General features: G+C 72.1%; 58 protein-coding genes. 32 read left to right on the top strand and 26 right to left on the bottom strand.

Annotated elements, in window-relative coordinates:
* Window positions 1–50 precede the first annotated feature (50 nt).
* Complete coding sequence (locus BM314_RS20850) at window positions 51–434, top strand: hypothetical protein (RefSeq protein ID WP_091979953.1); 384 nt, start codon at window positions 51–53, stop codon at window positions 432–434.
* A 240-nt stretch (window positions 435–674) separates the two neighbouring features.
* On the opposite strand, the gene BM314_RS20845 is transcribed toward BM314_RS20850, so the two are convergent.
* The 3 genes from BM314_RS20845 to BM314_RS20835 all read right to left on the bottom strand — a co-directional run bounded on the left by BM314_RS20845 (window position 675) and on the right by BM314_RS20835 (window position 2,699).
* Window positions 675–1,469, bottom strand: a complete 795-nt coding sequence (locus BM314_RS20845) for a DUF1194 domain-containing protein (protein ID WP_091980066.1) — start codon at window positions 1,467–1,469, stop codon at window positions 675–677.
* A gap of 312 nt (window positions 1,470–1,781) precedes the next feature.
* Complete coding sequence (locus BM314_RS20840; protein WP_012320868.1) at window positions 1,782–2,006, bottom strand: hypothetical protein; 225 nt, start codon at window positions 2,004–2,006, stop codon at window positions 1,782–1,784.
* Between the two features lie 282 nt (window positions 2,007–2,288).
* Window positions 2,289–2,699: a Sir2 family NAD-dependent protein deacetylase gene (locus BM314_RS20835; RefSeq protein ID WP_091979951.1), complete on the bottom strand. Its 411-nt coding sequence runs from the start codon at window positions 2,697–2,699 to the stop codon at window positions 2,289–2,291.
* A gap of 120 nt (window positions 2,700–2,819) precedes the next feature.
* Between BM314_RS20835 and BM314_RS20830 the strand changes: the two genes are divergently transcribed.
* The 8 genes from BM314_RS20830 (at window position 2,820) to BM314_RS20790 (ending at window position 11,398) form a co-directional block, all read left to right on the top strand.
* Window positions 2,820–3,380 (top strand): isochorismatase family protein, encoded by a 561-nt coding sequence (locus BM314_RS20830; protein WP_091979949.1) that lies wholly within the window; start codon window positions 2,820–2,822, stop codon window positions 3,378–3,380.
* Window positions 3,377–4,447, top strand: coding sequence for a GlxA family transcriptional regulator (locus tag BM314_RS20825; RefSeq protein WP_091979947.1), 1,071 nt, complete (start codon window positions 3,377–3,379; stop codon window positions 4,445–4,447). Before BM314_RS20830 ends, BM314_RS20825 begins: the two co-directional genes overlap by 4 nt.
* A gap of 229 nt (window positions 4,448–4,676) precedes the next feature.
* Window positions 4,677–6,104 (top strand): dihydropyrimidinase, encoded by a 1,428-nt coding sequence (hydA, locus tag BM314_RS20820; protein WP_091979945.1) that lies wholly within the window; start codon window positions 4,677–4,679, stop codon window positions 6,102–6,104.
* 48 nt (window positions 6,105–6,152) lie between these two features.
* Entirely contained in the window at window positions 6,153–7,148 is a 996-nt protein-coding gene (locus tag BM314_RS20815) for an ABC transporter ATP-binding protein (RefSeq protein ID WP_091979943.1), read from the top strand.
* Between the two features lie 11 nt (window positions 7,149–7,159).
* Complete coding sequence (locus BM314_RS20810) at window positions 7,160–8,422, top strand: ABC transporter substrate-binding protein (protein WP_091979941.1); 1,263 nt, start codon at window positions 7,160–7,162, stop codon at window positions 8,420–8,422.
* Between the two features lie 277 nt (window positions 8,423–8,699).
* Complete coding sequence (locus BM314_RS20800) at window positions 8,700–9,635, top strand: ABC transporter permease (RefSeq protein ID WP_091979937.1); 936 nt, start codon at window positions 8,700–8,702, stop codon at window positions 9,633–9,635.
* Window positions 9,636–9,637: 2 nt separating this feature from the next.
* Window positions 9,638–10,525 carry an ABC transporter permease gene (locus BM314_RS20795; RefSeq protein ID WP_091979935.1) on the top strand — a complete coding sequence of 296 codons (888 nt, stop codon included), beginning with the start codon at window positions 9,638–9,640 and terminating at the stop codon, window positions 10,523–10,525.
* Window positions 10,526–10,714: 189 nt separating this feature from the next.
* Window positions 10,715–11,398, top strand: a complete 684-nt coding sequence (locus BM314_RS20790; protein WP_020093856.1) for a 50S ribosomal protein L25/general stress protein Ctc — start codon at window positions 10,715–10,717, stop codon at window positions 11,396–11,398.
* 71 nt (window positions 11,399–11,469) lie between these two features.
* Here the strand turns inward: BM314_RS20790 and pdxH are convergent, their stop codons facing one another.
* Window positions 11,470–12,093, bottom strand: a complete 624-nt coding sequence (pdxH, locus tag BM314_RS20785) for a pyridoxamine 5'-phosphate oxidase (RefSeq protein ID WP_091979933.1) — start codon at window positions 12,091–12,093, stop codon at window positions 11,470–11,472.
* 161 nt (window positions 12,094–12,254) lie between these two features.
* Between pdxH and BM314_RS20780 the strand changes: the two genes are divergently transcribed.
* A complete protein-coding gene (locus BM314_RS20780) occupies window positions 12,255–12,686 on the top strand; it encodes an RT0821/Lpp0805 family surface protein (RefSeq protein WP_331298221.1) in 432 nt (143 codons plus the stop codon).
* Window positions 12,687–12,724: 38 nt separating this feature from the next.
* On the opposite strand, the gene BM314_RS20775 is transcribed toward BM314_RS20780, so the two are convergent.
* Window positions 12,725–13,024 carry a hypothetical protein gene (locus BM314_RS20775; RefSeq protein ID WP_020093859.1) on the bottom strand — a complete coding sequence of 100 codons (300 nt, stop codon included), beginning with the start codon at window positions 13,022–13,024 and terminating at the stop codon, window positions 12,725–12,727.
* Window positions 13,025–13,367: 343 nt separating this feature from the next.
* Between BM314_RS20775 and BM314_RS20770 the strand changes: the two genes are divergently transcribed.
* The 5 genes from BM314_RS20770 to BM314_RS20750 all read left to right on the top strand — a co-directional run bounded on the left by BM314_RS20770 (window position 13,368) and on the right by BM314_RS20750 (window position 19,886).
* Window positions 13,368–14,984, top strand: a complete 1,617-nt coding sequence (locus BM314_RS20770) for a glucosamine inositolphosphorylceramide transferase family protein (RefSeq protein ID WP_091979931.1) — start codon at window positions 13,368–13,370, stop codon at window positions 14,982–14,984.
* A 185-nt stretch (window positions 14,985–15,169) separates the two neighbouring features.
* Window positions 15,170–17,143, top strand: a complete 1,974-nt coding sequence (locus BM314_RS20765; protein WP_091979929.1) for a monovalent cation:proton antiporter-2 (CPA2) family protein — start codon at window positions 15,170–15,172, stop codon at window positions 17,141–17,143.
* Window positions 17,144–17,160: 17 nt separating this feature from the next.
* Window positions 17,161–18,597: an MATE family efflux transporter gene (locus BM314_RS20760; protein ID WP_091979927.1), complete on the top strand. Its 1,437-nt coding sequence runs from the start codon at window positions 17,161–17,163 to the stop codon at window positions 18,595–18,597.
* 110 nt (window positions 18,598–18,707) lie between these two features.
* Entirely contained in the window at window positions 18,708–19,496 is a 789-nt protein-coding gene (locus BM314_RS20755) for a DUF937 domain-containing protein (protein WP_091979925.1), read from the top strand.
* A gap of 72 nt (window positions 19,497–19,568) precedes the next feature.
* On the top strand, window positions 19,569–19,886 hold the full coding sequence (locus BM314_RS20750; RefSeq protein ID WP_091979923.1) for a cupin domain-containing protein: 318 nt from the start codon (window positions 19,569–19,571) through the stop codon (window positions 19,884–19,886).
* Window positions 19,887–19,919: 33 nt separating this feature from the next.
* Here BM314_RS20750 and BM314_RS20745 read toward each other — a convergent pair whose 3' ends face one another.
* Window positions 19,920–20,369 carry a hypothetical protein gene (locus BM314_RS20745; protein ID WP_091979921.1) on the bottom strand — a complete coding sequence of 150 codons (450 nt, stop codon included), beginning with the start codon at window positions 20,367–20,369 and terminating at the stop codon, window positions 19,920–19,922.
* Between the two features lie 541 nt (window positions 20,370–20,910).
* Between BM314_RS20745 and glyA the strand changes: the two genes are divergently transcribed.
* The 4 genes from glyA to BM314_RS20725 all read left to right on the top strand — a co-directional run bounded on the left by glyA (window position 20,911) and on the right by BM314_RS20725 (window position 24,597).
* On the top strand, window positions 20,911–22,215 hold the full coding sequence (gene glyA, locus BM314_RS20740) for a serine hydroxymethyltransferase (protein WP_012320887.1): 1,305 nt from the start codon (window positions 20,911–20,913) through the stop codon (window positions 22,213–22,215).
* A 115-nt stretch (window positions 22,216–22,330) separates the two neighbouring features.
* Window positions 22,331–22,864, top strand: a complete 534-nt coding sequence (nrdR, locus tag BM314_RS20735; RefSeq protein ID WP_056523583.1) for a transcriptional regulator NrdR — start codon at window positions 22,331–22,333, stop codon at window positions 22,862–22,864.
* Complete coding sequence (ribD, locus tag BM314_RS20730) at window positions 22,861–23,970, top strand: bifunctional diaminohydroxyphosphoribosylaminopyrimidine deaminase/5-amino-6-(5-phosphoribosylamino)uracil reductase RibD (RefSeq protein ID WP_020093867.1); 1,110 nt, start codon at window positions 22,861–22,863, stop codon at window positions 23,968–23,970. The genes nrdR and ribD overlap by 4 nt, the downstream gene beginning before the upstream one ends.
* Before the next feature lie 3 nt (window positions 23,971–23,973).
* Window positions 23,974–24,597 (top strand): riboflavin synthase, encoded by a 624-nt coding sequence (locus BM314_RS20725; protein ID WP_091979919.1) that lies wholly within the window; start codon window positions 23,974–23,976, stop codon window positions 24,595–24,597.
* A 107-nt stretch (window positions 24,598–24,704) separates the two neighbouring features.
* On the opposite strand, the gene BM314_RS20720 is transcribed toward BM314_RS20725, so the two are convergent.
* The 12 genes from BM314_RS20720 to BM314_RS20665 all read right to left on the bottom strand — a co-directional run bounded on the left by BM314_RS20720 (window position 24,705) and on the right by BM314_RS20665 (window position 36,221).
* Complete coding sequence (locus BM314_RS20720; protein WP_020093869.1) at window positions 24,705–25,133, bottom strand: PaaI family thioesterase; 429 nt, start codon at window positions 25,131–25,133, stop codon at window positions 24,705–24,707.
* Window positions 25,134–25,399: 266 nt separating this feature from the next.
* Window positions 25,400–26,971 (bottom strand): SpoVR family protein, encoded by a 1,572-nt coding sequence (locus BM314_RS20715; RefSeq protein ID WP_091979917.1) that lies wholly within the window; start codon window positions 26,969–26,971, stop codon window positions 25,400–25,402.
* A 34-nt stretch (window positions 26,972–27,005) separates the two neighbouring features.
* Window positions 27,006–28,307, bottom strand: a complete 1,302-nt coding sequence (locus BM314_RS20710; RefSeq protein ID WP_020093871.1) for a YeaH/YhbH family protein — start codon at window positions 28,305–28,307, stop codon at window positions 27,006–27,008.
* Between the two features lie 193 nt (window positions 28,308–28,500).
* Window positions 28,501–30,453 (bottom strand): PrkA family serine protein kinase, encoded by a 1,953-nt coding sequence (locus BM314_RS20705; protein WP_091979915.1) that lies wholly within the window; start codon window positions 30,451–30,453, stop codon window positions 28,501–28,503.
* 218 nt (window positions 30,454–30,671) lie between these two features.
* Window positions 30,672–31,115: an Ig-like domain-containing protein gene (locus tag BM314_RS20700; protein ID WP_091979913.1), complete on the bottom strand. Its 444-nt coding sequence runs from the start codon at window positions 31,113–31,115 to the stop codon at window positions 30,672–30,674.
* Between the two features lie 120 nt (window positions 31,116–31,235).
* A complete protein-coding gene (locus BM314_RS20695) occupies window positions 31,236–31,655 on the bottom strand; it encodes a hypothetical protein (RefSeq protein ID WP_026605037.1) in 420 nt (139 codons plus the stop codon).
* 79 nt (window positions 31,656–31,734) lie between these two features.
* On the bottom strand, window positions 31,735–32,238 hold the full coding sequence (locus BM314_RS20690) for a MerR family transcriptional regulator (RefSeq protein WP_091979911.1): 504 nt from the start codon (window positions 32,236–32,238) through the stop codon (window positions 31,735–31,737).
* A 114-nt stretch (window positions 32,239–32,352) separates the two neighbouring features.
* Window positions 32,353–32,673: an integration host factor subunit alpha gene (locus tag BM314_RS20685; RefSeq protein ID WP_091979909.1), complete on the bottom strand. Its 321-nt coding sequence runs from the start codon at window positions 32,671–32,673 to the stop codon at window positions 32,353–32,355.
* Window positions 32,674–32,839: 166 nt separating this feature from the next.
* Window positions 32,840–33,847 (bottom strand): beta-ketoacyl-ACP synthase III, encoded by a 1,008-nt coding sequence (locus tag BM314_RS20680; protein WP_051123757.1) that lies wholly within the window; start codon window positions 33,845–33,847, stop codon window positions 32,840–32,842.
* Between the two features lie 98 nt (window positions 33,848–33,945).
* On the bottom strand, window positions 33,946–34,980 hold the full coding sequence (gene plsX / locus BM314_RS20675) for a phosphate acyltransferase PlsX (protein WP_026605038.1): 1,035 nt from the start codon (window positions 34,978–34,980) through the stop codon (window positions 33,946–33,948).
* A 144-nt stretch (window positions 34,981–35,124) separates the two neighbouring features.
* Window positions 35,125–35,655, bottom strand: a complete 531-nt coding sequence (locus tag BM314_RS20670) for a YceD family protein (protein ID WP_091979907.1) — start codon at window positions 35,653–35,655, stop codon at window positions 35,125–35,127.
* Window positions 35,652–36,221, bottom strand: a complete 570-nt coding sequence (locus BM314_RS20665; RefSeq protein ID WP_091979905.1) for a ubiquinol-cytochrome C chaperone family protein — start codon at window positions 36,219–36,221, stop codon at window positions 35,652–35,654. Before BM314_RS20665 ends, BM314_RS20670 begins: the two co-directional genes overlap by 4 nt.
* A 155-nt stretch (window positions 36,222–36,376) precedes the next feature.
* Between BM314_RS20665 and bamE the strand changes: the two genes are divergently transcribed.
* Complete coding sequence (gene bamE, locus BM314_RS20660) at window positions 36,377–36,874, top strand: outer membrane protein assembly factor BamE (protein ID WP_020093881.1); 498 nt, start codon at window positions 36,377–36,379, stop codon at window positions 36,872–36,874.
* Here bamE and BM314_RS20655 read toward each other — a convergent pair.
* From BM314_RS20655 to BM314_RS20640, 4 genes are all read right to left on the bottom strand, one after another.
* Entirely contained in the window at window positions 36,811–37,521 is a 711-nt protein-coding gene (locus BM314_RS20655) for an HAD hydrolase-like protein (RefSeq protein ID WP_244539992.1), read from the bottom strand. The genes bamE and BM314_RS20655 overlap by 64 nt on opposite strands.
* Window positions 37,522–37,543: 22 nt before the next feature.
* Window positions 37,544–39,457, bottom strand: coding sequence for a PAS domain S-box protein (locus BM314_RS20650; RefSeq protein ID WP_091979901.1), 1,914 nt, complete (start codon window positions 39,455–39,457; stop codon window positions 37,544–37,546).
* 103 nt (window positions 39,458–39,560) lie between these two features.
* Entirely contained in the window at window positions 39,561–40,652 is a 1,092-nt protein-coding gene (locus tag BM314_RS20645; protein ID WP_020093884.1) for an alkene reductase, read from the bottom strand.
* A 194-nt stretch (window positions 40,653–40,846) separates the two neighbouring features.
* A complete protein-coding gene (locus tag BM314_RS20640) occupies window positions 40,847–42,991 on the bottom strand; it encodes a sodium-translocating pyrophosphatase (protein ID WP_091979899.1) in 2,145 nt (714 codons plus the stop codon).
* 448 nt (window positions 42,992–43,439) lie between these two features.
* Here BM314_RS20640 and BM314_RS20635 point away from each other — a divergent pair, with 448 nt between their 5' ends.
* Window positions 43,440–43,811: a hypothetical protein gene (locus BM314_RS20635; RefSeq protein ID WP_091980065.1), complete on the top strand. Its 372-nt coding sequence runs from the start codon at window positions 43,440–43,442 to the stop codon at window positions 43,809–43,811.
* On the opposite strand, the gene thiL is transcribed toward BM314_RS20635, so the two are convergent.
* The 4 genes from thiL to BM314_RS20615 form a co-directional block, all read right to left on the bottom strand.
* On the bottom strand, window positions 43,731–44,726 hold the full coding sequence (gene thiL / locus BM314_RS20630) for a thiamine-phosphate kinase (protein WP_091979897.1): 996 nt from the start codon (window positions 44,724–44,726) through the stop codon (window positions 43,731–43,733). The two genes, BM314_RS20635 and thiL, sit on opposite strands and share 81 nt — an antisense overlap.
* A gap of 3 nt (window positions 44,727–44,729) precedes the next feature.
* Window positions 44,730–45,335, bottom strand: a complete 606-nt coding sequence (nusB, locus tag BM314_RS20625) for a transcription antitermination factor NusB (RefSeq protein WP_170863012.1) — start codon at window positions 45,333–45,335, stop codon at window positions 44,730–44,732.
* An 11-nt stretch (window positions 45,336–45,346) separates the two neighbouring features.
* A complete protein-coding gene (gene ribH / locus BM314_RS20620) occupies window positions 45,347–45,841 on the bottom strand; it encodes a 6,7-dimethyl-8-ribityllumazine synthase (protein ID WP_020093929.1) in 495 nt (164 codons plus the stop codon).
* 143 nt (window positions 45,842–45,984) lie between these two features.
* Window positions 45,985–46,572, bottom strand: a complete 588-nt coding sequence (locus BM314_RS20615) for a carboxymuconolactone decarboxylase family protein (protein WP_091927313.1) — start codon at window positions 46,570–46,572, stop codon at window positions 45,985–45,987.
* Window positions 46,573–46,746: 174 nt separating this feature from the next.
* Here BM314_RS20615 and BM314_RS20610 point away from each other — a divergent pair, with 174 nt between their 5' ends.
* The 11 genes from BM314_RS20610 to dxs all read left to right on the top strand — a co-directional run.
* Window positions 46,747–47,469: an SDR family NAD(P)-dependent oxidoreductase gene (locus BM314_RS20610; RefSeq protein ID WP_041372745.1), complete on the top strand. Its 723-nt coding sequence runs from the start codon at window positions 46,747–46,749 to the stop codon at window positions 47,467–47,469.
* Window positions 47,466–48,665 (top strand): hypothetical protein, encoded by a 1,200-nt coding sequence (locus BM314_RS20605; RefSeq protein WP_091979895.1) that lies wholly within the window; start codon window positions 47,466–47,468, stop codon window positions 48,663–48,665. Before BM314_RS20610 ends, BM314_RS20605 begins: the two co-directional genes overlap by 4 nt.
* Window positions 48,662–49,198: an NUDIX hydrolase gene (locus BM314_RS20600; protein WP_091979893.1), complete on the top strand. Its 537-nt coding sequence runs from the start codon at window positions 48,662–48,664 to the stop codon at window positions 49,196–49,198. The genes BM314_RS20605 and BM314_RS20600 overlap by 4 nt, the downstream gene beginning before the upstream one ends.
* A complete protein-coding gene (locus BM314_RS20595) occupies window positions 49,195–49,653 on the top strand; it encodes a TIGR02301 family protein (protein ID WP_020093933.1) in 459 nt (152 codons plus the stop codon). The genes BM314_RS20600 and BM314_RS20595 overlap by 4 nt, the downstream gene beginning before the upstream one ends.
* A 159-nt stretch (window positions 49,654–49,812) precedes the next feature.
* Window positions 49,813–50,067: a hypothetical protein gene (locus tag BM314_RS20590; protein ID WP_012320917.1), complete on the top strand. Its 255-nt coding sequence runs from the start codon at window positions 49,813–49,815 to the stop codon at window positions 50,065–50,067.
* Window positions 50,068–50,168: 101 nt separating this feature from the next.
* The gene (locus BM314_RS20585; RefSeq protein ID WP_091979891.1) at window positions 50,169–51,020 is read left to right on the top strand and encodes a CAF17-like 4Fe-4S cluster assembly/insertion protein YgfZ; all 852 of its coding nucleotides are present in this window, start codon (window positions 50,169–50,171) and stop codon (window positions 51,018–51,020) included.
* 129 nt (window positions 51,021–51,149) lie between these two features.
* Complete coding sequence (locus BM314_RS20580) at window positions 51,150–51,764, top strand: DNA-3-methyladenine glycosylase I (RefSeq protein ID WP_091979889.1); 615 nt, start codon at window positions 51,150–51,152, stop codon at window positions 51,762–51,764.
* A 26-nt stretch (window positions 51,765–51,790) separates the two neighbouring features.
* A complete protein-coding gene (locus BM314_RS20575) occupies window positions 51,791–52,351 on the top strand; it encodes an HD domain-containing protein (protein WP_091979887.1) in 561 nt (186 codons plus the stop codon).
* Window positions 52,352–52,401: 50 nt separating this feature from the next.
* The gene (locus tag BM314_RS20570) at window positions 52,402–52,914 is read left to right on the top strand and encodes a tyrosine phosphatase family protein (protein ID WP_091979885.1); all 513 of its coding nucleotides are present in this window, start codon (window positions 52,402–52,404) and stop codon (window positions 52,912–52,914) included.
* A 139-nt stretch (window positions 52,915–53,053) separates the two neighbouring features.
* Entirely contained in the window at window positions 53,054–53,314 is a 261-nt protein-coding gene (locus tag BM314_RS20565) for an exodeoxyribonuclease VII small subunit (protein WP_012320922.1), read from the top strand.
* A gap of 43 nt (window positions 53,315–53,357) precedes the next feature.
* The coding region (gene dxs, locus BM314_RS20560; protein WP_170868155.1) for a 1-deoxy-D-xylulose-5-phosphate synthase at window positions 53,358–54,641 on the top strand (1,284 nt) is incomplete at its 3' end.

The following is a 54,641-nucleotide window of genomic DNA, read 5'->3' as shown; positions in this document are numbered from 1 at the left end:
GGGCCGTGGGGAAACCCGCGGCCCCATTCTCTTGGAAAGTACTCGACCCAATGATGCGTCCCGCCCTGACGGCCTGCCTGACCCTGATCCTGACGGCGGCCCCCGCCCTCGCCTCGCCCTGCGGCGACCGGATCGAAGGCGTCTCCAAGCGGGTCCAGTCCGAGGTGAGCCAGTCGATCTCGGCCAATACCAGCGGCCAGGGCAACGCCGCCAAGCGCGGCGGCGAGGGCGTCACCGGGACCGAGGGCCAGCGGGCGAACGAGTCGCCGCAGGCGCCGCCGGAGAAGTCGGCCCAGGCCGGCCAGGGCGCGGACGCCGCCCAGCAGGCGAAGGTCGCCCTGGAAGAGGCGCGGACGGCGGATCAGAAAGGCGACGCGAAGGCGTGCGAGGCGGCGCTCACCCGCGCCGAGCAGCAGTTGAAGAAGGCACCCTGAGGGGCTGATACGCTTCCCGGTTATCCGTTTCTGCCCCACCGTCTTTGCGAGCGTAGCGAAGCAACCCAGGGTCACGCCAAGCCTTCCGAGGTCGCGCTGCCCTGGGTCGCTTCGCTCATGATGACGGAGCGCGTAATACCCCAGCCTCCGTCAGGTCCGCGCCGGCCCGTCACGGTTGGCTCAGGGCCGGCCGCGAGCGCAAAATTCGATCCGCGTGACGTACGTCCGGGGAGAGCCCCGTCACCGCCCCAGCGCGCTGATCTCGATCACGAATTTCCGCCGCAGCGCCCGCGAGAAGTCGCCGTAGCCGGCGGCCGCCAGCAGGAAGGCGCCCGGGCCTCCGATGACGTGGGCGCGGTACCACTGCTCCAGGCCCGTGCGCTCCTGCGGCAGCGGCGTCGGGAGCAGGCCGTAGCCGGGCGCCCGGTAGGCCCCGGCCCCGACCACGTCGTTCTCGCCCGGCACCAGGATCGGCAGGCCGTTGACCGTCGCGCCGGTGTCGAGCAGCGACCGGTGCGCCTCCGCGAGGCTGTCGGCGTCGGTGCAGTTGTCGATCCCGTCGCCGGAGACGTCGACCACCACGCGCTCGGCCGGGACCGGGAGCGCCGGGAGCACGGCGGCGGTCACGGTGCGGAACATCTGGCCGAGGCAGGTGAACTCGCCCGCCTGGCGCGGCGTCGCCCGCACCAGGGCCGCGGCCGCCGCGGCATCGGCCCGGCCGGCGATCCGCCGCCAGCCGACCGCGAGGGTCGCCCGGTCCGCCCAGGTGACCATCGCGAACAGGATCCCGCCCGGATTGCCGGTGATCGCGCCGAGGACCGACGGATCCTCCAGGGCCTCGGCGATGCCCTCCATCTGCAGCCGGAAGCGCGCCTCGTCGACGGATTGCGACACGTCCACGGAGACGACCAGCGCGGTGGCGACGCTCTCGGGCGCGGCCTGAACGGGCTCGGGTGTGGCGGGCGCGAGCCCGAGGAGCAGCAGGACGGCGCCCCGCAGGACGCCGCGGCGGATCCGTCGCGAACCCGTCCGCATCATCGGCCTCGGCGCTCCCGGAAGGCGCGGCCCTGCGGCCGTCGCGCATCCGTTAGGCCACGTTTCGGCGTCGCGCGAAACCGGCCTTTCGGGGGGCCCGCCGCGCGGACCCACCCGTCGGACCGACGCGCCGCGGGGCAAGCCCGGATGCGCGTCGGCAGGGTGTGGTTCGGGCGCGAAGCCCGGCCCCGGTGAGGAAGGTTCGCTCCGGCGGCGGTGGCCGCTCATCTCGGAGGTTGCCCGTCCTCCGGCCCCGTCCCTGGGCCGGCCGCGGGGTCGTCGAGGGCGGCCTCGGCCTCCCCGGAAGCTGCCTCAGGCCGCCGCGGCGGCGAGGGCGTGCGGGTTGCCGTTCAGGCCGGCGCAGAGATCGTCGATCTCGGCGAGGTCCAACGCCTCGCCGGCCCGGCCGGCGATGGTGTCGATCAGATGATCCTGACGGGGGTCGAACGGATGACCCTGCATCCGGTAGAACTGGTAATAGCGCAGTGCCGCCAGGACGGTGTCACGCTCGCGGTCGGTTACGGTGAAGTGCTGCATGGGTAGTTGCTTCCCCTTGTGGCTTCAACGAACGCTCGGGTAGGCCGCGACGCCGATCCCGAGCTTGACTGTTGTAACCCGTGGGCAACTGCCCGACCAGTTCTTGACAGCTCGCGCCGAAGTGATTCGCATCATTTAAGATTTTGATCCTGGCCCGGTCCGGCGGAGCACGGGCCGAGAAACCCCGTTCGCACAACAGGTTGGCGAGCCCGAAGGCGAACGCCGCGTGGTTGGCCCCGTCCGCGGCCGGCCCCGAATCCCCGCCGTCGGCCGGTCGCCCCGCTAGAGGCCGAGTTCGTCGAGGTAGCGCGGCAGCGCAACGCTCGCCGGCCCGTAGCGGGTCGCGTCGAAGGCGTCGGCGTTGTCGGACGGCTCCAGGTTGACCTCGCAGGTCGGGATGCCGAGGGCCTGGGCCTTCCGCACGTAGCCGGCCGCCGGGTAGACCGCCCCCGACGTGCCAACGGCCACGAACAGGTCGGCCTCGGAGAGCGCCGCCTCGATCGCGCCGCGGCGGCGATGGTCGTAGAAGTCGAGCACCGTGTCGGGATCGGCCGCGTAGGCCTCCGGTGTGGCGAGCTTCATCGGGTCGAACCGCGCCCAGATCCCGCCGCGGTCGCGGAACGTGCCGAGCCCGCTCTCGGCCGAGACGCCGGCCCCGGTCAGCACGAAGATCGTCTTGGGATGGTCCGTCACGCGCGGCTCCTGTTCGCCTGAGAATGGCTGGATATGTCCGCTGGTTGGCGGTGCGGTTTCTTTCCCGCTGCGTCCCACCGGTGAATGCTGCGGCTCGCTTCACTGAGCGGGAGACACGAAATGTCCGATGTTGCGCTGCTGGTCATCGATGTCCAGGAATCCTTCCGGCACAGGCCCTTCTGGAACGACGCCGATGTCCCGCCCTTCACCGCGCGCCTGCAGGCGCTCATCGACGGCGCCGCCGCGCGGCGGATCCCGGTCCTGCAGGTGTTCCACGTGGCCGAGAGCGGCCCGTTCGCCATTGCCTCCGGCCACGTCCGTACCCTCGCGCCGGTCGTGATCGCGCCGACGGCCACCTTCCACAAGCGCCGGCACAGCGCCCTGGTCGATAGCGGCCTGTCGGGCTGGCTGACGCAGCACGGCATCCGCCGGCTGATCGTGTCGGGCATCCGGACCGAGCAGTGCTGCGAGACCACGGCCCGCCACGCCTCCGACAACGGCTGGCAGGTCGACTACGTGACCGAGGCCACCCTGACCTTCGCCATGACCCACCCGGACGGCCGCCGCTTCGGCGCGGACGAGATCAAGGCCCGCACCGAGCTGGTGCTGACCGACCGGTTCGCCCGGATCGCCACCGTGGACCAGGCGCTGGCCGGCCCGGACCTGCCGGTCGCCGCGTGAGCGGGGCGGCGCGGCACATCCCGGTCCTCGTGGTCCTGCCACCGCGCGCGCTGCTGCTCGACCTCGCCGGCCCGCTGGAGGTGCTGCGGATCGCCGGCACCGTCCAGGACCGGGTCGGCTTCGCGGTGGCGTACGCGGCACCGCGGGCGCTCACCCGCTGCTCGATCGGGCTCGACCTGGGCGGTGCCGGACCGTTGCCGGAGACGGTGGCGGACGGGACGGTCGTGCTCCTGCCGGGCTCCGCCACGCAGGTGCTCGGCGACGGGCCGGCCGGAGCGCCCGACGCCAACGCGGAGGCCGAGATCGTCGCGTGGCTGCGCGGCGCGGTCCGGCCGGGCCACATCGTGGCGACCGTCTGCGAGGGCGCGCTGCTCGCGGCTCGGGCCGGGCTCCTCGACGGCTACGTCTGCACCACCCACCATGCCAGCTGCGACCGGCTGAGGGCGGCGGCCCCCGAGGCCCGAGTCCTGGACAACCGCCTGTTCGTGCAGGACCGCGACCGGTTCAGCAGCGCCGGCGTCACGGCCGGCATCGACCTGATGCTGCACCTCGTGGCGGAGTGGGCGGGCCCGGCGACGGCGGTCGCCGTCGCGCGGACGCTCGTCGTGTACATGCGGCGCGGGCCCGACGATCCCCAGCTCTCGCCCTGGCTCGAGGGGCGCAGCCATCTGCACCCGGCGGTCCACCGGGCCCAGGACGCGATCGCCGCCGACCCGGCCCGGGACTGGTCGCCGGCGCGGCTCGGCCGGGTCGCGGGCGCGAGCCCGCGCAACCTCGCGCGGCTGTTCCGGCTCCACGCCGGCATGACCGTGACGGACGCGGTCAACCGGTCCCGCGTCGCGCTGGCCCGGGAGCTGATCGCGCAGAGCGACCTCGGCCTGGAGCAGGTCGCCGAGCGCGCCGGCTTCGGCTCCGCCCGGCACATGCGCCGCGTCTGGCGGCAGTTCCACGCAGCGGCGCCATCGCGCCTGCGTGCCGGATCCGCGGACGGGGCGTCCGCGCCGGTCCGCCCGAGGCACCCCGCGAGACACCTGTCCTTGCGAGCGGAGCGAAGCAATCCAGGGTAGCGCTCCGCTTTCCGGCGTCGCGCGCCCCTGGGTCACGTCGCTGCGCTCGTGATGACGGGAGAGCGACGACGGCCGAAGATCTCGGCCGGAACCGTGGTTCCGCGTATGGCGCTGCCCGCTGGACCCGAACGGCCGCCTGTGACCTCCTGCGGTGCCGACTGCGTCCGCCCGAATCGGCGCGGACCGTGCATCGGCCCGGCGCGCCCGCTGGCGCGGAGGAGTGAGCGGCATGCCTGAATTCGACCTTGCCATCCGGGGCGGCACGGTGGTCACGGCGAGCGACACGGTCCGGGCCGATATCGGCGTGCGCGGCGGGCGGATCGTCGCGGTGGCCGAGGGTATCGCCGACGCCGCCCGGGTGATCGACGCCTCCGGCCTGCTGGTCCTGCCGGGCGGCATCGACAGCCACGTCCACATCGCCCAGGATTCCGGCCCCGGCATCGTCATGGCCGACGACTTCGCCAGCGCCACCCGGGCGGCGGCGGCCGGCGGCAACACCTGCGTGATGCCCTTCGCGCTCCAGCCCCGGGGCGCCTCGCTGCGCGGCGCCGTCGACGCCTACCGGGCCAGGGCCGAGGGCCAGTGCCACGTCGACGTGGCGATCCACATGATCATCTCGGACCCGACCGAGGCGGTGCTCGGCCAGGAGCTGCCGGCTCTGGTGGCCGACGGCTACACCTCGTTCAAGGTCTTCATGACCTACGACGACCTCGTGCTGAACGACCGCCAGCTCCTCGACGTGTTCCACGTCGCGCGGCGGCAGGGCGCCCGGGTCATGGTCCACGCCGAGGGCTACGACGCGATCCGCTACCTGAGCGAGCGGCTGGAGCGAGCGGGCGAGACCCGGCCCTACGGCCACGCCCTGTCGCGCCCGGAGATCGTCGAGCGGGAGGCGGCCCACCGGGCGATCAGCCACGCGGAGCTGATCGACCTGCCGATCGTCATCGTCCACGTCTCGGGGCGCGAGGCCACCGAGCAGATCGCCTGGGCGCAGGCGCGGGGCCTGAAGATCCGGGCCGAGACCTGCCCGCAATACCTCACCCTCACGGCCGAGGACATGAAGGGTCTCTGCCAGGAGGATCCCATGGCGGGGGCGAAGTACGTCTGCTCGCCGCCGACGCGGGACGTCGAGAGCCAGGAGGCGGTGTGGTCGGGGATCCGCCGCGGGATCTTCGACGTGGTCTCGTCCGACCATTGCCCGTTCCGCTACGACGACCCGCAAGGCAAGCTGAACCCGCGGGGTAAGACCTCCTTCCGCTGGATCCCGAACGGCATTCCCGGCATCGAGACGCGCCTGCCGGTGTTCTTCTCGGAGGGCGTCTCGAAGGGGCGCATCAGCCTCAACCAGTTCGCCGCGCTCACCGCCACGAACCACGCCAGGCTGTACGGGCTCTACCCGCGCAAAGGCTCGATCGCCCCGGGCTTCGACGCCGACCTGACCCTGTGGGATCCGAACCGGCGCGAGACCATCCGCCAGGCGAACCTGCACCACGGCTCCGACTACACGCCCTGGGAGGGGTTCGACGTCACCGGCTGGCCGGTGGTGACCATCGCGGGCGGCCAGGTGATCGCCGAGGATGGCAGGGTCCTGTCCGAGCCGGGCCGCGGGCGGGTGCTCGACCGGGCCGTCGATCCGGCCGAGCGGCGGGACGCCTGACGGCCGCGCTGGCCCGCCGCTTGCCTGCAGCTCCCGGGGGAGAACCGCATGGACGTCGAGCTGATCGGCCTGACCAAGCGCTACGGCGCGGCCATTGCGGTCGACCGCATCGACCTGAAGGTGCCGTCCGGCGCCTATTGCTGCCTGCTCGGCCCCTCCGGCTGCGGCAAGACCACGACGCTCCGGATGATCGGCGGGCACGAGCGCGCCAGCGCGGGCGACGTGGTGATCGGCCCGAAGGCGGTGGGCGACGCCGCCCCGGCCGAGCGCGGCACCGCCATGATGTTCCAGAGCTACGCGCTGTTCCCGCATCTCGACGCGCGCGACAACGTCGCCTTCAGCCTCAAGATGCGCGGGATCGGCAAGGCGGAGCGCCGGACCAAGGCGATAGCCATGCTCGACCTCGTGCAGATGGGCCACCTCGCCGGGCGCCTGCCGGCCCAGCTCTCGGGCGGCCAGCAGCAGCGCGTGGCCCTCGCCCGCGCCCTCGTCACCGGCCCGAAGGTACTGCTCCTCGACGAGCCGCTCTCCGCCCTCGACCCGTTCCTGCGGGTGCGGATGCGGGTCGAGCTGAAGCGGATCCAGACCGAGCTCGGGCTCACCTTCATCCACGTCACCCACAGCCAGGAGGAGGCGATGGCGCTCTCCGACCTCGTGGTGGTGATGAATGCCGGCCGGATCGAGCAGGCCGCCAACCCGCGCACCGTGTTCGAACGCCCGGCCACTGCCTTCGTGGCCCGGTTCATCGGCGGCCACAACGTGATCCGGCTGCCCGAGGGGCTCGTCGCCGTTCGGGCGGACCGGATGCGGCTCGGCGCCGAGGCCGGCCCCGCCGCGCGGCCGGCCCGGGTGGTGGCCGTCGAGTACCAGGGCACCAGCGTCCATGTCGGCCTCGACGCCGAGGGGCTGGAGCGCGCGCCCGAGAGCCCCGCCGCCCTCACGGCGATCCTCAGCGACGCGGAGTTCGCGGCCCGCCCGCTCCGCCCCGGCGACATGATCCCGGTCGGCTGGGACGCTTCAGCCGCCCACCGCCTCGACGCCTAACGGAGACCACCATGGACCTGCCCCAGAAGCCGAGCCGGCGCACGCTCCTGAAGGGGGCCGCCGCGCTCGCCGCGACGCCGGTGACCGGCTTCCCGGCGGTGCACGCCGCCGAGCCCGTGACCCTGCGCTACCTCGGCACCGCCGTGAACCAGTCCGCCGACATCGCCCGGAAGGTGAAGGAGGATCTCGGCCTCACCATCGAGTACATCCCCGTGGTCACCGACGAGGTGACCAAGCGGGCGGTCACCCAGCCAAACTCCTTCGACCTGATCGACACCGAGTATTTCAGCCTCAAGAAGATCCTGCCCTCCGGCAACCTGCAGGGCATGGACGCCAAGCGGATCAAGCTCGCCGACAAGATCTCTTCGGTCTTCACCAAGGGCGAGGTCGCGGGCAAGAAGATCGGCGACCAGGGCACGGCGCCCAAGAAGGTCTTCTACCTGAAGGGCATCGACTCCAAAAAATTTGCCGGCGAACAGACCGGGTGGATCTCGCTGATCCCGACCGTCTACAACGCCGACACGCTGGGCATCCGGCCGGACCTGATCAAGGTGCCCGTCACGAGCTGGAAGGAGCTCTTGAACCCGGCCTTCAAGGGCAAGGCCTCGATCCTCAACATCCCGTCGATCGGCATCATGGACGCCGCCATGGTGGTGGAGGCGACCGGCGACTACACCTACGGCGACAAGGGCAACATGACGAAGCCCGAGATCGACCGCACCATCAAGGTGTTGATCGAGGCCAAGCGCGCCGGCCAGTTCCGGGCCTTCTGGCAGGACTTCAACGAATCCGTGAACCTGATGGCCTCCGGCGAGACGGTGATCCAGTCGATGTGGTCGCCCGCCGTCACCAAGGTGCGGGCGCAGGGCGTGCCCTGCACCTACCAGCCGCTGAAGGAGGGCTACCGGGCCTGGGCCTCGGGCTTCGGCATCCCCAAGACGCTGAGCGGCCGGAAGCTCGACGCGGCCTACGACTTCATCAACTGGTTCCTGTCCGGCTGGGCCGGGGCGTACCTCAACCGGCAGGGCTACTACTCGGCCGTGCTGGAGACCGCCCAGGCGAACATGCAGCCCTACGAGTGGGCCTTCTGGATGGAGGGGAAGCCTGCCGAGAAGGACATCCTCGGCCCCGACGGCACCCTGATCGAGAAGGCCGGCGCCACCCGCGATGGCGGCTCCTTCGACGCGCGGATGGGCGCGGTCGCCTGCTGGAACGCCGTGATGGACGAGAACACCTACATGGTGCGCAAGTGGAACGAGTTCATCGCGGCGTGAGGGCGGTGCGCGCCGCCTCCCCGCCCTCCTCTCTCCGAGGGCACTCGGAGACGCCCATCCGGCGCAGCGACGCGGCCGCCGGATGGAACGCGGGTCCCCTCTCCCGTGCGGGAGAGGGACAGGGTGAGAAATGCGACTTCTCCGGAAGGACCGGCCCCCTCACCCCAACCCTCTCCCGCACGGGAGAGGGGGCGCGGCGCGCCTCGCAGGAGCCGATGTGTGAACGTCGGACCCCGCAGAGGTGGAGGGAAGCGTCGGCACGCGTGGGGCGTATCCGATGACCGATCTCGCCCTGCCCGCCGCCGCGACTGCCGAGCGGACCGCGGCGCCCGCCGTCGCGGCGCGCCCGCGCGGCCGCGCCCTCGCCTACCTCCAGGCCGCGCCGCTGGCCCTCGTCTTCCTGGTCTTCCTGGTGGTGCCACTGGTGCTCACCGGGATCGTCTCGCTCTGGGAATACAACGAGTACGAGATCATCCCGGCGCTCACCCTGCAGAACTACGCCGACGTGTTCGACGGCTGCCTGTCGGCCAACCTCTGCACGACCGTGCGCACCTACCTGTCGACGGTGAAGTTCGTCGCGCTGACGCTGGCGATCACCCTGCCGCTGGGCTTCGCCATCGCGTACTTCCTGGCCTTCCACATCCGCTCCGGCACGGTGCGGATGGGCCTATTCCTGCTCTGCACGATCCCGTTCTGGACCTCGAACGTGATCCGCATGATCTCGTGGATCCCGCTGCTCGGCCGCAACGGCCTCGTCAACGACACGCTCCGCACCCTCGGGCTGATCCGGCAGCCGATCGACGGCCTGCTCTACTCCGACTTCGCGGTGGTTCTGGCCTTCGTGCACCTCGACACGGTGTTCATGATCGTGCCGATCTTCAACAGCCTCGCGCGGATCGACCGGCGGCTGATCGAGGCGGCGCGCGACGGCGGCGCGTCCGGCGCGCAGATCCTCTGGAACGTGATCCTGCCGCTCGCCAAGCCCGGCATCGCCATCGGGACGATCTTCGTGACGACCCTGGTAATGGGCGACTTCGTCACCGTGGGCGTGATGGGCGGCCAGCAGATCGCCAGCGTCGGCAAGGTGATCCAGGTGCAGATGTCCTACCTGCAGTTCCCGGCCGCCGCCGCCAACGCCGTGGTGCTGCTCGCCGCCGTGCTGCTGATGATCCTCGGGCTCACCCGGATGATCGACCTCCGGCGGGAATTGTAGCGATGGACCAGCCCCGCGGCCGCGCCTTCTACCTGCTGGCGGCGGTCTTCGCCCTCTACGTCCTGTTCCTCTACGGGCCAACTCTGACGATCCTGGCGCTGAGCTTCCAGGGCCCGTCCGGCGGCCTGACCTTCCCGATGAACGGCGTCTCGACCCACTGGTTCGCCAAGCTGTGGGAAGGCGTCGGCGTGATCGACATCTGGGCGGCGCTGCGGCGCTCGCTGGCCCTCGGCCTCGTGGTCATGGCGCTCACCGCGGGAATCGCATTCTACGCGGGCCTCGCCTTCCGGAAGGGGTTTCGCGGGGCCGGCCTCGTCTTCGCCCTGGCGGTCTCGAGCCTGATCGTGCCCTCGATCGTGGTCTCGCTGGGCATCGGCCTGGAGTTCCGGCTCCTCGACGACGCCGTGAAGGCGCTCGCCGCCGCCACCGGCTGGGGGTTCCTGCAGGACCACGGCACGCTGATGGGCCTCTACAGCTCGGCGCTGGGCGCGCACCTCACCTGGACCCTGCCCTTCGGCCTGCTGATCATGTTCGCGGTGTTCAACCGGTTCGACCCCGCCTACGAGGAGGCCGCCCGCGACCTCGGCGCCAGCGGCCCGCAGACGCTCCGGCACGTGGTGGTGCCGATCCTCGCGCCCGCGCTCGTCGGCGTCGCGCTGTTCGGCTTCACCCTGTCGTTCGACGAGCTCGCCCGCACCAGCCAGGCGATCGGCGGCCGCAACACCCTGCCGCTGGAGTTGCAGGGCCTGACCACCACGGTGACGACGCCGGAGATCTACGCCCTCGGCACGGTCACCACGGCCGTCTCGGCGCTGGTGATCGGGACCGCGCTCGGCCTGACCCTGTGGCTGCAGAAGCGCCGGGCGCGGCGGGCGCTGGCGGGCCTGTGATCGATGCCGGACGGCCGGGCCGCCGCGGGTCGGCGGCGCCGCCGCATTGCCAATCCGCCCCCGCCCGTGTATGCGCACGGCGCGCCCCCGAGACACCCTTGGAGGCAGGGGCGCGCCGGGAAGGATGTGGCCGTCCGCCAGGGGCGGCCTTTTCGTTTTCCGGCTCCAGCAATCGTAAAGGATCACGCCATGAGCGCTGTGAAGACGCTTGAGGCCGTGGCACGCGACCGGGTCGGCAAGGGGGCCGCCCGGGCCGTTCGTCGCCAGGGCCAAGTTCCCGCCGTCATCTACGGGGGTGGCCAGCCGCCGCAATCCATCGCGGTCGACCTCATCCGCACCCGCACCCTGATCTACGCCGGCGGCTTCAAGACCACGCTGTTCGAGATCAACGCCGGCGGCAAGAAGGTCCGCGCGATCCCGCGCGACTTCCAGCTCGACCCGGTGACCGGCGTGCCGCTGCACGTCGACTTCCTGCGCGTCGTCTCGGGCCAGACCGTCACGGTCGAGGTGCCGGTTCACTTCGTCAACGAGGACGCGGCCCCCGGCATCAAGAAGCTCGGCGGCACCCTCAACATCGTGGCCCACACGCTGAGCCTCGACGTCGCCCCCGACCAGATCCCGGACGCGATCGAGGTCGACCTGACCGGCCGCGCGATCGGCGACGTCATCCACGTCTCCGACATCAAGATCCCGGCCGGCACCTACACCGGCGAGCAGACCGACCCGGTGGCCAACATCGTGCCGCCGACCGTGCTGGGTGCCGAGGTGGAGGCCGAGGAGGCCGCCATCGCCGAGGCGCAGTCGGCCGAGGCCGCCGAGGAGAAGGCCGAGGAGTCCGCCGAGGACGAGAAGAAGGACGGCGAGGAGGCCTGAGCCTCAGCGCCACCCGTCACGCGACGCGAGAGCCCCGGCCCTGCCGGGGCTCTCTGCGTTTCGGCTTGATGTCAGGGATAGAGCCGCGCCCGGCTCCAGCCCGCGCCCGTCCGGGTGAAGCGGACCCGGTCGTGCAGGCGGAAATCGCCGTTCTGCCAGAACTCGACGCTCACCGGCGCGATCCGGAATCCGGTCCAGTGCTTCGGCCGGGGGATCGGCCCGTCGCCGTAGCGCTCGGACAGCTCCGCCACGGCGTTCATCAGCGTGGCGCGGTCGGCCAGTGGGCGGGATTGCTGGCTGGCGATCGCCCCGAGCCGGCTCTCGCGGCGGCGGCTCTGGAAATACGCGTCGGCCTCCGCGGCCGTGACCGGCGTGATCGGCCCGCGGGCCCGCACCTGCCGGCGCAGGCTCTTCCAGTGCAGCACCAGGGCCGCCTGGGGGTTCTGCGCCAGCTCCTCCCCCTTGGTGGACTGCGTGTTGGTGTAGAAGACGAAGCCTCGGGCGTCGAAGTCCTTCAGCAGGACCATTCGCACGTCCGGCAGCCCGTCCGATCCGGCGGTGGCGAGCGCCATCGCGTTCGCGTCCTCGGGCTCGGAGGCCTCGGCCTCCTTCATCCAGGCCGCGAACAGCCCGACGGGGTCCTCGCTCAGCGTGAAGTCCGCGCTCTTCGGGTCATCGGTCCTTAACTGATCCACGCCAAGACTCCTGCCAGCCGCGTCCAGGGCCTGAGGGGGCACCGACATCGGCATGTTCGGTCGAGCGAATAGCCCGTCGTGAGTCAGGTGTAATGCGGGGATGCGCGTGTAAAGGGCCAAGCCGGCGGTCGCGCATCTGCGCGTCCGTGTCGGTGGTGTCGATGGCGATGGCGATGGCCCTGTGCGGCTGCAGCCAGCCCCTGCTGGTCTTCCGGGGCGATCCGCCGGCGGCGCCGCCGCGCGTCGTCGAGGAGCCGACCGTCACCGGCAGCATCGAGAAGCGGCCTGTGAGCTTCGGGGACGACCTCGCCGAGGAGGATTGGCGCCGGGCGCGGGCCGCCCTCGGCGTCGCCCTGGATCCGCAGGGCAACGGGCGGCCGGTCAAGTGGGACAACCCGGAGACCGGGCTTCACGGGTCGGTCAACCCGACCGGGCTCCCGTACGTGTCGGATGAGCTGATCTGCCGCAACTTCCTGGCATCGGTGATCGCGCCGACCCGCAGCCGCTTCGTCCGCGGCACCGGCTGCAAGCTCTCGGGCGGTCCGTGGACGCTCAAGCGCGTCCGGGCCGCGAGCGGCCTCGGACGCTCCTGAACGACGAGGCCGTCGCGCGACGGCCTCCGCGGATCGCGTCAGTAAGGGTAGCCGTAGTACGGCCGCACGCGCAGGCGCGGCTGCGCGGCCGGCGGCGCCGCGTAGCGGGCCGCGGCCTCCGGATCGTAGGTCCGGATGTAGGGGTCGAGGGCCGGGTCGCGGTAATTGCCGTTGTTGACCCCGGCCGAGCGGTCGTTGCCGCTCAGCGCCGCGTAGGGCGAGAGGCCGCTCCCGCTGTCGCCGCCGCCACCGCCGCCACCGCCCCAGGCGAAGGCCGTTCCCGGAATGGCGGCGAGGAGCATCGCCGCGAGGGGCATCGTCAGCGTCTTGCGCGTCATGTCCTGTCTCCGCACCACGTCCTTGACTGGCGAACGGTCCAGCTGGAGGTGGGGTTCCCCACGGCGAACTGCCACCGCCTCGCGACACTGTATCACGACCCGCCAACACGCGTTTATTTGATGGACGGCGTTTCGATTTTTTCGGTTCATCCTCCAGAAATCGTCCCGCACGTTAAGCTTGAACCTGTAGACAGTCACGCGGCCGTGCTTGATCGTGGCGCGGCGTAACAGCATTCGAGCCCGGCTCGACCGTATCGAGGGTCGAGGCCGGGCGCATCTTGGGTCTGGCCGCCGTGAGCGTCGATACGAAATCCGGCACGCGGGGCGCGGGGCTGACCGGCTGATGGAGCGGGTGATCGGAGGCGCGGACCGGCCGTCGGCGACCGGTGGCCGGGCTCCCGCCCGGACGGAGCCGTCGTCTTCCGGGACGCGCGCCCGCACCCGGACCATCGTCGTGCGGCTCGACCGCCGGTCCCTGCGCGGCTGGCACATCCGGCTCCTCGACCAGCTCGGGCAGCGGCCCGACCATCGGATCCGCGTCGCCTGGGTCGAGCACGCGGAGGGCCTGCCGCCGAACGCGGAGCTCCTGTTCCGCCTGGAGGCCGCCATCCACGGCCTGCCGCGGCCGGGTCTGGCGACCGCGGCGGAGCCGGTGGCCCTCGCCCCCTACGAGGCGAGCCACGACGGCGCGGAGCCCGGCGGGAGCGCCGCCGACCTCGTCCTCGACCTCTCGGACAGCCCCGCGGATCCCGGCCCGGCGCCGGCCTGGCGGCTCGATTACGACGGGATGCCGGGCGAGGCCGGCCTCCTCGCCGCCCTGTTCGCCCACGGGGCGCCGGTGGCGGCCCTGCGCGGGCCGGACGGCGCGCCGGTGGCGGTCGGCCGCCTCGGCACGGAATCGCACACGGTGATGCTCACGGCCTTCGAGGGCTACCTCGCGCGGACCATCACGCTGATCCTCGCCGCCCTGGACGGCGCCGCCTCGACGGCGCTCCCCGACGGCGCCGGAGCATCCCTGCGGCCCGCGGCCGCCTACGACCTCGGCGGCCTGGGCGCCCGCCGCCGGGCCGCCGGGGGGCTCGCCCGGCAGATCGCCCGCCGGCTCTACGCCCTCTGCTTCCACGGCCCGCACTGGCGGGTGGGCTGGCGGCGGATCGTCGGCCCCGACCTGATCGACCTGCGCCGGCATCCCGAAGGCGGCTGGCAGGTCCTTCCCGACGACGGGCGCCGCTTCTACGCCGACCCCTTCGCGATCGCCCGGGACGGCGCCGTGACCCTGTTCGTGGAGGAATTCGACTACCGCCGCGGCAAGGGCGTGATCGCCGCGGTGGATTTCGGGGCGGACGGCCCCCGCGGCCGCCCGGAGCCGGTGCTCGAGCTCGAGACCCACCTCTCCTACCCGTTCGTGTTCGAGGCGGACGGGCAGGTCTGGATGATCCCGGAATCCCACGCCTCCGGGACGATCGACCTCTACCGGGCCACCGACTTCCCGCGCGGCTGGGTCCACGAGGCGGTGCTCCTCGACGGGGTCGTGGCCGGGGACGCGACCCTGCTGCAGCACGGGGGCCGCTGGTGGATGTTCGCCACGGTCCGGGCCGGCGGCGGCAGCTACTCCGACACGCTCCATCTCTGGCACGCGCCGCATTTCCGCGGGCCCTGGACGCCGCACCGGCACAACCCGGTGCTGATCGATATCGGCTCCGCCCGGGCCGCGGGCCCGATCGTGGCGCGCGACGGCGGCCTGATCCGGCCCGTCCAGGATTGCCGCCAGGGCTACGGCGCGGCGCTCGGCCTCGCCCGGATCCTCCGCCTCGACGAGGAGGCCTACGCGCAGCAGGTCGAGACGCGCCTGTGCCCGGGCGCGGCCTGGCCGGGCACGCGCCTGCACATGCTGAGCGCCGCCGGCGGCTTCGAGTTCATCGACGGATCGCACCGGGCGCGCCCCCGCCTCTTGGGCTGAGCGCGTCTCTGGGCTGAGCGCGTCTCTGGGCTGAGCGCGCCTCTCGGGCCGAGCCGAGGCCGAACCGCCCCGCGCGGGCCCGTCGGTGCCGAACGGCACCCGCTTACGGCTCGCATCCCGGCCCCGTGCGCGCTAAGCGGGGGCTCCACCTGCGCCGATCCAGCAGAACCGCCGGGACGATCACCATGGCGAGCCCCGTCGAACATGCGAGCTTCCTGCCGCCGGTCCTGACCTTCCTCACGGCGGCCGTGATCGGCGTGCCGATCTTCCGGCTGATCGGGCAGAGCGCCGTGCTCGGCTACCTCGTGGCCGGCGTGCTGATCGGGCCCTCCGGCCTGTCGCTGATCGCCGAGCCCGACACGGCCGCGAGCGTCGCCGAGATCGGCGTGGTGCTCCTGCTCTTCATCGTCGGGCTGGAGCTGCACCTGTCGCAGCTCGTCTCGATGCGCCGCGACATCTTCGGCCTCGGCGCCGCGCAGCTCGTCGTCTGCGCGCTCGTGCTCGGCGGCGCCGGCCTCGTGGCTGGCCTCAGCTTCGGCGCCGCCGCGGTGATCGGCCTCGCGCTCGCCCTCTCGGCCACCGCGGTGGCCCTGCAGCTCCTGGAGGAGCGGGGCGATCTCGGCAGCGCCTACGGCGCGCGCGCCTTCGCGGTCCTGCTGTTCCAGGACCTGTCGGTGGTCGGCATCCTGGCGCTGATGCCGCTGCTGGCCTCGGCCGGCGAGGCGACCGACGTCTCCTGGCTCGGGGAGGCCGCGGTCTCCACCGGCAAGGCGCTCGCGGCGATCCTCGCGGTGGTGCTGGTCGGCCGCTACGGCCTGAACCCGTTCTTCCGGCTGCTCGCGGCGAGCGGCGCCCGGGAGGTGATGACCGCCGCGGCGCTCCTGGTGGTGCTCGGCACCGCGCTGCTCATGGAGCAGGTCGGCCTGTCGATGGCGATGGGCGCGTTCCTCGCCGGCATCCTGCTCGCCGAGTCGAACTTCCGCCACCAGCTGGAGGCCGACATCGAGCCGTTCCGCGGCATGCTGCTCGGCCTGTTCTTCATGAGCGTCGGCATGTCGATCGACGGCGTGCTCGTGCGCGAGGTCTGGCCGGCCCTGTTCGGCGCGACCCTGGCGGCGATCCTGGTCAAGGTCGCCATCGTGGCCGGCCTGTTCCGGCTGTTCGGCTCGGACACCCTCGGGGCCCTGCGAGGGGCCGCGGTCCTGGCGCCCGCGGGCGAGTTCGCCTTCGTGCTGCTGCCGCAGGCCCAGGATCTCGGCCTCACCGGCGTCACGGCGACGCGCTTCGCGGTGGCGCTCGCCGCGCTGACCATGCTGATCGGCCCCATCGCCGCCAAGGGTCTCGACAAGCTGATCGAGCGGCGCAACGCGCGCAGCACCTTCGCGCTGGAGGAGCCCTCCACCGAGCTGTCCGAGAGCGGCGACGCGCGGGTGCTGGTGATCGGCTTCGGCCGGTTCGGGCAGGTGCTGACGCACGTGCTGATGGCCGAGGGCATCCCGGTCACGGTGATCGACAAGGACGTGGAGCAGCTGCGCGCGGCCTCGCGCTTCGGCTTCCGCATCTACTACGGCGACGGCACGCGCCTCGACGTGCTCCGCGCCGCCGGGATCGGCCGGGTCGAGCTGGTCTGCATCTGCGTCGACGACCGGGAGGGCGCCCTCAAGATCGTCGACATCGTCCACGAGGAATTCTCGAGCGTGCGGACCTTCGTGCGGGCCTACGACCGCCTGCACGCGGTGGAGCTGATGAACCGGGACGTCGACTACCAGATCCGCGAGACCGCCGAATCCGCCCTCGCCTTCGGGCGGGCGGCCCTGGAGGGGCTCGGCCTGTCGCCGGAGGCCGCCACGGCCCGGACCGACGACGTGCGCAAGCGCGACATCGCGCGGCTGGTCCTGCAGCAGGCGGGCGCCCTGCCGGACGGGTCCAGCTGGATGCGCGGCGCCGCGGCCGGGCTGAAGCCCGAGCCGCTGACCGCCCCGGTCCGGCCGGCCCGGGCGCTCAGCACCGAGACCCGCGACCTCGTGGGCAGCGACCGGCGCGAGGCCGCCGAGCGGCTCCTGGAGAAGCCCGCCCTGGCCCCGCAGGAGACGGAGGCCGCCGAGGATCCCGATCCGGAGGCCGAGCTCGAGGCGGAAGGCAGCGCCCGGAATGCGTGACGGGCGGGATGTCTGACATGTCCGACGGGCCGCCCCCGGCGGAGGCGGGCCGCTTCGTCACCGGCTCGATCCTCCGCCACGTCGTGGTGATGGCGGCCACCGGCTCGGTGGGCCTGATGGCGATCTTCGTCGTCGATCTCCTGTCGCTGCTCTACGTCTCGACGCTGGGCGACCCGAACCTCACGGCGGCGGTCGGCTTCGCCGGCATCGTCCAGTTCTTCGCCACGGCGGTGAATATCGGCCTGATGATCGCCGCCGGCGCCCTGGTCGGGAAGGCCGTCGGCGCGCGCGACCGCGCGGCGGCGCGGCGCCTCGCGACCTCGGCGCTGGTCCTCGGTAGCCTCGTGGCCGCCCTCATCGCGGGGCTGATCGCGCTGCTGGCCGGCCCGCTCCTGGCCCTGATCGGCGCGCAGGGCGAGGCGCTGCGGGTGGCCGTCCTGTTCCTCTACATCACCCTGCCGTCGAACCTTCTGCTCGCCGCCGGCATGCTGTTCACCGGGCTGCTGCGCGCGGTCGGCGAGGCGCGGCAGGCGATGTCGGTCACCCTGGCCGGCGCCGTGATCACCGCGCTCCTCGATCCGCTGCTGATCTTCGGGGCCGGCCTCGGCGTCACGGGCGCGGCGATCACGGTCTGCGCGGCGCGTGCGACCTTCGTGGCGGTGGGCGTCCGCGGCGTCGCCCGGCACGGTCTCCTCGGCCGGCCGCGCCTGTCCGATCTGCCGGCCGACGCGGCCGCCCTGGCGGGTGTCGCGGGCCCGGCCGTGCTCACGAACCTCGCCCCCTCGGTGGCGAGCGCCTTCCTGGCACGCCTGTTTGCCGGCTATGGAGCGGACGCGGTCGCGGCCGCGTCGGTGATCGACCGGCTGACGCCGGTGGCCTTCGGCGGCCTGTTCGCGCTGTCGGGGGCGATCGGCCCGATCCTGGCGCAGAACTGGGGCGCGGGCCTGTTCGACCGGATGCGCGGCGTGCTCGGCGCGGCGATCCGGGTGACTCTGGCCTACTGCGCCGCGGTCTGGCTCCTCCTGGCGCTGGCTCGGGGATGGCTCGCCGGCCTGTTCGGCCTGCAGGGGGTCGCGGCCGAGCTGTTCGGCTTCTTCTGCCTCGTCGGCGGCGCGATCTGGTTCTTCAACGGGCTCCTGTTCCTCGGCAACGCCGCCTTCAACAATCTCGGCTTCCCGCTGCGCTCGACGCTGCTGAACTGGGGCCGGGCGACGCTCGGGACGATCCCGCCGGCCATGCTCGGCGCGTCGCTCTACGGCCCCCGCGGCGTGGTGGCCGGGATGGGGGTCGGCTCCCTGGTCTTCGGCGCGCTCGGCATCCTGCTCGCCCGCCGCACGGTCGACCGGCTGGAGGGGGTCGGCCCGCGCCGGCCGGAGCCGGACGTCGCCGCCGAGGCACCCCACCGGGCGGCACCGCTGCCGCCGGGGCACGCTCATCCCGAGCCGTTGAGCTGAGACGGCGGCGCGGAGGCACAAGTTCCGCGGGTGGGAACTGGTATTTCCCCGCGCAAAGGGTCACGATGCCCTGTCCCGGGCGGTCCCGGCCGGGACAGGATCGAGGCGTCATGTTCAACCCGCTCGAGATGTTCCAGGCCCAGGGCGAGGCCGGGCTTCAGGCCATGGGCCAGCCGTTCGGCCTGACGACCGAGCAGACGGCCCGCGCCTTCGAGGCGCTGATGCCGGCCCTGACGCTCGGGCTCCAGCGCAGCGTCGGCCTGGACCCGACCGGCTTCGCCCGGATGTTCGGTCTCGAGGCCGCCAAGCCGGCGCCGGCGCAGGGGTTCGAGGCCCTCGGCCAGATGTTCGGCTCGGCGCAGCTGATGCAGGCGGTGCTGCGGCAGGCCTCGGCGACGAGCGGCGTCGGCGCGCAGGTCCTGCGCCAGATGCTGCCGATGATGGCGGGCGCCGTGGTGGCGAGCATCGTCCACGTCATGCTGAACCAGCCGCAGGCCGAGCCGGCGCGGCCGAGCGCGCCGCCGCCGCCCGTGCCGTTCCCGTTCGGCCCGGCCTGGGCCGAGATGGCCAGGGCGATGATGCCCGCCGTCGAGCAGCCGGCCCCGCCGAAGCCGGCCGCCAGACCCGCCGCCAAGCCGGCCGCCAGCCCGCAGGCGGGCGCGGGCGACGCCGGCTCCGACATGTTCCAGCAGATGCTGCGCACCGGGGCCGAGGTTCAGGGCAACAACATCCGGGCGATGCAGGAGCTATTCGAGACCTTCTGGCCCACCTCCGGCACGCCGTCCGCGAGCGCCGTGCCTCCGGCGCCGTCGACCAACCCGGCCCGACCGGATCCGGCGCCAGCCGACCCCGCGGCCGGCAAGGGCCGGCGCGGCCGCCAGCCCGGCGGGACCGGTTGACGCGGGGGCGGGGTCCGGTCGAGCGTTGACCCGACCGATCGGAGCGGCACCCTGCCAGCGAGGAGACCCGTGATGAGCGATTACCTGACCGCCTGGGACGACCGCGCCGAGAGCCTCGGCGGGAACGGCGTCGCCAAGCGCACGATCCCGGGCTCGGGCGCCAGCCTCGTGCGCGTGGTCGTCCCGGCCGGCGTCTCGGCGCCGGCGCACAGCCACGATCACGAGCAGTTCGTTCAGGTGCTCTCGGGCTCGGGGATCCTGGAGACCGAGCGGGGCCGCGAGCCGTTCTCGGACGGAAGCGTATTCCACTTCCCGGCCGGAGCGTGGCACGCGGCCGCGTTCGAGACCGAGACGGTCCTGATCGAGACGAACCTCGCGACGCGGACCTGACGGCACCGCCGAGGCGCGGCGCGCCATCCGGCCTCAGCCGCCCGCGGAGGTATCGAACTGCGCGTCCAGGCTGACGACGCGCGCCACCGTGTCCTGAGCGCAGCGGATCGCGCCCTCGGCGGTGAGCAGCTGCCCCTCTTGCGGATCGAAAACGATACCGTCCGACTGGGCCGCGCAGGCCGCGACAGCCATCCACGCCCCGACGCAAGCCGGGAGCGTGGCGAAGTAGAAGGCATAGACGCACGTCCACGGCCCGCCGAAGTCGATGTCGGTATAGGTGTCCGTCAGATCCGACAGCGGAATGATCTGGCATTCGAAGCCGGCCTCGCGGCGCCGCCAGGTCGCGGGCAGATGCCCTTGCGTGGCCGGCGGTATGCGCGCGGCGTCGAGTTTCAGATCGAACCCGTTTTCGTGGATGGCCGCCTGCCATTCCGCCACGCCAGGCATCGCGCCCGCGCAGAGCGCGTAGGCTTCCATGCTCATGACAACCTCTCTCCGAGTAGGATCGCGGATATTGACAGTCCCTTGACCGAGTTTCCTCGTCTCAAGTGAACCTCTATGACGGGAAAACTGTCATCCACGCCGACATCTCTGCGCAGTTCGCGCGCGCGAGCCGGCGTCTACTGCGCCTTGCCGGTCTTGATATCCCAGATCGCTCGAACCGGGGCAGCGCTGGTCCTGCCGTCGCGCGATGAAGGCTAGGCCGAGCCGAAGCTCAGTTATGGAATAATCCAGGACATCCGGCAGATCACAGTACCGCATCGCGTCTCCGATCCTCGAAACATTCATGATTTATTACATGACTTTTTTCCTTTTATCTAGCCTTTGGTGGCAGGGAAGGAAAATATGCCGGCAGCACTCTCGAGGTCGCCGCGGCAGGCTGCGACAAATTATTCTTGGCGCGCGAGCAAAATGCCTGTGCTTGGCCTGAGCCCTCGGCGCGTGTAGGAATCCCCCCTTCAACGCCCGCCCGTGCACGCCGACGAAAGGCCGGGCATCGCCCCTACCAGAACAGAGGCAGACCATGAGCGCCGGTACCGCCGCCGACAAGCACTTCTCCAACAGCTTCTTCGCCGCCCCGCTGACGGAAGCCGACCCCGAGATCGCCGAGGCGGTGGCCAAGGAGCTCGGCCGCCAGCAGCACGAGATCGAGCTGATCGCCTCGGAGAACATCGTCTCCCGCGCCGTGCTGGAGGCTCAGGGCTCGGTGCTCACCAACAAGTACGCGGAGGGCTATCCGGGCCGGCGCTACTACGGCGGCTGCCAGTTCGTGGACATCGCCGAGGATCTCGCCATCGAGCGCGCCAAGCGCCTGTTCGACTGCGGCTTCGCCAACGTGCAGCCGAATTCCGGCTCCCAGGCCAACCAGGGTGTGTTCCTGGCGCTCATGCAGCCCGGCGATACCTTCCTGGGCCTCGACCTCGCCGCCGGCGGCCACCTGACGCACGGCGCGCCGCCGAACGTCTCGGGCAAGTGGTTCAAGCCGGTCTCCTACACGGTGCGCCGCGAGGACCAGCGGATCGACATGGAGCAGGTCGCCCAGCTCGCCCAGGAGCACAAGCCGAAGGTGATCATCGCCGGCGGCTCGGGCTACCCGCGCCACTGGGACTTCGCCAAGTTCCGCGAGATCGCCGACTCGGTCGGCGCCTACTTCATGGTCGACATGGCCCACTTCGCGGGCCTCGTGGCGGCCGGCGTCCACCCGTCGCCGTTCCCGCACGCCCACGTCGCCACCACGACGACCCACAAGACCCTCCGCGGCCCGCGCGGCGGCATGATCCTGACGAACGACGAGGCGCTCGCCAAGAAGTTCAACTCGGCGATCTTCCCCGGCCTCCAGGGCGGCCCGCTCATGCACGTCATCGCCGGCAAGGCGGTGGCCTTCGGCGAGGCGCTGAAGCCCGAGTTCAAGATCTACGCCCGCCAGGTGGTGGAGAACGCCCGGGCGCTCGCCGACACGCTGATCTCGGGCGGCTACGACATCACCTCGGGCGGCACCGACAACCACCTGATGCTGGTCGACCTCCAGCGGAAGGGCCTCACCGGCAAGGCCGCCGAGGCGGCCCTGTCGCGGGCGCACATCACCTGCAACAAGAACGGCGTCCCCTTCGACACGCAGAAGCCGACCATCACCTCGGGCATCCGGCTCGGCACCCCGGCCGGCACCTCGCGCGGCTTCGGCGTCGCCGAGTTCAAGCAGATCGGCGGCTTCATCGTCGAGGTGCTGGACGGGCTCGCCGCCAAGGGTGAGGCCGGCGACAGCGCGGTCGAGGCCGACGTCAAGACCCGCGTCCACGCGCTGACGGACCGGTTCCCGATCTACGGCTGAGGCAAGAGGGCCGCTTGAGCCGGGGCCGGTCTTCCGGGCCGGCCCGCGGTGGATTAGGAAACGGCCGCGGATCCGACCGGTCTGCGGCCGTTTCCATGCCCGAGTAGCGAGATCCATGCGCTGTCCCTACTGCGGCGGCTCCGAGACCCAGGTGAAGGACTCGCGGCCCTCCGAGGACGGCGCCGCGATCCGGCGCCGCCGGGTCTGCCCGGACTGCGCCGGCCGCTTCACCACCTTCGAGCGCGTGCAGCTCCGCGAGGTCGTGGTGCTCAAGCGCTCGGGCAAGCGCGTGCCGTTCGACCGCGACAAGCTCCAGCGCTCCATCGACGTGGCGCTGCGCAAGCGCGCCGTCGATCCGGAGCGGATCGAGCGGCTGGTCAGCGGCATCACCCGGCAGCTCGAGAGCGCCGGCGAGCCCGAGGTGACCTCCGAGGCGATCGGCGAGCTGGTGATGGCGGGGCTGAAGGGCCTCGACGACGTCGCCTACGTGCGCTTCGCCTCCGTCTACAAGAACTTCCGCGAGGCCCGGGACTTCGAGGAGCTGCTCGGCACGCTGAGCGACGGCACGCCGGTACCGGCGGCCGCGCCGGGTCCGGAGGGCGACCCGGAGCCCGAGGCGTCGGGGCGGCGCCGCGCCGGGCGTCCATGAGCGGCGACCCGAACTTCATGCGCCTCGCCCTGGCGCTGGGCCGACGCGGGCTCGGCACCACTTGGCCGAACCCGTCGGTCGGCGCCGTCGTGGTCGAGCCCGAAACCGGCCGCATCCTCGGGACGGCGGCCACGGCGCCGGGCGGGCGCCCGCACGGGGAGCCCGTGGCGCTCGCCGCCGCCGGCGAGGCTGCCCGCGGCGCGACCCTCTACGTCACCCTGGAGCCCTGCTCCCATCACGGCCGCACGCCGCCCTGCACCGACGCGATCCTGGCCGCCGGGATAGCCCGGGTGGTCAGCGCCCTGGAGGATCCCGACCCGCGGGTGGCCGGGCGCGGCCACGACCTCCTGCGGCGGGGCGGCGTCGCGGTCGAGACCGGGCTGATGCGGGAGGAGGCGGCGCGCGACCATGTCGGCCACGTCACCCGGGTGACCCGCGGCCGCCCGGCCCTGCACCTCAAGCTCGCCCGCACCCGCGACGGCTTCTGCGCTTCCGCCGGGCCGGAGCGCCTGCGGATCACCGGGCCGGTGGCGGACGGGGCGGTCCATCTGTGGCGGGCCCACGCCGACGCGATCCTGATCGGCATCGGCACCGCCCGGGCCGACGACCCGTCGCTGACCGTGCGGCTGCCGGGCCTCGGCACGCGCTCGCCCCTGCGGGTCGTGCTCGACACGCATCTGCGGCTCTCCCCGGCGAGCGTCCTCGCCCGCACCGCCCGCGACACACCGACTTTGGTGCTCACGACCCGCTCGGCCCCGGCCCACGCGCGGCGGGCCCTGGAGGCCCTCGGCGTCGAGGTCGCCACCGTAGCGGCGGACGCGGCCGGCGGGATCGACCTTCCGGCGGCCCTGGCGCGTCTCGGCGAGCGCGGCCTGACCCGCCTGTGCAGCGAGGGCGGCCCCCGCCTTGCGGAGGCGCTGGCCCGGGCCGATCTGATCGATGCCTGCACGCTGGTCACCGGGCCGGCGGAGCTGGGCGCAGCGGGCGGCCTGCCGGCCCTGGGCCCGGCCCTGGCGGAAGCCCTGGCGGGCGAGCGGTTCCGGGAGGCCGAGCGGCTGCAGCTCGGGCCCGACACGGCCGTGACCTACGAACGCAACAGGACGTAAGCGATGTTCACGGGCTTGGTCAGCGCTATCGGCACGGTCGTCTCGGTCTCGGGCGACGGTGACCTGCGCCGGATCGCGATCCGCGCCGCCTACGATCCGGCGACGATCGCGCTCGGCGCCTCGATCGCCTGCGCCGGACCGTGCCTCACCGCCGTGTCGGTAGAGCCGGCCGCGGGCGGTTGCGTCTTCGCGGTGGACGCCGCCGCCGAGACGCTGGCGCGCACCACCGTCGGCACCTGGGCGGCAGGCACGCGGATCAACCTCGAACGCTCCCTGAAGATCGGCGACGAGCTCGGCGGCCATCTCGTCACCGGCCATGTCGACGGCCTCGCCGAGATCGTGGAGCGCGTGGGCGTGACGGCCGATGCCTGGGGCGCCAGCGAGCGCTTCACCCTGCGGGCCCCGGCCGCCGTGAAGAAGTTCATCGCCGAGAAGGGCTCGGTCTGCCTCGACGGCACCTCGCTCACCGTGAATGCGGTCGCGGACGACCTGTTCTCGGTGCTGCTGATCCCGCACACGCTCCAGGTCACCACCTGGGGCGAGCGGCGGCAGGGGGACCGGCTCAACCTGGAGGTCGACCTGATCGCCCGCTACGCCGCCCGGCTCGCCGAGGCGCGTGTCGGCTGAGCAAGCCTCCCGTCCTTGCGAGCGCGGCGAAGCAACCCAGCGACACGCCCCGTCTGGCAATCGCGCGCTGCCCTGGGTTGCTTCGCTGCGCTCGCGAAGACGGCGCGTCAGCGCGGCGGGATCGAGTAGGTGCCGGTGGCGTGGCAGACGAGGTCGGGGTTGCCCGCGGCGGTGATCGACACCTCGCCGACGGCGAGGCGCCGGCCGAGCTTGAGCAGCCGGCATTCGGCCACGAGATCCCCGGTGGCGGGCTTGCGCAGGAAGTTGAAGGTGAGGCTCGTCGTCACCGCGAGCGCCACCGGACCGATATTGGCCAGGATCGCCGCGTAGAGGGCGTAGTCGGCGAGCGCCATCATGGCCGGCCCCGACACGGTCGCGCCGGGACGCAGGAAGCGCTCGTGGGCTTCGAGCCGCATCCGCGCCGAGAGCGGTCCCACGGCCTCGAGGTGGTAGGCGCGCCCGCCCGCCTGCATCTGCGGGAATTCGCGGTCGAGGAAGTCGCCGGTCTCGGCGAGGGTGAGGATCGTGGCGGTCATCGCTCCATGCAGCACGGCGGTACTGCCGAGGCAATCACGAGGCCTTCGGAACCGCCGTCCTGATCGGAAGGTCCCGATCGATCGGCCGGTGCCGTCTTGGCGAGCGGCGCGAAGCGATCCAGTCGGCGCTACATTCACCGATGTCGCGCGACCCTGGGTCACTTCGCTGCGCTCGTGATGACGGAGGGCTGCCACCATCGAGGGTTTCGGCCGGACGCCACATCAGGACGAGGAATCGGGCGGGAGGCGCCCTCCCGCCGTCCTGCTCAGAAGAAGATCGGCCGCGCGCTGGCGGTGATCTCGCCGAGCACCGTGCCGCTGGCCGACTCGACCTCCTTGAGCACCACGTCGTAGCCCCAGAGGTCGGCGAGGTGCTGCAGCACCCGCTTGGCGTCGTCCTTCTGCAGGGTGATCTTGTTGATCGCCTTGTGGTGCAGGATCAGGCGCCGGTCGCCCTCCAGATCCACGTCCACCACCTCGATGTCGGGGTCGAGCCACGCCACGTCGTACTGCCGCGCGAAGGAGCGGCGCAGCTTGCGATAGCCGCGCTCGTCGTGGATCGCCTCCACCCGCAGCTCCGGCTCGTCGGGATCGTCGACCACGTGGAACAGGCGCAGGTCGCGCATCAGCTTGGGCGACAGGAACTGCTGGATGAAGCTCTCGTCCCGGTAATTCTCCCAGCAGTCGCGCAGGACCGCCATGGCGTCGCCGACCCCCGCGATGTCGGGGAACCACGCCCGATCCTCCTCGGTCGGCTGCTCGGCGATGCGGGCGATGTCCTGCATCATCGCGAAACCGATCGCGTAGGGATTGTGGCCGCCGTAGGAGCGGTCGTCGTAGTTCGGCTGCCGGATGACGTTGGTGTGCGACTGCAGGAACTCGAGATAGGCCGCCTCGGTGATCTGCCCGGATTCCGACAGGGCGTTCATGATCCGGTAGTGGCAGTAGGTCGCGCAGCCCTCGTTCATCACCTTGGTCTGGCGCTGCGGGTAGAAGTACTGGGCGACCAGGCGGACAATGCGCAGGATCTCGCGCTGCCAGGGGCGCAGGCGGGGCGCGGCCTTCTCCAGGAAATACAGGATGTTCTCCTGCGGCAGTTCGAGCAGCGCCTTGCGCCGCTCGGCGGCCGCGTCCGGACGCGCCGTGCCGATTTTCTGCGGCAGGGTGCGCCAGAGATCGTTGTAGATCTGCTCGCCGTGCTCGATCCGCTCGCGCTCGCGCCGCTGCTCGGAGGCGAGGTCCGGCCGCTTCTTGCGCGGGTAGCGGTGGACGCCCTGGCTCATCAGCGCGTGGGCGGCGTCGAGCACCTGCTCCACCGCCTGGTGGCCGTAGCGCTCCTCGCAGCGGGCGATGAAGCCCTTGGCGAAGTCGAGGTAGTCGAGGATGCCCTCGGCGTCGGTCCACTGCCGAAACAGGTAGTTGTTCTTGAAGAAGTGGTTGTGGCCGAAGGCGGCGTGCGCGATGACGAGCGTCTGCATCGTCGCCGTGTTCTCCTCCATGACGTAGGAGATGCACGGGTCCGAGTTGATGACGATCTCGTAGGCGAGCCCCATCAGGCCGCGCCGGTAGCCGGCCTCGTGCTGGGCGAAGTGCTTGCCGAACGACCAGTGCTTGTAGAACAGCGGCATGCCGATCGACGCGTAGGCGTCGAGCATCTGCTCGGCCGTGATGATCTCGATCTGGTTCGGGTACCACGACAGTCCGAGTTGCGGCCCGGCCACCGCCTCGCAGGCGTCGTGGATCCGCCGGATCGTGTCGAAATCCCAGTCGTTGCCGGTGAACAGCGGCTTCTGGTTGCCCGCGATGATCTGGGGCGTGCGTGCCTTGACGAGCGTCATGCGGCCTCCCGATCGGTTGATGCGCGCGCCGCCATCACGCCTCCGCCTCGGCGCGGCCTTCCTTGCGGCCGAACAGCTCGCGGAAGACCGGGTAGATCTCCCGGCGGTGGTTGACCTTGCGCATGGCGATCGGGCCGCCGGCCTTGGCGATGGCCTCGTAGGTCCGCCACAGGGTGGTGCGGTGCTCGACGAAGCCGGCGCGGGGACCGTTCTCGTCGCCCACCTCCAGATAGGCGAAGTGCTGGCAGGCCGGCAGGATGTGCGACCGCAGCAGCTCCGTGGAGGTCGGCCCGTCGGAGGAGACGTTGTCGCCGTCCGAGGCCTGGGCCGCGTAGATGTTCCAGTCGTTCGGGTCGTAGCGCTCGGCGATGACGCGCTTCATCTCCACGAGCGCCGACGAGACCAGGGTGCCGCCGGTCTCGCGGGAGCCGAAGAAGGTCTCCTCGTCCACCTCGGTCGCCCGGTCGGTGTGGCGGATGAACACGATCTCGACGTGCCGGTAGCGGCGCGTCAGGAAGATGTGCAGCAGGATGTAGAATCGCTTGGCGAGGTCCTTCATGTGCTCGGTCATCGAGCCGGACACGTCCATCAGGCAGAACATAACAGCCTGCGCGATCGGCCGCGGATAGGGCTCGAACCGGCGGAAGCGCAGGTCGATCGGGTCGACGTAGGGGATGCGCTTCGCGCGCTCGCGCAGCCGGAACAGGGCCTGCTCCAGGTCCGGCCGCTCCGGGTGCCCCTCGGCGAGGGCGTCGAGCCGGGCCTCCAGGGCCGCGACCTCGTCGGGCTTCGGGCGCTTGAGGGCGATCCGCCGCGACATCGAGTTGCGCAGGGTTCGGGTGAGCGCGAGGTTCGCGGGCGAGCCGGTGACCGTGTAGCCCGCCCGGCGCAACCCTTCCGTCTCGACGATGGCGAGGCGACGCTTGGCGAGGTCCGGCAATTCCAGATCCTCGAGGAAGAGTTCCAAGAACTCCTCGCGGGTGAGCACGAAGCGGAACGCGTCCTCGCTGTTCTCGCCGCCCTCTCCGCCCTCGCCGGAGCCGCGACCGCCGCCGCTGCCCGGCGGGCGCTCGATCGTGTCGCCCTCCACGTAGGTCTTGTTGCCGGGCAGGATGTGATCCTGCAGGCCGGTGCCGGGCTGGCGCGAGAAGCGGGGCTCCCGGACGCCGTCCGCCGGCACGGTGACGCGGCCGTCCTTGCCGAGATCCTTGATGTCCTTCTCGCGGGCGGATTCCCGCACCGCGCGCTGGGCCACGTCCTTCACGCGCCGCAGGAAGCGCTGGCGATTCGGGAGGCTCTTGCCGCCCGGGTTCAAACGTCGGTCGACGATGTGCATCCGCTGCGAAAACCCTCGTCCGCGTGCTCCGGCCGGGTCCGGACCCTTGTCGTACCATGCTGTCACCGGAGGGAAGGATCCCTCTTTGGCAGCAGGGCCGCGATCTTCGCCGGCCGGTCGTCCGAAACTGTGGCGGCGGAGGGTCGGAACGGGGCCCGGCCGACCGAGCGGGCCGGTCGAGCCCCGTCGTCCCTCAGCCGGCCTGCTTCACCCGCATGTACCACTCCACCAGGCGGCGGACCTGCCGCTCGGTGTAGCCGCGCGCGACCATGCGCTCGACGAACTCGCCGTGCTTCTTCTCGGTCTCGCCGTCCTTCTTCGAGCCGAAGGAGATCACCGGCAGCAGCTCCTCCACCTGGGAGAACATCCGCCGCTCGATCACCTCGCGCAGCTTCTCGTAGCTGGTCCAGCTGGGATTCCGGCCGCCGTGCTGCGCCCGGGAGCGCAGGGCGAACTTCACCACCTCGTTGCGGAAGTCCTTCGGGTTGGCGATCCCGGCGGGCTTCTCGATCTTGGTCAGCTCCTGGTTCAGGAGCTCCCGGTTCATGAGCTGGCCGGTCTCGGCGTCCTTGAAGTCTTGGTCCTCGATCCAGGCGTCGGCGTAGTCGATGTACCGGTCGAACAGGTTCTGCCCGTAATCGTGGTACGATTCGAGGTAGGCCTTCTGGATCTCGTGGCCGATGAACTCCGCGTAGCGCGGCGCCAGTTCGGTCTTGATGAATTCCAGGTACTTCTTCTCGGTCTCGGGCGGGAGCTGCTCGCGGCGCAGCGACTGCTCCAGCACGTACATCAGGTGCACCGGGTCGGCCGAGACCTCGGTGGTGTCGTGGTTGAAGGTCGCGGCCAGCACCTTGAAGGCGAAGCGGGTCGAGATCCCGTCCATGCCCTCGTCGACGCCGGCCGTGTCTTTGTACTCCTGCATCGAGCGGGCGCGGGGATCGACCTCGCGCAGGGACTCGCCGTCGTAGACCCGCATCTTGGAGAAGACGTTGGAATTGGCGTGCTCGCGGAGCCGCGACAGCACCGAGAACCGTGCCAGCATCTCCAGCGTGCCGGGCGCGCAGGCCGCGTCCGACAGCTCCGAGCCGGAGATCAGCTTCTCGTAGATCCGCTGCTCCTCGGTGACGCGCAGGCAGTACGGGACCTTGATCACGTAGATCCGGTCGATGAAGGCCTCGTTGTTCTTGTTGGTCTTGAAGGTCTGCCACTCGGCCTCGTTCGAGTGCGCCAGGATCACGCCGGTGAACGGGATCGCGCCGATATTCTCGGTGCCGACGTAGTTGCCCTCCTGCGTCGCGGTGAGCAGCGGGTGCAGCATCTTGATCGGCGCCTTGAACATCTCGACGAACTCGAGGATGCCCTGGTTCGCCCGGTTCAGGCCGCCCGAGTACGAGTAGGCGTCGGGATCGGCCTGCGACAGCGTCTCCAGCCGCCGGATGTCGACCTTGCCGACGAGCGAGGAGATGTCCTGGTTGTTCTCGTCGCCCGGCTCGGTCTTGGCGATGGCGATCTGGCGCAGGCGCGACGGCCGGACCTTGATCACCTTGAAGCGCGAGATGTCGCCGTTGAACTCGTCGAGGCGCTTCAACGCCCAGGGGCTCATCAGGCCGGTCAGCCGCCGGCGCGGAATGCCGTAGCGGCGCTGGATCTCCTCGCCCATGGTCTCGGGGTCGAACAGGCCCAGCGGGCTCTCGAAGACCGGCGACACTTCGTCCCCAGCCTTGAGTACGTAGACGGGGTGAACCTCCATCAGGAGCTTCAGCCGCTCGGCCAGCGACGACTTACCGCCGCCTACCGGCCCGAGCAGGTAGAGGATCTGCTTGCGCTCCTCCAGCCCCTGCGCGGCGTGGCGGAAGAACGAGACGATCCGCTCGATCGTCTCCTCCATGCCGAAGAATTCGCGGAAGGCCGGGTAGGTCCGGATCGTCCGATTCATGAAGATCCGGCCGAGGCGCGAATCCCTGGCGGTGTCCACGAATTCCGGCTCGCCGATCGCCGCGAGGATGCGCTCGGCGGCCGAGGCGTACATCAGGGGCTCGTCGCGACAGGCCTCCAGGTACTCGGAGAGCGTCATCTCCGTGTCGCGGCGGGCCTCGTACCCTCGGGCGAAGCTCTGGAAAAGGTCGTTCGTCGCATGCATCGGCATTCGATAACCCTCTCAGACCGTGACAGCTTCATCCTGTCTCGGCTCGGATGCAACCGACAGGCCCGCTTTTGTCGCAGTGCGGCGAGCATGGCGCCCGGCATGTCGATTGCATGCAACACTCCGGAGCGCTGAAGGCGTCACGGACGAGACTCCGCGACGCCCCCGGACGGCTGCCCGGGCGGCAGGACTGGGCAGATACCGTTTCGGCCGGAGCCTGCTCACAAATCCGTGCCCTCTTTCTTGCCGTCGTCTCCTGATTTGGTCGCCGCGCCCCCGACCGTGATCTTGACGGTCTGCGTCTGGACTTGGCCGTCGGAGCTCTTGACCTCGAACGTCACTTCGTCGGTGCCGGTGAATCCGTTGTTGGGCTGGTAGAACAGCGCCTGGACGGCCGCTTCCTTGTTGGGGCAGCGGTAGCTCGCGGGCGTCTTCAGCTTGCCGACCTTGGTGATCACCGATCCGTTCTTCGGCGGGCCCGAGACCTTGAACTCCGGCATCGGCCCAGGAGAACAATCCTTCTTGAGGTTGGGCGCGATCTCGATGCGGACCGTCTTGCCGGGCGCCACCGTCTTGGTTCGGCTGGACGGCGTCTGGGCCAGGGCGGGCCCGGCCAGTGCCATGCTCCCTGCGAGCAGCGCGGCGAGCGGACGTAGGGCAATCATGGCAGCGTCTCTCCAGTGCCGACCCGGGACCTCTACCCGGACACGCGTCCGGATGTCCCGTTCATCGGTGGAGACCATGTGGGGACGCCGCGCACGGGCGTCGAGGGCTCGGGCGGCGGGTTAATTCTGGAGGGCCGCCGCGACGATCCCGGTGATGCGGGCGATCTGCGCCGCGTCGAACTCGCCGGCCAGGGCGGCGGCGAGCCGCCCCTCGACCCGCGCCCGCTCCCCGGCATCGGCCACCGGCACGGGGGGAATCTCGTCCTCGGCCAGCCGGCAGACCCGGCGAATCGTCTCGGCGGCCGCCAGGAGTTTCTCCCGGTCGGTGGGACCCATCTCCCAGAGCGGGTTGCGCAGGCGGCTGATCACCCGCTTGGCGTCGCGATAGTCCCGGTCGACCCCGGTGGCCGCCTCGATCTGGCTGACGAGGAACATCAGCTCCAGGACTTCGGACGCCGCCTCCGGGCAGGAGCGGACGATCCGCATGATGCGGGCCATCAGTTCCTGGCTGGGCGTCAACTTGGGTTTGGGCGCGGCCATGCGGGCGACAACGCGACGTGTTGCCGGAAAGTTCGCCCGCCGCGCGCGGTGCCGGGGTCGTCGAGCCCGGCAGGCCCGCTCAGGCCTCCATGTCGGGCAGGTCGCGCAGCCCGTCGAGCAGGGCGCGGCAGGCGCGCAGCTCGTCCAGGGCCCCGGCCAGGGCCGCCCGGTCCGACGCGCCGAATGTCGCGCCCCCGGTCCCGCTCCGGGCTCCCGCCTCGGTCTCGACCTCCTGAAGCAGCGGCTCGGCCGCCACGGCCTCGCCGCGGCCGACGGCCTGCACGAAGCGGACGCCGTTCTCCTTGAGGACCCGCTGCGCCCCCGCGATGGTGTAGCGCTGCACGTGCAGGAGGTGGCGGATGCCGGCGACGAGCTCGATGTCCTGGGGCCGGTAGTAGCGGCGCCCCCCCGCCCGCTTCACGGGGCGGATCTGGCCGAAGCGGGTTTCCCAGAACCGCAGGACGTGCTGGGGCACGTCGAGTTCCTCGGCCACCTCGCTGATCGTCCGGAACGCGTGGGCGCTCTTCTCGCCGATCCCGGTCGGCGGTTCGTCGGTCGAGGCGGCGGCGAGGGCTGGCGGCATGGGCGTCTTACGGAGCGGGGCGAAGCGGCCCGATCTTGCCGGCTCGCGGGGCCGCACTCAAGCCTGAAGAGCCCGCCCGAAGCGCTCGCCGACGCGGCCGCAATCGCGGCGCGCTCAGTCGTCGTCGTGGTCACCCGCGCCGTTCAGGCCGTTGATCTTGGCCTTGAGCACGTTGGAGGGCTTGAACACCATCACCTGCCGCGGCTCGATCGCGACCTCGACCCCGGTCTTGGGATTGCGGCCGACGCGCTTGCCCTTGCTGCGGACCACGAAGGAGCCGAACGAGGACAGCTTCACCGTCTCGCCGCTCGCGAGGCAGCTGCAGATCTCGGACAGCACGGTCTCGACGAGGGCGGCCGACTCGGTCCGCGACAGGCCCACCTGGTGGTAGACGGCCTCGCTCAAGTCGGCGCGCGTCACCGTCTTGCCTGCCATACCGTGTCCCCTCGCCCGCGTCGCTCGCCCCATGACGCACGGCGCGGCACCCTTGGCCGCGCCGAACGCTGACGGCGTATCCCTATGATCCGGCACGCTAATCGGCGCTCCGCCCCCGGTCAACCGCGCCGGGGCAGCGAATCGTTTCGGGCGCGCCGCCCGAGCCTCACCAGCGGATCAGCGCCGCGCCCCAGCTGAACCCGCCGCCGATCGCCTCGATCATCACGAGGTCGCCCGCCCGGATGCGGCCGTCCCGCCGCGCCACGTCGAGGGCCAGCGGTATCGAGGCCGCCGAGGTGTTGCCGTGGCGGTCCACTGTCAGGACGATCTTGTCCCGGGCGACACCGAGCTTGTCGGCTGAGGCCTCGATGATCCGGCGGTTGGCCTGATGCGGCACGAACCAATCGAGTTCCTCCGCGGTGATGCCCGCCTGCGCGAAGGCCTCGACGATCACGTCGGTGACCTGCCCGACGGCGAATCGGAACACGTCGCGGCCCTCCATGCGCAGGTGGCCGGTTGTGCCGGTGGAGCCGGGGCCGCCGTCGACGTAGAGCTTCTCCCGGTGGCGTCCGTCCGACCGCAGGCTCGCGCTGAGGACGCCGCGGTCCCCGGCCCCCTCCTGCGCCTCCAGCACGACGGCGCCGGCCCCGTCGCCGAACAGGACGCAGGTGGTGCGGTCCTCCCAGTCGACGATCCGCGAGAAAGTCTCGGCGCCGATCACGAGGGCCCGGCGGGCGGCCCCCGTGGTCAGGAACTTGTCGGCGGTCGAGACCGCGAAGACGAAGCCGGCACACACCGCCTGCAGGTCGAAGGCCGCGCCCTGATGGATGCCCAGCGCCGCCTGGATCTGGGTCGCGGTCGCCGGGAAGGTGTGATCCGGTGTTGAGGTGGCGCAGATCACGAGGTCGATGTCGTCCGCGCTCAGCCCGGCATCGTCCAGGGCGGCCCTGGCGGCGCGCGTGCCGAGGACCGAGGTGGTCTCGTCGGGTCCCGCGAGGTGGCGCTGGCGGATCCCGGTCCGCTGGACGATCCACTCGTCGGAGGTGTCCACCCGCTCGGCGAGGTCGGCGTTCGTCACCACCCGCGCGGGCAGGCTCGAGCCGGTCCCGACCACCACCGAGCGCAGTGGGGGAACGCGCCGGTGCTGCTCGGGGTCAGTGCGGAGGGTTGCCATCATTGTCCTTCCCGGACGATCCAGCTTCACAATCGCCGGTTGTGAGGCCGCGGGCGTCCGATTTCCATCCCGTCCGTCGACGGAGGTCCGGGCCGGCGTCAGGCCGGCGCCAGCGCCGCCGTCTGGTCGAGCATCTCGCGGATCGTGCGGATCATGTCGTGGCGCGCCATGTCGTGCGCCAGATCGATCGCCGCGGCGAAGCCCTGCGCGTTCTCCGAGCCGTGGCTCTTGATGACGATGCCCTCGAGGCCGAGGAACACCCCGCCGTTGGCCCGGCTCGGGTTCATCTTGTCCTTGAGGGCCTTGAAGGCCTGCCGCGCGAACAGGGCGCCGATCTTGGCGGCCAGTGTCCGGGTCATGGCGGAGCGCAGATAGGTGCCGATCTGCTTGGCGGTGCCCTCGGCGGTCTTGAGGGCGATGTTGCCGGTGAACCCCTCGGTCACCACCACGTCGACCGTGCCGCGCCCGAGATCGGTGCCCTCGACGAAGCCGTGATAGGTCAGCCCGGGGCTCTCCATCTCGCGCAGGATCCGGGCGGCCTCCTTGACCGCCTCGTTGCCCTTCATCTCCTCGGTGCCGACGTTGAGCAGGCCGACGGTCGGACGCTCGAGGTCGAACACGATGCGCGCCATGGCCGAGCCCATCACGGCCATCTCGACGAGGTGCTCGGCATCCGTGCCGATCGTGGCGCCGACGTCGAGCACGACGCTCTCGCCGCGCACGGTCGGCCACAGGCAGGCGATGGCCGGGCGCTCGATGCCCGACATGGTCTTCAGGCAGATCTTCGACATCGCCATCAGCGCGCCGGTGTTGCCGGCCGACACGCAGGCATCGGCCTGCCCGTCGCGGACCGCCTGGATCGCCTGCCACATCGACGACTTGCCCCGGCCCTGGCGCACCGCCTGGCTCGGCTTGTCGTCCATGGCCACGGCCACGCTGGTGTGGCGGATCTCGACGCAGTCCTTGAGCCGGGGCTCCTTGGCGACCAGCGGCGCGATCACCGCCTCGTCGCCGAACATCAGGAAGGTGGTGCCGGGATGGCGCTCCCGGGCCAGCGCCGCGCCGGGCACGACCGTGGTGGGCCCGTGGTCGCCACCCATGGCGTCGAGCGAGATGCACACGCGTTGGGACATGTCGGTAGCGGGTCGCGGGTCTCGGCGGGAAAGGAGTCGGACGGCGGCGGGACGGGGCCCGCCGGGCGCGGCGGACCATAGCGATACCGGCCCGGCGGGCAAATGAAATCGGGCGGCCGGCGGTTCCGGCCGGACGCGGCGGCCTCAGCCGTCGCGGTCGCGGAGCTTGCGCAGGCCGTCGAGGGGTCCGGCCTCGTCGCCCGCCACGACCGGCTCGAAGGCGATGCCGGGCTTGCGCGGGTACGGGTCGAGGCCCAGCGCCAGGAACTCGGCGGTGAGCGCGCCGAAATCGATGCGGCCGCCGACCAGGGGGTCGGGGATGTCGGCGTCCTCGGCATCGGTGCCGGCGAACCGGTCGGTGTCGGTGAACACCACCTCGACCGGCTCCCGGACCGGCGCCTCGAAGGGTTCGAGGCTGACGGTGCAGACCTGGGTCACCAGGGCCTCCACGGTGCCGGTCACGGTGAGGCGGCTGGTCGCCCCCTCGATGGCGAAGCGCCCGACGAGGTCGCGGATCCCCGGGATGCCGAAATCGGCGGCCAGCGCCGCGCACTCGGCCGGGCTCGCCTCCACGGTGACGGCGCCGCGCCCCTGGGGCAGGCGCTCGACATTGACCCAGCGCGCGAGCGGGAAAGCGTCCTGGCCGGCATCGCGGCTGCTGGCATCGCGGCTCATGCGCGTCCTCCGTGGTCAGGGCCGGCCGGTACCGGCGCGAAGCCGTCGGGCTCCGGGAAGGGCGGCCCGGCCGCGAGCAGCCCGTCGAGATCGGCCCCGGCGAGGGCGGCGTCGGCCGCCCGCACGTAGGCGGCGAGACCGCGCCCGTCCCCTTCGCCGCCGAGCACGTTGCGGACGAGGGCGGCCGCCAGGGCCGCGGCGTCGCCGGCCTCCAGGGCCGCGTCGTAGCCCTCGGCCCGGCCGTAGAAGGCGGCGCCGAGCTTCTTCATCCGCTTGGACACGCCCATGTCGCCGACGCCGAGTTCGCGCAGGGAGGCGTCGAGCTGGGTGAAGACCGAGTTCACCAGATCCTGTGCCACCTCGGCGGCCGGCGGCGGCAGCCGGTTCAGCCGGCGCAGGACCAGGATCGCGTGCAGGCACAGGGATTCGAACCGGCCCTCCACGGTGTCCGGCACGCCGAGATCCGTGTAGAGGCCCGGCCAGCGCGCGGCCTCGCTCAGGGCGACGTGCAGCCCCTCGACGGCGCGGCGGCGCGCGCCCGCGCGGCGGAACAGCCCGGCGATCATCGGTGTCGAACCCCGGTCCTCTGTGGCCAAGCTTGCCTTGTCAAAGCCATAACCCCGCGGTACGGCAACCCACGCCCAGGGCGCAAGCGCCGTCGGAGCCCCGTGCCGGCGGCGACGGTCGCGCCCCGTCCGTCAACACGCTCTCTGGGGGCCCGATGCGGCGCCGTTTCGTCCAGTCCTTCGCGCGCCTCGCCCTGCTCGGCCTCGCGGCAACCGGTCTGTCGGGCTGCATCGGCGAGGAGCTGCGCCACGGCTACCAGGTCGATCAGGCGGCGCTCGCCACGATCAAGCCCGGCATGGGCCCCGAGCAGGTGCTGCAGATCCTGGGCACGCCCTCGACCGTGTCCACGGTCGGCAACAAGTCCTGGTACTACATCTCGCAGAACACCCGCCGGACGATCATGTTCCTGGGCGAGCAGGTCGAGGACCAGAAGGTCACGGCCGTGTACTTCACCCCCGCCTTCAAGGTCGAGCGCGTGGCGCTCTACGGCCTGCAGGACGGCCGGATCTTCGACTTCATCGAGCGCACCACGCCGACGAGCGGCGCCGACCGCGCCTTCCTCAGCCAGCTGTTCCGCGGCCTGACCCGCTACGAGCCGTTCGGCAGCGGCAGCGGCACCAGCGTCGTGCCGGGCGCGAATCGCGGCATGTGACCGGCTTCGCCCGCAACGAGGCGGGCGATCGCCCCGGGCTCCGGGAACAGGTGCTCGGGGCCGTGGGACGCGAGGGCCCGCGGGTCGGTGTAGCCCCAGGCCACGGCGCCGAACGGGCAGCCCAACGCCCGCGCCGCCTCGAGGTCCCGGATCTCGTCGCCGACGCAGAGGGCCCGGTGCGGCGGCACCCCGGTCCGCGCGAGCAACGCCCGCAGCCGGCGCGCCTTCCCGAAGATCGACGCCCCGCAGGCGTAGCTGCCGATGCGGGCGGCATTGTCCGGTCCGAGCACCCGCCGCACCGTGTCGGCGCGATTCGACGACAGGATCGCCAGCGGCACGCCCGCCGCCGCGATCGCGGCCAGCATCGCCGGGACGCCGGGAAACAGGGCGATCTGCGCGGCGTCGCGGGCGGCCAGCGCGTGCATGTGGCGGGCGATGAGCGGCAGCTTCCAGCGCGGGATGCCGAGATGGGCGACGATCGCCCGGGCGCCCTGGAGCCGGAGCTCCTCCACCTCGTGGGCCTCGACCCGGCGGAAGCGGTAGCGGTCGGCGACGCCGTTCAGCACCGAGCAGAACCACCCGAAACTGTCGGCCAGCGTGCCGTCGAAGTCGAGGACGACGAGACCCGGCCCGGGCGCGGCCGGCATCCGGGCCGGCATCCGAGCCACGTCAGGTCCGCAGGTTCTCGAGCGGGACGCTGAGCCGCATCAGGAGACCGCCCGGCGCCCAGTCGTGCTCCAGCGCCCCGTCGAGCTGGCCGGCGACGCTGCGCTCGGCCAGCACCGTGCCGAATCCCTTCCGGGACGGCGCGCCGACGATCTGCGGACCGCCCTCCTCGCGCCAGGTCAGCGTGTAGCGGCCCGCCTCGCGGGTCCCGCTCAGCGAGACGCCGCCCTCCCGCGTCGACAGGCCGCCGTACTTGACCGCGTTCGTCGCCTGCTCGTGCATGATCAGCGCGAGGGCCGTGGCGGTGCGCTCGCCGATCTCGGCATCGTCCCCCGAGATCACCACGCGGGCGCGCCCGTTCTCCTCGTAGGCGGCCATGATCAGGCGCATCAGCCCGAGCACCGTCTGGCCGGCGACCGGCGGGGCGCTGTCGGGGGAGTGCGGGCGGACGTATTCGTGGGCCCGGGCCAGGGCGCCGAGCCGCTCGCGGAACGCGGCCACGAAGGGCTTGGCCGCGGGGTCGGTCCGCGCGGTCAGGGCGGCGAGGCCGCCCACCACCGCGAAGATGTTCTTGATCCGGTGCGACAGCTCGCGGATCAGCAGGTCGCGGGCCTCCTCGGCGCGCTTGGCCTCGCGCAGGTCGCGGGTGACGGTGGCGTAGCCGAGCTCGGTCCCGGTCGGGTCGCGCACCGGGAAGATGTTGTAGAGCACGGCCAGGGGCTCGCCGGTGACGAAGTGCCGGAAGGCGAGTTCGCCCTCCCAGAACCCGTCCCGGCGCACCGCCGGCATCACGGTCTCGGCCAGGATCCGGCGGCTGTCGTCGGTGAAGAAGTCGGGCACCTTCTTGGCGCGGGCGGCGGCGAGATCGGGCAGGCCGACCAGGGCCATGGCCGCCTCGTTGAGATGGGTGATCGCGCCCTCGAGGGTGCTGAGCCCGATGAAGTCCTTGGAAGTCTCGACGATCGCCGCGAGCTTGCGGGCCTCGGCCTCGGCGCGCTTCAAATCGTCGATGTCGGTGCAGGTCCCGAACCACCGCTCGATCCGCCCCTCGGCGTCCCGGATCGGCATGGCCCGCCCCAGGGTCCAGCGGTAGTCGCCGCTGTGGTGGCGCAGGCGATACTCGATCTCGTAGGGCTCGCCGGTCGCGAGGCAGTGGCGCCACCGCGCCCAGGCCCTGTCCTGGTCCTCGGCATGGAACACACCGTTCCAGCCCTCGCCGTCGGTGGAGCCGTAGGGGACGCCGGTGAACTCGTACCAGCGGTCGTTGTAGTAGTCGTGGAACCCGTCCGGCCGCGTGGTCCAGACCATCTGGGGCATCGCCGAGGTCATCACGCGGAAGCGGCGCTCGCTCGCGGCGATCTCCGCCTCGCGGGCGGCGACCTGCGCCAGCGTCCTGCGGTGCTCCAGCAGGCTGGAGATCTGGCGCGCCAGCGCCAGCAGGGTCGCGGTCTGCTCCGAATCGAGCCCCTCCGGCCGCGGGACGCGGTCCAGCACGCACAGCGCGCCGAGCGGGATGCCGTGGCTGCCGCGGATCACCGCACCCGCGTAGAAGCGGAAGGCCGGTGCCCCGGTCACGAGGGGATTCTCGGTGGTCCGGGGGTCCGTGGTCAGGTCCGGGATGACGAGAAGGTCGCCGGCCTCGATCGTGTGGGCACAGACCGAGCAATTGATCGGCAGCTCGCGCTTGCCGAGGCCCACCTCCGATTTGAACCACTGCCGCTCGGCATCGACGAGGCTGACGAGCGCGACCGGCGCCCGGCAGACATAGGCGGCGACCCGCACGAGGTCGTCGTAGAGCGGCTCGGGCTCGGAATCGAGGATCGCGAGATCGCGCAGTTCGGCGATCCGGTCGGCGGCGCGCCAGCGCCCGTCGGTCGGTCCGGCTTCCGCGAGCGCGTGAGGTGCAGGCACATCCATGGTCCTGCCCTCACATAGGCGCGCGACGGCCCGCTGCCAAGGAACCGCCGCGGTTTCCTGCCGCAGCCCTCCGGGCCGCGGCAGGGCGCGCGACCGCGGCGCGTCAGGCGGCGCGGGACTCGGTCAGGGTCGGGTAGTCGACGTAGCCCTCGGGGCCCTGGCTGTACCACGTCGCGGCGTCGTCCTTGGCGAGCGGCGCCTTCCTGGCGATCCGCTCGGCGAGGTCCGGGTTGGCGATGAAGGTCCGGCCGAACGCGATGGCGTCGGCCTCGCCGGCATCCAGCGCCTTCTGGCCGCTGACCCCGTCGTAGTCGGCGTTCAGGATCATCGGGTTGCGGAACACGCGCCGCATCGCCGGGGCGATCGGCGGGTGGTCGGCCTTGCCGAAGGTGCCGTTCGGCCCCGGCTCGCGCATCTCCAGGAAGGCGATCCCGGCATCGGCGAGCGCCTGGGCGGCGGCGACGAACAGCGGCTCCGGGTTCGAGTCGTTGCAGCCCTGGATCGCGCCGTTCGGCGAGAGGCGCACGCCGGTGCGCTCCGGCCCGGCGACCTTCGCCACCGCCTCGGTCACCTCGCGCAGGAGCCGCACGCGGTTCTCGACGGACCCGCCATACTGGTCGGTGCGGTGGTTGGTGCCGTCGCGGAGGAACTCGTCGATCAGGTAGCCGTTCGCGGCGTGGATCTGCACCCCGTCGAACCCGGCAGCCAGGGCGTTGGCGGTGGCCCGCTCGTAATCGCCGAGCAGGCGCGGGATCTCGGACACCTCCAGGGCGCGGGCCTCGCTGTAGGGCTTCTTGCCGGAATAGGTGTGGGCCTGGTCGGGCGCCGTCGTGGCCGAGGACGAGACCGGCTTGGCGCCGCCGAGGAAGTCCGAATGGACCATCCGGCCCATGTGCCAGATCTGACAGACGATCTTGCCGCCCTTGTCGTGCACGGCCTTCACGATCGGCCGCCACGCGTCGACCTGGGCGTCGGACCAGATGCCGGGCGCGTAGGGCCAGCCGAGCCCCTCCTGGCTGATACCGGTGGCCTCGGTGAGGATCAGGCCGGCGCCGGCGCGCTGGGCGTAGTACTCGGCCATGATCGGGGTCGGAACGTGCTCGCGGGTGCCGCGGCCGCGGGTCAGCGGCGCCATGAAGATCCGGTTCTTCGCCTCGATGGCGCCGATGCGGATCGGGTCGAGCAGGGACGGCATGGGTTACCTCGTGCTGGTGCGGCGGGGGCCGCGTCCGGGTTTTAATCCGGCGCCGAGGTGGCGCTGCGGCGCCGCGATGCCAAGGTGCTGCGCCGCGGGACTGGCCGTCGCGTGCGGGGGCGCACACGGCGAAACGGGCAGGGCCGGGCTCGCGGAGAGCCCGGCCCCGTCGGCCGATCCGGTCTTCGCGGAACTCAGCTGTGCGCCAGCACGGCGAGCAGCAGCAGGGCGATGATGTTGGTGATCTTGATCGCCGGGTTCACCGCCGGACCGGCGGTGTCCTTGTAGGGGTCGCCGACCGTGTCACCGGTCACCGCCGCCTTGTGGGCGTCGGAGCCCTTGCCGCCGTGGTGGCCGTCCTCGATGTACTTCTTGGCGTTGTCCCAGGCGCCGCCGCCCGAGGTCATCGAGATCGCCACGTAGAGGCCGGTGAGGATCACGCCGAGCAGGCTCGCGCCCACGGTGGCGAAGGCCTGGCTCTTCCCGGCGATGAACTGGATCACGAAGAACAGCACTATCGGCGACAGGACCGGCAGCAGCGACGGGATGATCATCTCCTTGATCGCCGCGCGGGTGAGCATGTCCACCGCCCGCCCGTAATCCGGCCGGTCCGTGCCCTGCATGATGCCGGGCTTGGCCCGGAACTGGCGCCGGACCTCCTCGACCACCGCGCCCGCCGCGCGCCCGACCGCCGTCATGGCGATGCCGGCGAACAGGAACGGGATCAGGCCGCCGAGCAGCAGCCCGACCACGACGTAGGGGTTGGAGAGCGAGAAATCGACGCTGACGCCCTGGAAGAAGCGGTACTGCGTCGGGCTCGCATGGGCGATGAAGTAGTTCAGGTCCGATGTGTAGGCGGCAAACAGCACCAGCGCGCCGAGACCCGCCGAGCCAATCGCATAGCCCTTCGTCACCGCCTTGGTGGTGTTGCCGACCGCGTCGAGGGCGTCGGTCGACTTGCGCACCTCCGAGGGCAGGCCCGCCATCTCGGCGATGCCGCCGGCATTGTCGGTGACCGGCCCGAAGGCGTCCAGCGCCACGATGAAGCCCGCGAGCGCCAGCATGGCGGTGACCGCGATGGCGATGCCGAACAGGCCGGCGAGCGCGTAGGTGCTGATGATGCCTGCCACGATCACGATGGCCGGCAGCGCGGTCGATTCGAGCGAGATCGCCAGCCCCTGGATCACGTTCGTGCCGTGGCCGGTCACCGACGCGTCGGCGATCGACTTCACCGGGCGGAAGTTGGTGCCCGTGTAGTACTCGGTGATCACGACGATCAGCGCCGTGATGGCGAGCCCGATCACCGCGCAGCCGAACAGCGCGGCCGACGTGAAGGTCAGGCCGGTCGAGGTGGTGAAGCTCGTCGAGAAGCCGCCGAGCAGGGTCATGTTGACCGCCGCGATCGCCGCGATGGAGAGCATGCCGGCGGCGATCAGCCCCTTGTAGAGCGCCCCCATGATCGACTGGTTCGCGCCGAGCCGCACCGCGTAGGTGCCGGCGATGGAGGTGAGGATGCAGGCCGACCCGATGGCGAGCGGGTACAGCATCATCGGCTCGAGGACGTCGCGGTTGCTCCCGCCCGCGCCGGAGAAGAAGATCGCGGCCAGCACCATCGTGGCGACGACCGTGACCGCGTAGGTCTCGAACAGGTCGGCCGCCATGCCGGCGCAGTCGCCGACATTGTCGCCGACGTTGTCGGCGATGGTGGCGGGGTTGCGCGGATCGTCCTCCGGGATGCCGGCCTCGACCTTGCCGACGAGGTCGCCGCCGACATCGGCGCCCTTGGTGAAGATGCCGCCGCCGAGGCGGGCGAAGATCGAGATCAGCGAGGCGCCGAAGCCGAGCGCCACGAGGGCGTCGATCACCTCGCGGCTCGACGGCTCGAGATGGGCGGCGCGGGTGAGGAACAGGTAGTAGAGGGCCACGCCCAGCAGCGCGAGGCCCGCCACCAGCATGCCGGTCACCGCCCCCGACTTGAAGGCGACGTCGAGGCCGCCGCCCAGCGAGGTCGAGGCGGCCTGGGCCGTGCGGACGTTGGCCCGGACCGAGACGTTCATGCCGATGAAGCCGGCCGCGCCCGACAGAACGGCGCCGATCAGGAAGCCGACCGCGACCTTGATCCCGAGGAAGACGGCGAGAAGGACGAACAGGACGACGCCGACGAGGCCGATCGTCGTGTATTGCCGCCGGAGATAGGCCTGCGCGCCCTCGGCGATGGCGGCGGCGATCTCCTGCATGCGCTGCGTGCCGGCGTCGCGCCGCATCACGTCGAGGATCGTGACGATGCCGTAGGCGACGGCGCAGAGCCCGCCCGCGATGATCAGGACCAAGGGAATCATTCGACCGTCCTTGTTATTATCGTGCCTGGCGTTGGCTTGTGATTGTCGAGCTTGGCCGCCGGACGACGGCCATGGGACGCGGCGCTCGGATTCGGGGCTTTCCTTCCCAGAACAATGCCTTGATTGCCAAACTTCGCCGGGGAGCGCAAACGCCGCGTCGGCGGGCGACGCCGGGAATCGGGTCTCACGACCCGGGGGCTAAAAAGCCCTCGGACCCGCAATGCTGCATTATGTTGCAGATCTGGTTTCCCGCCAGCCGCTGCACCCGGTTCCATGGGCGCGAGCCCCCTCTTCCGTGCGGGAGAGGGGGCCGAGCGCGGCTCCCGCGAGCGGAGATGCCCGTCCCCCGAACCGGAACATCACGAACGCGATCGGCTCGAGCGGCCGTTAACGTCGCCTTAACCAACCGATATTCTATTTTTGGTTGTATTCGGACGAGGGACTCGCCATGAGCAGCGACCAGGCCGCCAGGTTGGCGGCGACCATCGAGGTGTTGAGCGGCGCGGTCGGCTTCCTGATCGCAGAGCGGGTCGCGGCGCAGCCGGTCACGATCCAGGACGACCTGCTCTGCGTGCTGCAGCGCGCCCTGTCCCAGGCGCCGGGCGCGGGCGGGGACCCGGCCGGCCGCTGGATCCCGGTGGTCGCCGCCGCGATGATCGGCGAGGTCCGGCGCCAGATCGGCCACCCGGTCGGGGATTCCGCCGGCCCGATGATCTCGGGACCGGACGCGATCTGGGCGTCAGAAGTGGCTGAAGGCTCCGGCCGCGAACACGCGCTCGGCGCCATCGCGCATTTCGAAGCGCGGCGGGCCGTCGCCTGAGGTGACGGTGCCGATGGCGGCGACGGCGATCCCGGCCGCCGCGGCCTCAGCCCGGAAATCCGCCAGGCGCTCCGGCGCGACGGTGCAGAGGATCTCGTAATCGTCGCCGCCGGTCAGGACCGCCTCGATCAGGGCGGGGTCCGCCGCGCAGGCGCACCGGGCCGCCTCCGAGAGCGGCACGTCCGCCGTCGCCACCCGGGCGGTGCGGCCCGCGCCCAGCATCTTGGCGAGATCGCCCGCGAGGCCGTCGGACACGTCCATGGCCGCCGAGGCGTGGCGGCGGATGGCCGGCGCGGCGGCGAGCCGCGGGCGCGGGTGCAGGTAGCGGTCGGCGAGTTCGGCCCGCAGCGCCGGATCGAGGCCGGCCGCCCAAGGGGCGTCGCCCTCCAGGCGCATCCGCAGGCCGAGGGCGGCGTCGCCGATCGTGCCGGTAACGCAGATCCGGTCGCCGACCCGCGCGGTGGCGCGCCGCACGATGGCGCCGGTCGGCAGCTCGCCGAACACGCTCACCGAGATCAGCGCGGGGCCGCCGGAGCGCACCGTGTCGCCGCCCAGCAGCGGGCAGCCGGCCGCCTCGGCCGCCGCGCCGAGCCCCTGCGCGAATCCGGCGAGCCAGGCCTCCGTCCAATCGTCGGGCAGCGCCAGGGTCAGCAGGAAGCCGCGCGGGACCGCGCCCTTGGCGGCGATGTCGGAGAGGTTCACGCCGAGCGCCTTGCGGGCGATCGAGGCCGGCGGATCCTCCGCGAAGTAGTGAACGCCCGCCACCACGGCGTCGGCGGTGAGGACGAGGTCGTGGCCCGGCGCGGGCGTCAGCGTGGCGGCGTCGTCCCGGAGCCCGTCGGCGCCCGGCCCCGCGAGCGGGGCGAAGTAGCGGGCGATCAGCCCCTCCTCGGAGGCGCGGGCCGGCCCGGCCAAGACTCAGGCCTTCCCGGCCGACGGTTTCCCAGCCGCAGCTTTGCCGGGGAGCGGCTTGGACGAGCCCGGCTTGCCCGAGGCCTTCGGGGCCCCGACCTCGCCCGGCCGGACCTCCCGGGCGACCCGGTCGAGGACGGCGTTGACGAGGCCCGGCTCGTCGGCCGTGTAGAAGCTGTGGGCGACGTCGACGTATTCCGAGATCGCCGCGGCCGCCGGCACGTCGCGGCGGAACATCAGCTCGTAGGCGCCCGCCCGCAGGATCGCCCGGAGCACGATCTCGATGCGCCGCAGCGGCCAGCCCTGCGCGAGGGCCTGGTCGAGCTTCGGGTCGATGGCGCGCTGCTCCTCGACCGTGCCGCGCAGCAGGTCGCGGAAGAACGCGGTCTCGGCCGGGGGATGGGCGATCCCGTCGACCTCCTGGCCGATCCAGAAGGCCTCGAACTCGGCGAGGGCGTCGAGCACGCCCTTGCCGGAGACGTCCATCTCGTAGAGCGCCTGCACCACCGCGAGGCGGGCGCCGCTGCGCAGGCTGATCTTGGCGGGGGCGCCGGCGGTGCCGGTGCCATTCTCCGCGCCGGTCTCCGGCTGGGTCTCGGGGGTCCCGGTCATGGGTGTATCCGTCATCGCGGGCGCGCGCCTTCGGCCGCACGCTTCAGGGCGAGCACGCCGAGCGCCGCCTCGGCGGCGCCGCCGCCCTTGTTCATCTCGGCGACCCGGGCGCGGGCGAGCGCCTGAGCCTCGGTCTCGACCGTGAGGATGCCGTTGCCGAGCGGCACGCGGCGCTGCACCGACAGGTCCATGAGCGCCCGGGCGCTCTCGCCGGCGACGATGTCGTAGTGGCCAGTCTCGCCGCGGATCACGCAGCCGAGCGCCACCACGGCGTCGTAGGCGCCCGTGTCGAGCAGGATCGCCACGGCGGCGGGGATCTCAAGGGCCCCCGGCACGGTGACCACGGTGGCCTGCGCGTCGGCGGCCGCGATCGCCGCCAGGGCGCCGGCCAGGAGTTCGTCGGCGATCGCGTCGTAGTAGCGCGCCTCGACCACGAGGATCCGGGCGCCGGCGAGCGCCGGGTCGGTGGGCTTGGGCGCCGAATCGGCGCGGGTATGGGCGACCATGGCTCTCGTCCGGCCGGGTTTTCGGGAACGGGCGGGCGGCACGTCGGGCACCCGCACGGGGGAGGACGGTTAGACCGAAGCGGCCGGCGCCACAAGCCGCGCGGGATCGCCCCCGGCCCGCGCCGCGGCCGCGGCGGCGCGCCCTACCCGACCAGCGGCGGCAGCGGCGGGGCCGCGGGGCCGCCCTCCGGCAGGGCCGTGCGGGCGACGTTCATCGTCATGGCGAGCAGCGCGTAGTAGCCGTTGATGCCGGTCAGATCGATCGCCCCCTGCTCGCCGAAGCGCGCGACCAGGGCCGCGTAGGTCGCGTCGCTCACCGCGCGGTTGCGCATCAGCTCGGTCGAGAACGCGTAGGCGAGGGCCTCGTCGGCGCTCATCGTGTCGGGGCGGCGCCCTTCGGCCAGCGCCCGCGCGGTCTCGGGGGCGACCCCGGCCTCGAGGGCGATCGGGTGGTGGATCGCCCACTCGACCGGCTGGCTCCACTCCCGCGCGACCACCAAGATCGCGAACTCGCTGATCCGCAGCGGCAGGACGCTGCCGTAGCGCAGGTACTGGCCCATCCGGCTCGCGCACAGCATCAGCTCGGGGCTGCGCAGGAGTGGCACGAACGGCCCGAAGACCGGAACGCCGCGCTCGGCCCGGAACGCGGCCGCCGCCTCTTCCTGCGCCGGGGACAGGCCGCCGGCCGGAATCTCCGGCATGCGCTCCGCGCTGGTCTGCCCGCTGGCCATGCGTTTCCCCTCCGTGCTCCGGCGCCGACGCGCGGCCCGCTCTGGATTTCCGGTGCCCGTGCGCCTAGACCATTGGGGCTCACCGGCACGCACCGCGCCCGACCGGGCGGCGATCCCTGAACGCCAGCGAGGCTTACGGCTTTGGCCCTCCCCGTCAACGAACGCCGGCGCATCATGCTGCTCACGGGCGCGAGCCGGGGCATCGGCCACGCCACCGTCAAGCGCTTCTCGGCCGCGGGCTGGCGCGTGATCACCTGCTCGCGCCACGCCTTCCCGGAGAACTGCCCCTGGGAGATGGGGCCCGAGGACCACCTGCAGGTCGACCTCGCCGACGCGCAGGACACGGTCCGCGCCGTCGAGGAGGTGCGGGGCCGGCTCGCCGCCGAGGGCGGGGTGCTGCACGCGCTGGTCAACAATGCCGGGATCTCGCCGAAGGGGCCGGAGGGCGAGCGCCTCGGCGCGCTGGCCACCGAGTTCGACACGTGGCAGCGGGTCTTCCAAGTCAACCTCTTCGCCACGATCCTGCTGGCCCGGGGCCTGCGCGAGGAACTGGCCCGGGCCAAGGGCTCGGTCGTCAACGTGACGTCGATCGCCGGCTCGCGCGTCCACCCCTTCGCGGGGGCGGCGTACGGCACCTCCAAGGCGGCGTTGGCGGGCCTGACCCGCGAGATGGCCGCCGATTTCGGGCCGCTCGGCGTGCGGGTGAACGCGATCTCGCCGGGCGAGATCGACACGTCGATCCTGTCGCCCGGCACCGAGAAGCTCGTCGAGCAGATCCCGCAGCGCCGGCTCGGCACGCCGGACGAGGTCGCCAAGGCGATCTACTTCCTGTGCACCGAGGCCTCCTCCTACGTGAACGGCGCCGAGCTCCACATCAACGGCGGCCAGCACGTTTGACCAGATCGGTCGCTTCCTGGAGCGCTTCCGCGCGCACGGCGCTACCGCGCCGGCACCCGGCGGCGCGCCGCGGGCGGGTCGCGCTCGTCCTGGGCTTCCTCGCGTGCGTCGCGCCCGTCGCGGGGGCGCGGGCCGAGCCCGGAATCCGGATCCTCGACCTGCCCTTCAAGGTGCGGGCGCTGCGCGGCTCGCGCAGCGAGGCCGCGGTCTCGGTGGCGACCTCCGGGCTCCTGCCGATCACCGGCGGCACGGCAGGGGCAAAGGCCGGCGCGCAGGGCGGTGGCCAGCAGGCCGGCGACGAGGAGAGCGCGCCGATCGCCGTGGTCTGGGGCGACGACGGCGGTGCCGTGCTCGCCCTCGCGGAGGGCGGCGTCACCGTGCGGCCGATCGGCCGGGACGCGGTCGAGGGGCTGACCGCCGCCGAGACGCCGCGCGGGGCCCTGCCGGGCTCGCGCCGGGCCCTCTCGGGCCCCCTGAGCGCCTATCTCACCGGGCGCACCCGCGCCCCCGACGGCGGCGCGGCCGCCGCGGTGCTGACGATCCGCGAGCGCCAGCCGATGGCGGTGAGCACCGATCCGAAGCCCGTCCCCGTGGCCACCGTGACGGTGCCGGCGGGGGGCGAGGCCGTGTTCGCGCCGCTGCGGCCGCGCCTGCTGCGCCTCGGGGACCGCCCGGCGCTGCTGGCGGCGACGCTGTCCGGCGCGGATGCCGGTGGCCTCGTGCTGATCGACCGGCCCGCCGGCGATCCGGGCGCGGCCTGGGCCGTCGCCGCCCGCACGCCCGCCCAGCCGGGCCCACCCCTCAAGATCGCCGGCATCGCGGATTTCTCCGGATCGGGCGCCACCCAGGCCGCGACGGTCAGCGCCAAGGGCCGGCTCCAGCTCTGGACGCTGCGTCCCGACGCGATCGAGCCCGCCGGCGAGGCCGCGGGCTACGCGGCCGGCGACGGCGATTCGGATCTCGCCGTGACCGTTCCGGCCGGCGGCAGCCCCGAGCTCGTCCTGCCGGTGGCGGGCCGGCCGGAGATCGCCTTCGTGGCGGCCAAGGGCGGCCTGCGCGAGCGGGCGCGCATGCCGCTGCCGGCCCCCGCGGAGACCGGCATCGTCGTCCTCGGCGAGGGCGCGGCGGCGCGGCTGCTCGTCGGCCTCGCCGACGGCCGGGTGGCCGTCGTGGCACCGGACGGGGGCAAGCCGTGACCGCGGGCGCACCGGATTCCGACAGCCGACTGTTCCCGGCCCGGCCCTTCGTGGGCGCGTCGATCGCGGTGATCCGCGGCGAGCGGGTCCTGCTGGCGGCGCGGGCCAACGAGCCGATGCGCGGCGTCTGGACCCTGCCGGGCGGCCTCGTGGAGGCGGGCGAGTCCCTGGCCGAGGCGGCCCTGCGCGAACTGTCCGAGGAGGTCGGCCTGCCCGCCGAGGTGGTCGGCGTGCTCTCGCCCACGGAGATCATCGTCCGGGACGAGGCCGGCCGGGCCCGCCACCACTACGTCGTCCACCCGCACGCCGCCCTGTGGTGCGGCGGCGAGCCCGTGGCCGGGCCCGAAGCCCTGGGCACCCGGTGGGCGACGCTCGCGGAGGTCGCGACCCTTCCGACCACCCCCGGCTTGGTCGACACCCTGCGCGAGGCCTTCGCGCGGGTGGCGGCCCGGGGCATGGATGGAACCACGGACGGGAGCGCGGATCGGCACGCGAACCGCGCGGGAATGCCGGGCGGGGAGCCGACGGCGTGAGGCGCCCCGCGACCCTCCTGTGCCTGCTGGCGCTCCTGGCAGGCCCGGTCTCCGCGCCGGCGCTGGCGCAGCAGCGCTCCGGCCGGAGCGGCGCGCCCGCCAAGGAAGCCGCGAAGGAGCCGTCCAAGGAGGCGCCCGCCCCCGCGGACGTGCCCGCGCCCTACGACCGCGACCTGCTGCGCATGTCCGAGATCATCGGGGCCCTGGCGTTCCTGCGGAACCTCTGCGCGGCCCCGGACGCGGCCGACTGGCCGGCCCGCATGAAGGCGCTGATCGACTCCGAGGGCGTGACCCCGGCCCGCCGCGACCGGCTGGCCGGCGCCTACAACCGCGGCTATCGCGGCTACGCGCTGACCTACCGGGTCTGCACGCCCGCGGCCCACGAGGCGGCCGCACGGTACGTCGCGGAGGGCGACCGGCTGTCGCACGCTCTGGCCGGGCGTTTCGGGGGGTGATGCAGGTACAGCACACATACCGGCGATGCCGGCGAAACATCGGATTTGAGCGCTCGCGTTAACCGATCCGAAATTCTCGGCTGGCCGAGCCGCCGGGACCTGCTTATCATCCATTGCGTCCGCCGGGCCCCGTGTCCGGCGCAATGGAAGTATCCGGCCATGCAGCACAGCTCTCACACCGCCCCCATCGAGGTCGATGTCGAGGAGAAACGCGTCGCGCTGAGTTACGTCTCGGAAGCGTTCGCGGAAGGCTGCCTCGATGGTCTCGACGGCGACTGCATGGCCCAGGCCGCCCTGTTCGCGGCTTTTCAGGAACTCGTGACGACGTACGGCGAAGAAGCCACGGCCCGTTACGCGGAGGGATTCCCGGAGCGCATCCGCGGGGGCGCGTTCACCACGACGCTCCAGCATTGAGCAGGTGAGCGCGGACGGTTGAGGCGCGGGCGGTCAGCGACTACGTCCCGGGTCCGCGGTCCGGCCAGCCGGACCGTTCGCGCCCCGAGGAATCGCCGCCCATGCCCGTCGCCCTGCTGCCGGACCGCGCCCTGGTCACCGTCACCGGACCGGACGCCACGACGCTGCTCCAGGGCGTCCTGACCTGCAACGTCGAGACGCTCCAGCCCGGCGAGGCGCGCCTCGGCGCCCTGCTCACGCCGCAGGGCAAGATCCTCTTCGATTTCCTGGTCTCGCGGATCCCCGACGGCTTCCGGTTCGACGTGCTGGCCGACAGGGCCGCGGACCTCGCCAAGCGCCTGACGCTCTATCGCCTGCGCGCGCAGGCGACCATCGCGGCCGACCCGACCGTCGCGGTCGCGGCGGCCTGGGCCGGCGCGACCCCGCCCGCCGCGGAGGCGCTGGCCGATTCCCGCGCGGCCGATCTCGGCGCCCGTCTCTACGCCGAAGCGGGCGCCTTCTCGGCGGACGCCACCGAGGCCGACTACCACGCGCACCGGATCGCCCTCGGCGTGCCCGAGGGCGGACGCGACTTCGCCTTCGGCGACGCCTTTCCGCACGAGGCGCTGATGGATCAGCTCGGCGGCGTCGACTTCCGCAAGGGCTGCTACGTCGGCCAGGAGGTGGTCTCGCGGATGCAGCACCGCGGCACGGCCCGAACCCGCATCCTGGCGGCCGCCTACGCGGACGCCGCGCCCGCGCCCGGCATCGAGATCACCGCGGGCGGCAAGGTGCTCGGCACCACGGGCAGCGCCGCGGGGAACCGCGGCCTCGCCACGGTCCGCCTCGACCGACTGGGCGACGCGCTCGCCTCCGGCGAGACCCCGCGCGCGGGCGACCAGCCCGTGACGCTGACGCGCCCCGCCTGCGCGACCTTCGCCATGCCGGACAGGGCGGCGAGCGCGGCCGGGTAGATCGCGACGCGCGGGATCGGGCCGCGTGACCGCGGCTCGTCTTGCACCGGCGGAAGGGACCGTCGAGGTGGCCGTGCGGTCGCCGCCGCGACGGTGGCGTTCCGCTCCTGTTCTCGTTACCATCGCCGTATGTCCGAGACCGGCCTCATCGACCATTCCGACGGCTGCCCACGCTGCTGGTGGGCCGGGCTCGACCCGCTCTACGTCGCCTATCACGACACCGAGTGGGGCGTGCCCGAGCATGACGGCCGCGCTCTCTACGAGAAGCTGATCCTCGACGGCTTCCAGGCCGGCCTGTCGTGGATCACCATCCTGCGCCGCCGGGACGGGTTCCGCGACGCCTTCGCGGCTTTCGATCCCGAGCGGATCGCCCGCTTCACCGAGGCGGACGTCGCGCGGCTGATGGCCGACACCCGCATCATCCGCAACCGCGCCAAGATCCAGGGCACCGTCGCGAGCGCCCGGGCGTGGCTGCGGATCGAGGAGCGCGGCCCCGGCTTCGCGCACTTCCTGTGGGACTTCGTCGACGGCCGGCCGGTCCAGGGCACGGCCCGGACCCGCGCGGAGATCGCCACCGAGACGCCGGTCTCCCGGGCGATCGGGAAGGCCCTGAAGGCCGAGGGCTTCTCCTTCTGCGGGCCAACCATCGTGCACGCGTTCATGCAGGCGGTGGGCATGGTCAACGATCACCTCGTCGGCTGCCACCGGCACGGGCCCTGCGCTGCGCTCGGCGGGTCCCGGTGAGCGCGCCGCCGCGCGCGTGGCAGCGCATGCTCTCTGGCCGCCGCCTCGACCTCCTCGACCCGGCGCCCGGGGACATCGAGATCGCCGACATCGCCCACGGCCTCGCCCGGGTCGCGCGCTGGAACGGCCAGACCCGCGGGCCGCACGTCTTCTCGGTGGCCCAGCACAGCCTGCTGGTCGAGGCGGTGGGCCGCCACCTCGCCCCCGGCTGCACCGACCGGGACGGGCTCGAGCTGCTCCTGCACGACGCGCCGGAATACGTGGTCGGGGACATCATCTCGCCGCTCAAGGCCGCCATCGGCGACGCCTATCGCGGCGTCGAGCTGCGCCTGCTCGCGGCGGTGCGCCGCCGCTTCGAGCTGGCCGCCCCCTCGCCCGCCCTCGCCCGGCTCGTGAAGCGGGCCGACCGGATCGCCGCCCACGCCGAGGCGGTGCGCCTCGCCGGCTTCGCGCCGGAGGAGGCCGAGCGCTATTTCGGCCCCTCGGTCGACCTGCCCGAGCCAGTGTCGGCCCTGGCCGGGCCGTGGCCGACCGCCGAGGCCGAGGCGCGATTCCTCGCGCGCTTCACCGCCCTGTCCCCGCCCTGACGGATCTTCGCCCTCGATCCGTCACGATCGCAGGTCACTGGCGCCCCACCATGCCGACCCTCCACGTCTGTCCGCTCTCGCGCCTGCCCGAGACCGTCGCCGCCACGGGCGCGAGCCACGTGCTCACGCTGATCAATGTCGGCACGCCGCTGGAGCGGCCGGCCGTGATCGACGCCGCGAACCACGCCATCATCTGGGTCAGCGACATCGCGGCGGCCCGGGACGGGCACGTTTTGCCGGCTGAAGAACACGTGGCCCGGCTTCTCGACTTCGTCCGGACCTGGCCGCGGGAGAAGCCGCTGGTGATCCACTGCTACGCCGGGATCAGCCGCTCGACGGCCGCCGCCTACATCGCGGCCTGCGCGCTGGCGCCCGAGCGCGACGAGGCGGCGATCGCCGACGCCCTGCGGTCCGCCTCGCCCTCGGCGACGCCCAACGCCCTGTTCGTAGCGATCGCCGACCGGATGCTGGATCGCGACAGCCGCATGGTCGCGGCGATCGCCCGCATCGGGCGCGGCGCCGACGCCTTCGAGGGCACGCCGTTCACCCTCGCGCTGGCGTGAACCGAACGCAGGTGCGAAGTGTGGCGCAAACGCCGCCGCGGCCGTCCAAAACGGTGCGGACCCGGCCGGCGGACTGGCCCCCAGGGTTGTGGCGACCGGGGATCGCGCCGTACAAACACCCCCAAAGGAAGTATCTGGGATGAGTGCGAGCAGACCCGAGGTGGCCCCCGCCGCCGGCGACCTGCCCTTCGAGAAGGCGCTGGAACAGCTCGAGGAAATCGTCCGCCGGCTCGAGCGCGGCGACGTGCCGCTCGACGAGTCGGTGGCGATCTACGAGCGCGGCGAGGTGCTGAAGAAGCATTGCGAGGCGCTGCTGAAGCGGGCCGAGGCGCGGATCCAGCGGATCACGCTGGGCTCAGACGGGCGGCCCGAGGGCGTCGCCCCGCTCGACATGTCCTGAGGCTCGGCGGTCGAACCGATCCCATCCGTTAGAGGTTGATGCCGTGGCGATTACCCCCGAGCAGAGTGCACTTCTCGACCGCGTTCCGTCGCCTTCGGCGCTGCGGCGTCTTCCGGAGTCGGAGCTGCAGGCCGTGGCGGACGCGGTGCGCGCCGAGATGATCGACGCGGTCTCGATCACCGGCGGCCATCTCGGCTCGGGTCTGGGCGTGGTCGAGCTGACCGTGGCGCTCCACCACGTGTTCGACACCCCCGACGACCGCATCGTCTGGGACGTCGGACACCAGTGCTACCCGCACAAGATCCTCACCGAGCGCCGCGACCGCATCCGGACGCTGCGCCAGGGCGGCGGCCTGTCGGGCTTCACCAAGCGGTGCGAGAGCGTCTACGACCCCTTCGGCGCCGCCCACTCCTCGACGTCGATCTCGGCCGCGCTGGGCATGGCGGTCGCCCGCGACCTCGACAACGCCGCCGCCAAGTCGAAGAACCGCCCGCTCAAGCGCCGCAACGCCATCGCGGTCATCGGCGACGGCTCGATGTCGGCCGGCATGGCCTACGAGGCCCTCAACAACGCCGGCGCCCTGCACTCGCGCCTGATCGTCATCCTCAACGACAACGACATGTCGATCGCGCCCCCCGTCGGCGCCATGTCGGCCTACCTCGCCCGCCTGGCCTCGGGCGGCGCCTACCAGTCCCTGCGCGAGACCGCCAAGCAGCTCGGCAAGCTCCTGCCCAAGGCGCTCTACCAGCGCGCCGCCGCGGCCGAGGAATACGCCCGCTCGCTCGTGGTCGGCGGCGGCACCATGTTCGAGGAGATGGGCTTCCACTACGTCGGCCCGGTGGACGGGCACAACCTCGACCACCTGCTGCCGGTGCTCAAGAACGTCCGCGACGCCGAGCACGGCCCGATCCTGCTCCACGTCGTCACCCAGAAGGGCAAGGGCTACGCCCCGGCGGAGGCCTGGGCCGACCGCTACCACGGCGTGGTCAAGTTCGACGTGGTCTCAGGGGTCCAGGCCAAGGCCAAGCCGAACGCGCCGGCCTACACGCGGGTGTTCGGCGAGAGCCTGATCAAGGCGGCCGACGCCGACGACAAGGTCGTGGCGATCACCGCGGCGATGCCGGGCGGGACCGGCATCGACCTGTTCGGCAAGGCGCACCCGGACAAGACCTTCGACGTCGGCATCGCCGAGCAGCACGCGGTGACGTTCGCGGGCGGTCTGGCGACCGAGGGCTACCGGCCGTTCGTGGCGATCTACTCGACGTTCCTGCAGCGGGCCTACGACCAGGTGGTGCACGACGTGGCGCTGCAGAACCTGCCCGTGCGG

Source organism: Methylobacterium sp. 13MFTsu3.1M2, assembly GCF_900112625.1.
GTDB lineage: Bacteria > Pseudomonadota > Alphaproteobacteria > Rhizobiales > Beijerinckiaceae > Methylobacterium.
This window is presented reverse-complemented; position numbering and strand designations above follow the sequence as displayed.

Excerpts from the sequence above, each read along its gene's own strand:
- ribD (WP_020093867.1), top strand. The coding sequence starts at position 22,861 with ATGAGCGGCGACCCGAACTTCATGCGCCTCGCCCTGGCGCTGGGCCGA.
- BM314_RS20840 (WP_012320868.1), bottom strand. The coding sequence starts at position 2,006 with ATGCAGCACTTCACCGTAACCGACCGCGAGCGTGACACCGTCCTGGCG.
- BM314_RS20575 (WP_091979887.1), top strand. The coding sequence starts at position 51,791 with ATGCTCTCTGGCCGCCGCCTCGACCTCCTCGACCCGGCGCCCGGGGAC.
- BM314_RS20845 (WP_091980066.1), bottom strand. The coding sequence starts at position 1,469 with ATGCGGACGGGTTCGCGACGGATCCGCCGCGGCGTCCTGCGGGGCGCC.
- BM314_RS20615 (WP_091927313.1), bottom strand. The coding sequence starts at position 46,572 with ATGGCCAGCGGGCAGACCAGCGCGGAGCGCATGCCGGAGATTCCGGCC.
- BM314_RS20795 (WP_091979935.1), top strand. The coding sequence starts at position 9,638 with ATGGACCAGCCCCGCGGCCGCGCCTTCTACCTGCTGGCGGCGGTCTTC.
- BM314_RS20830 (WP_091979949.1), top strand. The coding sequence starts at position 2,820 with ATGTCCGATGTTGCGCTGCTGGTCATCGATGTCCAGGAATCCTTCCGG.
- BM314_RS20710 (WP_020093871.1), bottom strand. The coding sequence starts at position 28,307 with ATGCACATCGTCGACCGACGTTTGAACCCGGGCGGCAAGAGCCTCCCG.
- BM314_RS20700 (WP_091979913.1), bottom strand. The coding sequence starts at position 31,115 with ATGATTGCCCTACGTCCGCTCGCCGCGCTGCTCGCAGGGAGCATGGCA.
- BM314_RS20685 (WP_091979909.1), bottom strand. The coding sequence starts at position 32,673 with ATGGCAGGCAAGACGGTGACGCGCGCCGACTTGAGCGAGGCCGTCTAC.
- BM314_RS20680 (WP_051123757.1), bottom strand. The coding sequence starts at position 33,847 with ATGGCAACCCTCCGCACTGACCCCGAGCAGCACCGGCGCGTTCCCCCA.
- nusB (WP_170863012.1), bottom strand. The coding sequence starts at position 45,335 with ATGACCGGGACCCCCGAGACCCAGCCGGAGACCGGCGCGGAGAATGGC.
- BM314_RS20815 (WP_091979943.1), top strand. The coding sequence starts at position 6,153 with ATGGACGTCGAGCTGATCGGCCTGACCAAGCGCTACGGCGCGGCCATT.
- BM314_RS20780 (WP_331298221.1), top strand. The coding sequence starts at position 12,255 with ATGGCGATGGCGATGGCCCTGTGCGGCTGCAGCCAGCCCCTGCTGGTC.
- plsX (WP_026605038.1), bottom strand. The coding sequence starts at position 34,980 with ATGTCCCAACGCGTGTGCATCTCGCTCGACGCCATGGGTGGCGACCAC.
- BM314_RS20585 (WP_091979891.1), top strand. The coding sequence starts at position 50,169 with ATGCCCGTCGCCCTGCTGCCGGACCGCGCCCTGGTCACCGTCACCGGA.
- BM314_RS20750 (WP_091979923.1), top strand. The coding sequence starts at position 19,569 with ATGAGCGATTACCTGACCGCCTGGGACGACCGCGCCGAGAGCCTCGGC.
- BM314_RS20770 (WP_091979931.1), top strand. The coding sequence starts at position 13,368 with ATGGAGCGGGTGATCGGAGGCGCGGACCGGCCGTCGGCGACCGGTGGC.
- BM314_RS20725 (WP_091979919.1), top strand. The coding sequence starts at position 23,974 with ATGTTCACGGGCTTGGTCAGCGCTATCGGCACGGTCGTCTCGGTCTCG.
- BM314_RS20760 (WP_091979927.1), top strand. The coding sequence starts at position 17,161 with ATGTCCGACGGGCCGCCCCCGGCGGAGGCGGGCCGCTTCGTCACCGGC.
- BM314_RS20690 (WP_091979911.1), bottom strand. The coding sequence starts at position 32,238 with ATGCCGCCAGCCCTCGCCGCCGCCTCGACCGACGAACCGCCGACCGGG.
- BM314_RS20670 (WP_091979907.1), bottom strand. The coding sequence starts at position 35,655 with ATGAGCCGCGATGCCAGCAGCCGCGATGCCGGCCAGGACGCTTTCCCG.
- BM314_RS20570 (WP_091979885.1), top strand. The coding sequence starts at position 52,402 with ATGCCGACCCTCCACGTCTGTCCGCTCTCGCGCCTGCCCGAGACCGTC.
- BM314_RS20790 (WP_020093856.1), top strand. The coding sequence starts at position 10,715 with ATGAGCGCTGTGAAGACGCTTGAGGCCGTGGCACGCGACCGGGTCGGC.
- BM314_RS20580 (WP_091979889.1), top strand. The coding sequence starts at position 51,150 with ATGTCCGAGACCGGCCTCATCGACCATTCCGACGGCTGCCCACGCTGC.
- BM314_RS20565 (WP_012320922.1), top strand. The coding sequence starts at position 53,054 with ATGAGTGCGAGCAGACCCGAGGTGGCCCCCGCCGCCGGCGACCTGCCC.
- BM314_RS20850 (WP_091979953.1), top strand. The coding sequence starts at position 51 with ATGATGCGTCCCGCCCTGACGGCCTGCCTGACCCTGATCCTGACGGCG.
- nrdR (WP_056523583.1), top strand. The coding sequence starts at position 22,331 with ATGCGCTGTCCCTACTGCGGCGGCTCCGAGACCCAGGTGAAGGACTCG.
- BM314_RS20640 (WP_091979899.1), bottom strand. The coding sequence starts at position 42,991 with ATGATTCCCTTGGTCCTGATCATCGCGGGCGGGCTCTGCGCCGTCGCC.
- BM314_RS20755 (WP_091979925.1), top strand. The coding sequence starts at position 18,708 with ATGTTCAACCCGCTCGAGATGTTCCAGGCCCAGGGCGAGGCCGGGCTT.
- glyA (WP_012320887.1), top strand. The coding sequence starts at position 20,911 with ATGAGCGCCGGTACCGCCGCCGACAAGCACTTCTCCAACAGCTTCTTC.
- BM314_RS20695 (WP_026605037.1), bottom strand. The coding sequence starts at position 31,655 with ATGGCCGCGCCCAAACCCAAGTTGACGCCCAGCCAGGAACTGATGGCC.
- BM314_RS20720 (WP_020093869.1), bottom strand. The coding sequence starts at position 25,133 with ATGACCGCCACGATCCTCACCCTCGCCGAGACCGGCGACTTCCTCGAC.
- BM314_RS20650 (WP_091979901.1), bottom strand. The coding sequence starts at position 39,457 with ATGGATGTGCCTGCACCTCACGCGCTCGCGGAAGCCGGACCGACCGAC.
- bamE (WP_020093881.1), top strand. The coding sequence starts at position 36,377 with ATGCGGCGCCGTTTCGTCCAGTCCTTCGCGCGCCTCGCCCTGCTCGGC.
- BM314_RS20610 (WP_041372745.1), top strand. The coding sequence starts at position 46,747 with ATGCTGCTCACGGGCGCGAGCCGGGGCATCGGCCACGCCACCGTCAAG.
- BM314_RS20655 (WP_244539992.1), bottom strand. The coding sequence starts at position 37,521 with ATGCCGGCCGCGCCCGGGCCGGGTCTCGTCGTCCTCGACTTCGACGGC.
- BM314_RS20775 (WP_020093859.1), bottom strand. The coding sequence starts at position 13,024 with ATGACGCGCAAGACGCTGACGATGCCCCTCGCGGCGATGCTCCTCGCC.
- BM314_RS20810 (WP_091979941.1), top strand. The coding sequence starts at position 7,160 with ATGGACCTGCCCCAGAAGCCGAGCCGGCGCACGCTCCTGAAGGGGGCC.
- BM314_RS20745 (WP_091979921.1), bottom strand. The coding sequence starts at position 20,369 with ATGAGCATGGAAGCCTACGCGCTCTGCGCGGGCGCGATGCCTGGCGTG.
- BM314_RS20635 (WP_091980065.1), top strand. The coding sequence starts at position 43,440 with ATGAGCAGCGACCAGGCCGCCAGGTTGGCGGCGACCATCGAGGTGTTG.
- BM314_RS20665 (WP_091979905.1), bottom strand. The coding sequence starts at position 36,221 with ATGATCGCCGGGCTGTTCCGCCGCGCGGGCGCGCGCCGCCGCGCCGTC.
- BM314_RS20800 (WP_091979937.1), top strand. The coding sequence starts at position 8,700 with ATGACCGATCTCGCCCTGCCCGCCGCCGCGACTGCCGAGCGGACCGCG.
- BM314_RS20715 (WP_091979917.1), bottom strand. The coding sequence starts at position 26,971 with ATGACGCTCGTCAAGGCACGCACGCCCCAGATCATCGCGGGCAACCAG.
- BM314_RS20645 (WP_020093884.1), bottom strand. The coding sequence starts at position 40,652 with ATGCCGTCCCTGCTCGACCCGATCCGCATCGGCGCCATCGAGGCGAAG.
- BM314_RS20705 (WP_091979915.1), bottom strand. The coding sequence starts at position 30,453 with ATGCCGATGCATGCGACGAACGACCTTTTCCAGAGCTTCGCCCGAGGG.
- ribH (WP_020093929.1), bottom strand. The coding sequence starts at position 45,841 with ATGGTCGCCCATACCCGCGCCGATTCGGCGCCCAAGCCCACCGACCCG.
- BM314_RS20590 (WP_012320917.1), top strand. The coding sequence starts at position 49,813 with ATGCAGCACAGCTCTCACACCGCCCCCATCGAGGTCGATGTCGAGGAG.
- hydA (WP_091979945.1), top strand. The coding sequence starts at position 4,677 with ATGCCTGAATTCGACCTTGCCATCCGGGGCGGCACGGTGGTCACGGCG.
- BM314_RS20765 (WP_091979929.1), top strand. The coding sequence starts at position 15,170 with ATGGCGAGCCCCGTCGAACATGCGAGCTTCCTGCCGCCGGTCCTGACC.